This window comes from Salinimicrobium profundisediminis (assembly GCF_026241755.1).
In the GTDB taxonomy this organism is placed as follows: domain Bacteria; phylum Bacteroidota; class Bacteroidia; order Flavobacteriales; family Flavobacteriaceae; genus Salinimicrobium; species Salinimicrobium profundisediminis.
Window position 1 is genome coordinate 2,233 of the sequence record NZ_JAPJDA010000010.1, and the last position, 57,671, is coordinate 59,903.

The window sequence follows — 57,671 nt, forward strand, 5'->3', positions numbered from 1 at the left end:
CAAGTTGCACGGTGATGTTTTGGATCGCAACTACAGGAGCTACGTTGTCTTCTACAGTTACGATTGCTTCGGAAGAAGTTTTATTTCCGTTATTGTCTTCAACAGTCAGAACAACTGTGTTCTCCCCAACATTTGAGCAGTCAAAAATGTCAATATCAAGAGTCATTTCTGAAATTCCACAGGCATCTGAAGAGCCATTGTCGATCATTTCTGGAGTGATGGTCGCGTTTCCTTCAGCATCAAGTTGAACAGTGATGTTTTGAGTTACAACTACAGGAGCTACATTATCTTCTACAGTCACGATTGCTTCGGAAGAAGTTGTATTTCCATTGTTGTCTTCCACAGTTAGCACCACAGTATTCTCCCCAACATTAGAGCAGTCAAAAATGGCATTATCAAGAGACATTTCTGAAATTCCGCAGGCATCGGAAGAACCGTTGTCGATATCTTCAGGAGTGATGGTTGCGTTTCCTTCAGCATCAAGCTGTACGGTGATGTTTTGGATTACCGCAACCGGAGCTACATTGTCTTCAACAGTTACAGTAGCTTCCGCAGAATTAGCGTTCCCACTTTTATCTACTACTGTTAAGAAGACCGTATTTTCTCCAATATTATCACAGGTATATTCTACATCATTTGCTTCAGTCAAATAACTCACTGCAACATATAATCTCTTTACTGTCCCAGAGCAAGGATCTCCAAATACCCCGTTTGATGCCGGAATGGTAAAACTGTTCTTACCAAGGGCGTAGCCTTCAACAATTGCCTGAGAACTGGCAGCATGGCAGGAACTTAAATTATACTCTCCGCTACTTCCGGTTGGTGTACCATAACTGGCGAATTTTACCGCTGTTACAACTTTTCCGGCAGGCAAAGAGATAGAGAGATTTTCATTTTCATTTACTTCTGCAAACTCAATGATTTCTTTAGAGAATGATATTTCAGAAATCTCACAATTATCTGTAGAACCATCATTTATTTGATCGGGAGAAACAGAGGCCTGTCCGTTCTCGTCCAGCTGAACAGTGATGTTTTGGGTGACCACCTTTGGCAAAGTTTTATCCTCTACAGTAATGGTAAAGCTTGTAGTGCTGGTGTTCCCTGCATAATCCATAACCACATAGGAGTTCACAGTCCCCCCTACCGGGAATTCATCGCTCAACGGAATTCCCGCAGTTTGCTGAACCGGCAGGTTTGGAGTTACACCCGGAGCATTGACCTGAACATTTAGATTTCCAATCTCTGTCCCATAATGACCTGCCCAGAATTCAACATCCTTACCACCATGTTCTATAAAGATATACCGCAGCCCGGTTCCATAATCATTAAAAGAACTGCTAACTGTTTGCCAGGTGTTATTTGCGGTTAAAGTACCCGAGTTGAAGGACTCAATAACTTCCCCTTTTTCATCTCTTAGTTCAACCCTAAAAAAGTAGGTATCATTAAAGTCTGGCCATCCCCCACGGTAGTTTTCAGAGATTGAGATCTCTGGTGCGGTATCGAGCAACTCTTTACTATAACCCTGAGCCAGTAAATCTATAACCTGAGATTTTTTTGCGAGGCTATAAGAGGTGCGAAAAGAATTTCCGTTTACTGCCCAGCCATTACCCCCATTTAAGGTAACATTCCAACCGGCCAACCCTCCGGCTGCATTCCCGTTATAAGCGATATTGCCAGTACTTGCACAATTATCCTGAGTGTTAAATCTTAAATCGATTAATGCACCACAAAGTTCTGAATCGGATTCAAAAACCAATTGGGAAGGCTTAAGTATTTGAGGAGAAATCTTGTCTTCAACAATTACCGTTGCTGTTTCGGAAGATTCGTTTCCGCTTTTATCTTTTACAGTTAAAGTCACTGTATTTTGACCGAGATTTGAACAGCTAAAGTCAGTAATATCGAGACTCATCGTATCAATTTCACAATTATCTGAAGAGCCGTTGTCAATCATCACCGGAGTGATGGTCGCAGCTCCTTCAGCATCAAGCTGCACGGTGATATTTTGGGTCTCCACAACCGGATCTACATTGTCTACCGCGGTAAATTTAAAGACCTTGGTCGATGAGAGGTTTCCGGAATCTGTCGCGGTGATAGTAATATTAGTGCTGGCCTGTGTATCTTCAACAGGAACTATAGTTACCTCATAATTAGTCCCATTATGCACAACACTAATATTGGCATTGGGTATAAATGCCTGGTTGTCTGAAGTAGCTTTTACTTCCAGGTCTTGATAAGAATCTTCGGCATCTGTAATTTCAACAGTAAAACTATATGTCTCTGAAGGACAGTTTTCAATATCTGAAATTTCAGAAATTTGTGGTGGAGTGTTCAATTCCAGGGTTTTTACACCTGAATACTGAAAACAAGATTGATCACCTGAAAGCCCCCCGTATTCTACAATATAGCCTATTAAGCTATTGCCTCCGTTCAAGTCATTCCATAAACCTCCGTTTTGATAATATATTTGAAGAGAATGCTCTGAGGAACCGGAATTATTAGGTTCTGAAGCATTCCAGTTTTCAAATTGACCATTTACACTTTGTGACACTTCTGAAAATTGGGTTCCGGCTTCGGGGCCAGTCACCCAGTACCATTTGCCTTCTGCTTCGGTTTGAGTATTGTAAAGCGGATTGCCTGCTGCTGAATTGATTTCAGAAAAACTATCTGATCCACCAATCCATCCATCACCTGATAGTTTGGTTAGTATAAATTGATTTTCTGACGCAGAAGTAATAGTTGCAAGATATCCCTGAAGACCGTTTAAGGTTTTAGTTGCAGCATCGGCTTTTGCCTGTTGCCAGGTAAAAGCACCGTCTACATATTCATAATAATGATTATTATCGGAGTTGGATACTCCTGCTCCAATATTGAAAACTATTTCTCTTTCGAGAACGTTGCTACTGGTAGTACGAAACTGGATATTCTGAAAGATATCCTGCAGCTCCTGGGAGGTCATAGCTCCCGAAATAGTGAACACCCCCGTAGAAGTATTATAACTGCCTGAGACGCCTGAAGGCAAAGTAAAACCTGTAGCCAACCTCAACTCATCACCCGATTGGAAATTCTCGTTAATTGAAACAGTCGCACCGTTAACATTGTCAGACAAAAGAATCAATAAATTACTATCAATTACTGTATAATTTCCAGGTGAAGAAACTACAGTACTACCTTCGCTGGGCTGCACAAGAGCATCGGGGTTTTCAATTGTAATTTGTGCATTTTTGATAACCTCATTCCCGGCACCATCTTTCGCTGTGATGGTCACTTGTTGAGTGCCAACATTAGTACAGTCAAAGGTGAAATTAGCCGGTGTAATAGTATAGCTACAGTTATCGTTTACTGCAGAAATAAATTCTGTCGCTGGAACCGTTAGCCCATCTATACTGGTAAGTTTGCGGGTTATATCCTGAAGGCTAAGAGTTGGTAGTTCATTGTCTATTACTGTTACAGTAAAGGATTGTGTGGTTTTATTTGTCCCGTCCGAAACTTCATAAGTAACAGTGGTAGCGCCCAGTGGAAAAGCAGAACCACTTGCAAAACCTGTAGTTAGACTTATGGTAGGATCAGAATCACAGTCATCTGAAGCTGTTGGACTGCTATAAGTCACCACTGCATCACATTGCCCTGCATCAACATTTACCTGAATGTCTGCAGGAAAACTTGTGAAGGCTGGAGGCTGGTTGTCGCTCACAATCACATCAAAATTAGCACTTGATGAGTTGTTAGAAGGATAACCCGTATTATCTGTCGCATTCACGGATACTGTAGTAGTCCCCAGGGGAAAAACGAAAGTTTGCGGATCAATTACATTACCTTCAACAGAGTAAACTACTGTAGGATTTGAATCACAGTTTTCTGCTACAGAAACATTAGAAAAAGATCCAGCTACAAATTCACAATTTGTTTGATTTGTACCTACATTTAAATCACTTGCAGTAATTGTGGGGGCAGACCGATCATAAAAAGTTTGGGTAATGGAGTATCCAAAAAGTCCATTAGTACAGGCCTCCTCAGTTTCAGCCGGGGGGCCTTCCACAAATTTAATTGTAACTTCTTCATTACATTTAACTGGTAAGAAATCATAATACACCCAGTCATTATAGGTGTTTGCCTGGCCGCTACATTGAACACGGTTATTTATTGTACCCTGCACAGGTAAATTGCCAAAAGGGATGTTATTATAATAACCCGATCCTGAAATATTTTGGTTCCCACTTCCCTGATTAACGACTATATAAAAATTACCCAAATTCGAGTCAGTTACATCATTGTGCCAATGCTCTAACCAAAAACGTATAGTCCCGTCATCCCTGAGTTCCCAAAAAGTTTGGACTGTATGAGCAGAGCTGATAAAGCTCAATAGTAGGAAAGAAATAAATAGTAAAAGTTTCTTCATATAGATTTGTTTAGTATTAATTAGCTATTTAAAATATCCATCAATTAAGCTGCAGGATATTTAAACATACAGGACTAAAAGAGGCTAATTTAGATTTATTTAACAAATAGATAGCATTAAATCCCATGATGGATAAAATATTTTAGATGAAAAGCAATATATTAAGGTTCAACTACTCAATTTTTTGAATAATGTTATTGATAAACTTCTTTTTATTCATGATAATAAGTTGTTTAACATAGATCTAAAGCAAAAGCTAGCTGCCAGCCCCCATTGATTATGTATTAATGATTTAGTTTAAAGTCAAATCTGTTTCAATTATGTCTTATGAAAGAAAGCACTTCTTAACAAAAAGTTAAAGCGGCGAATATATATAAGTACTTAATTGATAACAACACCCACTTTTGGGTATATATAGAAGATCCTAACATAAATCTTCAATTGCTCCCATTTCATGGCGCAAAAAAAACCTTAAAAAAACGTTAATGCAGTTAAAATCCCACAAATGATGTATTCAAATTAAATTTGGACACGTGCTTATTACTGAAACAGAGAGGCTTCACAAAGCTAATTCATAGTGGCGGCATACTCGCTAGGGCTAACTTCCACAAGGGTTTTGAAGGTTTTACTAAAGGAAGTTCTGCTGGTAAAACCACATTCACTGGCCAAAGCTTCAATAGTGTTGCTTTCTAAATAGCCATTTTCAATAAGTTGTTTTGCATGCTCCATGCGTAGACTATTTTTGTAGGAAGCAAAGCTTAATCCGTACTGCTTTTTGAGGAAGTATGAGATATGATGTGAAGGCATTTCCAGTTCCCTTGCACATTCGGTAAGATTAAAATTTTGGTTTAGGTACAATTTTCTATCCTTTAACCCCATGAGTTTAGATTTCACCTCCTGCTCATCGAGACCAAATTTTAATTCATCATCCTGCTCTTTTGGCTCCTTTACAGCTACTTCGGGACTGGAAGCAGGTATTACTTTTTGAGGGTATCCATACAGAATTGTCGGAAAATAAATTGGAATAACTCCAATAAGGAATAAGGCTATATAAAGAAAGAAAGTAATTATACCTCCATTTTTTCCAATGACCAGCAACGAATGGAATAAATTCTCTTCAAACATTTTTTCTAATGCATAAAGAATAGCCAGTAATGCCATGATCATGAGAATACTCCAAAAAGTAACTAACCACTTATTTAGAATAGATTTTAGCTCATCATTCTTGTCTTTTTTGATAAAGGTTATAAGTTGAGGCAGTAATACCACTAACACCCCTAATTGCCAAACGTGGCGTATTAGAAGGTGTTGATCAAGAGTGAGCAGCCAGTAATCTACTTCCAGCCTCCTTTCCGGAGATGATATCGTATGGGAGATTATATCATTATAAAAACTTACCGGTTGAAGATAAACATAACTTACATCTATAACGCCCAGTAGAAAGGGAATGAATAAAATTAAATCGGTGATCTTGAAATTAAGCCTATCCGTTAAAATAACCTGGAAGTAATAGTAAATGGGAACAAAAATGAGATGATATGGTAACAAAGGCCACAGAAAGAACCAGGTAAAGTGTTCTAAATAGCCCCCATCTATAATATAAGCCTGTAAGGCATATAGCGAAAGAAGAAAGTAGAAACCTCCCAAAATACGGGTGGCAAGTGTATTTGTTGACCTCTTAAGAAATAAGGTAGTTGATAAAACAAAGCCGAATATGGCTGCGATTAATAAAATTAGAATCAAAATACACCTTTATAAATGTTACTCCCCTTTAACATTTTCGGAAATTTAAAGCAGTTTTAAAGACAAAATTTGTCTCCAAAAATGGATCTAAAATAACCGACACGAAGTAACTCAATATTTACGGAAATTCCCAAAATATAATTATAAGCAGCTTTTTCATCAATCAGGTCAACAATAAAGCGATTTGTCGAGTAAATTGTTCATTATAAAATCATAAAGAAGATCGCTTAAAAACACCTACTTCATCAAATTGAGGCATAAACCCCCTGAAAATTCCCACAAATCACTAAGAGAAAGTATCAGGTTTTGAGGAATTCACTAAAGTATGTTTGGCTGGATCTTTTATGAAGCTTCTTCTGAAAAAATATCCATATTCAGATCTCTTTAAAAGAAAGATCCCGTCACAAAAGAAGTGACGGGATCTCAAAAATGGTGTTTTTATTGTCAATTTTTCGTTGCCGAAATTTCTACCAGCGTTGATGAACTTCGTTTTTGATAAATTCCTCGTAAACCCTGTTCATTTTCTGAATTTGATCTTCAGAAAGATCTGGAGTTTCCTCTACTGAAAGATTTGATAGCAAATGATCTACTTTTGAAGCACCGGGAATGACAGTACTCACCTCTTCCCTTCTCAAGATCCACTTCAAGGCCATGGGCGCCAGATTTTCTGTATCGGGGAAAACTGCTTTTAAAGCATTTGCAGCCTCTACCCCCCTCTCAAAATTTACTCCGGCAAAAGTTTCCCCTTTATCAAAAGCTTCCCCGTCACGATTAAAATTACGGTGATCTTCGGGCGAGAAATGAGAATCTTTACTGAATTTTCCGGTTAACAATCCGCTCGCCAGAGGGACTCTTACGATGATCCCAACATTCTTCTCTGCTGCCATTTTAAAGAACTTCTCCTGTGGCCGCTGCCGAAAGAGGTTATAGATGATCTGGACCGTAGAAACGTTATCGTATTCCAAAGCTTTGATCCCTTCTTCAACTTTTTCGACACTCACGCCCAACTTGTCTATTTTGCCCTGCTCCTGCAATCTTTCAAAAGTCTCAAAGATCTCCGGCCTGTAGTAAACATCGGTTGGAGGACAATGCAACTGAATAAGGTCCAGTCTTCCCAATCCGGTGTTTTTTAGGCTATCCTCTACAAATTTAGTTAAAGCTTCGGGTGTGTAGCCCTCATTTACATGAGGTGATATCCTGCGGCCGCACTTGGTAGCCACATAGATCTTTTCAGATCTTGATCTTACCACTCTTCCTACCGCTGCCTCACTCAAGCCATCTTCGTAAACATCGGCTGTATCTATGAAATTTATCCCGTTGTCAATTGCGGTGTTAAGTATTTCTTCGGCTTTTTGGTCATCAAATCCCGAACCCCATTTCCCTCCTACCTGCCAGGTTCCAAGAGATATTTCAGATATTTTAAATCCTGTCTTTCCTAAAATTCTATACTTCATTATTAAATTTTATTTTATTCCACCTTTGCACTTTCGGGAGGTCCAAGATAAGAATCTCTATTTTCTCCCGTCCTTATCACAATCTTTTGTACCACCACGCCAGATTCTATGGCCCACACTTTCAAGCTGTGATTCCCCGGCTCAAGGTTTATTGTTGTTCTTACTTTCGTTACGTTGTTGGCTACCGAAGTATTCCAGTTATCCTCTGTCTGCTCATGCATATTGATCACTTCCGGTTCCCTGTCATCAACAGAAACTGCAAATTTCAAGCCGCCCTGGTTCCTGAAATCCAGCGTGGGAGATAAGTAAAATTCAACTTCAGCATCACCTGAACTAAAGTTATGAAAATTATAAGCGAGATAAGGGTTATTTTCAGAAAGTTCCTGCTGCGTGGGTGCATGCGGATAAGAAGCCATTGAAGATCCTGTTAGGCCAAGGTTTGGGATCAATTGCCACCCTCTGCTGTTTACCTGATTATTTTCTGAAAAGTTAGCCGCTTCCATAGAAATATAGCCGTTGCTCTCTACAAAGCCTTGAATATTCTCATCCTGCGGGTTGTTAACCGGAACTTCAACAGTTACTTTATTTCCAGCACCTTTAATTTGGAAAGAGCCATGAGTCATACCTTTAGGAGCTTTTTCCCAATTCACACTAACCAAAAGTCTTTTTTGATCTTCTATTATCCCTTTTTCTTCGGAAATCTCTATCCAATCTGACTTCTTCGGAATTTTATACTGAAAAGGTTTTTGGCCTCTATTAAAAACTTCCACATAAAACCCCTGGTCGTTGAAGGGATCAAAAGCAGGTAAGCTGCCGGAAGAATTCCTCTCAAAAATGGCATTTTTGGCACCCTGTACAGCCACTCCCATTTCAGCTTTTTCAGGAACTTCGATCTTTGCAACTTCAGGCATATTATTTTGATCGGGTTGTTGCCAATAGGTGTAACCAATGTGCGTTTGAGACATCATATGGTTCCATTTTCCATCAGCAAGTTCGGTGTGAAACTGCTCTGTTAGCTCAGCGTCTTTTTGGAAAAGTTCTTTGGTCCTTTCAGCATATTTATTTGCTGCAGCTCTGCCCTGTGCCGCATAAAGTTTATTCTTTGCCGCCGAAACGTAAAGTTCATTCAGGTTTGCCGATGCTTTTACCGGGAATAATACCAGTTGATAATATGCATCTTTATATTCTTCAGGGATCTGTGCGTAGATTGCTTCCGCCCGCTGTTCCAGATCGCGATACTCTTTAACAATCCTGTCGGCTTCATTAAAATTCGTAAGGCTGTAAGTCTCCGGACTAATTAACTCAGGTTTCCTACGGCTGTTGTATTTGGTATACATGAGCAGGATATCTGCAATCTCTTCAGAATATTCTTTCGGCAGCTGCCTTGCAGCCCAATCTTCAGTATAACTTCTCAGATCTCCGGCATCAATTTTTTCAGGATCCCATGCATAATCCAGGAAGAAACTTGTAGGATATTCCATAGGTTTTATGTCTCCTACATTCACTATCCAAAGTTGGTCTGCCCCAAATTTGTAAGCGAGGTTCATTTGTTCCCATATGCGGGAAATTTGAGAGGTATTGATCCACTTATAATTTCTTGGGCCTCCCACGTAGTCAAAGTGGTAATAAATTCCGTAGCCGCCTTCTCTTGGAGCGTCATCGGGATTTGGGAGCTTCCGGATATTTCCCCAGTTATCATCTGCCAACAATAAGGTTACATCATCTGGCACCCGCATTCCCTGGTCATAATAATCCTGCACTTCTTTATAAAGTGCCCAAACCTGCGGAGTTTCCTCTGCCGGTTTTCCGGTGACATCGGCAATGATCTCCCGCTGGTCTTCCACAATTTTTTCGAGCAGTTCTATCGCAGTACCTTCAGCCATTGGCTCATCGCCATCCCCACGCATTCCTACAGTTACAACGCTTTCAAAATCGCCCATACGTTCTATCCCACCTCTCCAGAACTTCTGAAGATTTTCGGGATTGGTATTATAATTCCATTCCCCTTCGCCAAAGCGTCTCCACTCATCGTGCGCCCGCATTAATGGTTCGTGGTGAGAAGTTCCTATTACAATTCCATATTCGTCTGCTAAAACCGGGTTTTTGGGATCATCATCATAAAATGCCCTTCCCCACATCGCCGGCCACAGGTAGTTCCCCTGCATACGCAGAATTAGTTCAAAAACATGCTCATAAAATCCGCTGGTGAAGCCTCCAAAATTCTCTGTTGCCCAACCTGCAAGTGCAGGGGCTTCATCGTTGATGAAAATTCCGCGGTACTTAACCTTTGGCGTTCCTTTAGAATGAGTTCCCGGCTTTACATAAAGGACATCCGATCTTTTCGCGGGAACATCGGCCCAGTAGTACCAGGGAGAAACCCCAATTTCTCGGGAAACATCATACATCCCGAAGATGGCCCCGCGTTTATCGCTCCCCACGATCACCAGTGCCTGCTCCACCCCGGGAAATGGATCTTCCACCACCTTAAGGGCAAAGGTTTCCCATTTTCCTTCAATCCCCGAAACATCAATCTTGTTATTCTGAACCAGTTGGTCAATAAGTCCACTTTTGCCAAGGGTACCAACAATTACAGGTGTACCTGAATTTACTTCGGAAGTTTTTAATAACTGCGGAAGTTTTCCTGTCACTCTTTCAATATCCTTCTGAAGATCTTCGGCTACGCGATGAACGCCTTTAAAATCATTTTCATCAATATAAATTGCCGCTGTAACTTCCTTTGAGACCAACGGAAAGAATCCATTTTTTTCAGAAGTTGAAATATAAGATTCCTGTGCAAGAACAGAGCTGCAGCTCAATCCCAGGAAAAGCAGGAAGAACAAAAAATTGGTTTTCATGATATTTAGGGAGATATTCATACTACTGATATTTTATTCTTTTTCTTCCTGGAAATCAACAACTTTAAAATATGCCTTTTTTCGCTGCATATCTTCGTCAAACAATAGCGGGTAGTTCTTCCTGCCCTCTACCGGATAATAATCCAGCCAGGAATATTGATCTGAAAGATTCCAGAAAGTCACGCTTGAAAGTACATCTTTGTAATCTCTAAAAACCCGGAAAAACATATCGTAAGCTTCCAGTTGCTTTTGTTCCAGTTCGGGTGTGAACTCGTCGGACTCATCTGGCCTGCGGTCTCTTTGTTCCTTTTCCCACGGATAAATAGACACATCAAGTTCTGTGATCTGCACTTCCAGGCCTAAAGAAGAATACATATCCAAAGCTTTACGCAATTCCTCTTCCGAAGGCCCATAGATAGACCAGTGTCCCTGAATTCCCACTCCGTCGATTGGCACATCCCGGTCAACCAGCATCTTTAAAAGTTTATAGATACGGTCCCTTTTTTCGGGAATAATGGCGTTGTAATCGTTGTAATAAAGTTTAGCATCAGGATCGGCTGCGCGGGCATATTCAAAGGCTTTAATGATGAAATCCTCTCCTGCTATGTCATACCATTCAGATTTTCTTAGGAATTGGGTGCTGTCATCGGCAATGGCTTCATTCACTACATCCCAGGCGTAAATAGTGCCTTTATAGCGTGAAACTACAGAATCTATATGGGTTTTCATCCTGCTTAGCAGCTCTTCCTTACTCACTTTCCCACCATCTTCAGCTTCAAAGATCCAGTCTCCGGTTTGCTGATGCCATACCAGGGCATGCCCCCGCATCATAAGATCATTTTCACGGGCAAAATTTGCAATTGCATCTGCCTGCTCCCAGTTAAACCGGTCTTGCTCGGGATGAATTGGCCCCATCTTCATTACATTTTCCGGAGTAATGCTGTTAAATTCCTTTTTAAGAAGTTCGGCAGATTCTCCCTGAACAGTGCCCGGTCCCACCGCCACTCCTATTGGAAAATAGTCTGAATAATAATCTTTAAGGCCTTTTTCCTGTTGTTCTTCAGCGGTCACAGCTGTCTGTTCTTTTTTATCCGATTCATTTTTACAACCGGTCAAAAGCGAAAGGGACAGCATCAAAAGAGCTGAATTTTTTAAAATATTTAAATGAGCCATAGATTTCTATTTGTGAGTTTCAAGGATTCCGAGTTCGAGTCCGCGCAATTCAGCCAGACCTTTCAACCGTCCTATAAATGAATAGCCGGCGTAATAATTTTTATCTTTTTCCATGGAATGCAGATAACCATGATCTGGCCGCATGGGGATGCTTTTCTGTTTTTCCTGCTGAAGTTTAAGGATCTTCTTCATTACTTCGGTCATAGGAACATCTCCGTCTAAATGATCTGACTCCATAAAAACTCCGGAAGTTTCCCTTTTCACATTCCGAAGGTGCAAAAAGTGGATCCTGTCACTAAATTTTTCAAAGATCTGCAGAAGGTCATTTTTGGGATTTGCACCAATAGATCCGGTGCAGTAACAGAGTCCGTTGGCATTATTATCCACATTGCTGAAAATATATTCCAGATCGCTTTGGTTGCTCACCACTCTTGGTAATCCTAACACCGAAAAAGGCGGATCATCTGGATGAATAGCTAAACTTACACCACTTTCAGCCGCTACAGGAGCTACTTCTTTTAAGAAAGCAACCAGGTTCTCCCGCAGTTTCTGGTCATTGATATGGCTATAAGATTCAAGCAGGTCTTTAATGATCTCAGGGGTGAAATTCTCTTTACTTCCGGGCAACCCAAGAAGGATATTCTTAAAAAGCTGCTCTTTTTCTTCAGAAGAAAGTCTTTCGCCAAGGGCTTTGGCTTCAGCAATCTCAGCGTCGGAATAATCCTGTTCTACATTCTTCCTCTTCAGCAGAAAAAGGTCGAAAAAGGCGAATTTTACCGGGTCGTACCTCAGTACTGTTGCCCCTTCGTTATTTTCGTAAAAATGATCTGTACGCACCCAATCCAGGATAGGCATAAAGTTATAAGCCACTACTTCAATGCCACATTCACCTACGTTGCGGAGGCTTATCTTGTAATTTTCAATGTATTTTTCAAAATTACCCGAGCGTTTCTTGATATCCTCATGCACTGGAAGACTTTCTATCACGCTCCATTGCAAACCAAGGCCTTCAATTTCTTCTTTCCTCTCTAAAATGGCATTTTTGGACCAGATTTCTCCCACGGGAATTTCGTGCAATGCAGTGACAATCCCGGTGATCCCGGCTTGTTTCAATTCTTTAAGCGAGAGCACGTCGTTAGGGCCGTACCAACGCATGGCTTGGGTCATTTTATACATTCTAAAAACCTATTGAGTTTCCACCATCTACCGGAAGAACAGTTCCGGTAGTGAATTTGGATTCTGAAGTTGCGAAATAGTAAACTGCATCTGCAACATCTGAAGGTTCTCCCAGTTTTCCCATTGGGGTCCTGGAAAGCACCTTGTTCTTACGTTCTGGATCATTATCCAAAGCTTTGCTGGACATATTGGTTTTAATGAACCCGGGAGCAACAGCATTCACCCTGATCCCAAATTGCGCAAGATCTACGGCCATTGCACGCGTCATCCCGTCTATGGCAGTTTTACTCGCCGAATATGCAATTACTTTAGGAATTCCATATTGAGCCGCCATAGAGCTAATATTGATGATGCTTCCGTAGTTATTCTTTTTCATCACTTTTGCCACTTCCCTGCTCACTGCAAACAGCGCAAGCACATTGGTGTGGAGAATATTCTGAAATTCGTCGTTAGTAACTTCAAGAAATTCCTTTTTCATATTGATCCCTGCATTGTTCACCAGAATATCAATTTTTCCGGCTTCTTCAGCAAGTTTTGCGACGGCTTCAGGTATTTCATCCAGATTATTGAGGTCAAGGATAAAAGGTTTTGCATTTGGCCCCAGTTCCTCGCAGGATTGCAGGGTTTTCTCTTTATTCCTACCATTTACGTAGGTGGTAATTCCGTTATCACAGAATTTTTTTGCGGTCGCAAATCCCAGTCCGGCATTTGCGCCAGTTACCAGTGCTATAAGATTTTTATTCATAAGTAGTTTAATGCCAGGAAGGACTTATGCCTGGTGCATAAGGGAATTCCAGTGATTGATAATATTCTAAATCATGTTCGGGTGTAGGGACAAATTCGGGTAATTCCATTTCAGAAAACTGCTTAAAATACAGAAGTACGGCGTCGCGCCACCATTTTGCTTCTTTTAGCTGAATTTGAAGCAGCATTTGTGTCGTGGCAAACCTCTCCTCATCTACATATTCTTCCATTTCATTCCAGGTCTTCACCATGTCTTCCACTTCTTCCACACCTTGCTGATATTTAGCAGCCATGTTATGCCAAAGAGTCTTTCCATTCTTCATTTCATAATCCCAGGGCACGTGGTGGAACCAAAGCAAATATTGCTCGGGGGTTGTTTCTATTGAATTATACTTTTCCCTAAGTGGTTCTGCATATTGAGCAAGCGCATTGCTACCTGTAGTAGTTCGGTCAAAACCAACTCCCAAGGAATCGGCACGGTGGTAATATACAGGATTCCACTCGGGCCTATCCAGGTTGCCAACCCACGGGCCGGGACCATAATGGTGACCTGTGTCCATGATATGATGAAGACCTAAAGGAGTCATATAATTCACAACTGCTTCCCGGGAATCCAGCATCATTTCACTCACCTCATCAACAAAATCCTTATCCTTTGAAAATGTCATTTTTAGCCAGTCTTCTGCGATCTCTTCAGAATCTATGTAAGGATCCCAGGCCAGTCTTCCAAAGCCATACCAGTTGGCCTGCCCAAAAGGATGACCTGTCCAGTTCTTTGCAGTTCCAATATTGGCCACCCCGGCGATTCCTGTTAATTTTTTATTTGACAGGGTTCCATCTATAACTTTCGCTACTGTAGATCCTTCCCCCTGTACATAGGTATCTTCATCAAGCACTTCCTCGAACATTTTTGGCAGGTAAACCAGGTGGGAACTAAAACCAAGATATTCCTGCGTGATCTGGAATTCCATCATTAGTGGGGTGTCGGGCATTGCGCCAAACATAGGGTGAAATGGCTCCCGCGGCTGGAAATCTATTGGCCCGTTCTTCACCTGCACCAGCACGTTGTCATGGAACTGCCCGTCAAAAGGTACAAATTCGGAATACGCCTGTTTCGCCCTGTCATCAGGATCGTGTTCTGAGTAGACAAAGGCCCGCCACATCACAATTCCGTTGTGTGGCGCTACGGCCTCAGCAAGCATATTTGCACCATCAACGTGAGATCTACCATAGTTATTAGGGCCGGGTTGTCCTTCAGAATTTGCTTTGACTAAAAATCCACCAAAATCGGGGATTTCAGCATAAATTTCATCGGCTTTATCTTTCCACCATTGTTTTACTTCAGGATCAAAAGGATCGGCCGTTTCCAGGTCACCAGATTCCATTGGGGAAGAAAAACGTGCCGTTAGATAGACTTTTATTCCGTAGGACCTGAAAACATCAGCCAGGGCTTTTACTTTTTCAATATATGCTGAAGTAAGTACCACCGAACTGGCGTTCACATTGGTCAACACGGTTCCGTTAATCCCAATAGAGGCATTGGCGCGGGCATAGTCAATATATTCAGGCTTGATAAGCTCGGGCAGGTGGTGCCAGTCCCAAATGGAAAATCCTGCATAGCCACGTTCCACGGTCCTATCCAGGTTGTCCCAGTGATTTAGCACCCTAATCTGGATTTTTGGAGAATCGGTTATAGAAATTTTATCTATTGCGTTTCTCAACTGCATTTCTTTGATAAACCTAAAAGTACCGTATAAAAGTCCGGCTTCAGTTTCTGCAGTAATAACTGTTGCAGGTGTATTCCCAATGCGGATCTTTTTGATAATATAACCTTCAGAATTAATTTTTGTAAATTCTCCTTCCAAAGAAGGAAGCACATACGCAGGAAGGTTATCACGGGTGCCCAGAACCAGGCTGTTTTCTTTAATGGAGATAGCGGTTGGAATTGATGCGTCAAAGAACCCCGCATAAGCTTTTTCAAGCTCAGAGACCGCAGCATCCAGTGTAGCGCCAGACCCATAGGTTATTAATCCCTGAATTTGGGTGGAATAGTTTTCTCTTAGGGTCGCTTCTTCAATAGGATAATATTGCAGCCATAGATCATAACCGTCCTGAGAACGAAGGTTTAACGGGAGAATTGCCAGTAAAAATATGAAGTAAAGACATTTAGACATTGGAGAGGATTATTTAAAATATGCACGTGATTTGGAACGGAAAAATAGAAAAAAATAACCTATCAGCAAAACATTTTACGCAATCGGTTGCGTTTAAATTAAAAATATATTTAATTTGTTAAGATGCAATGTTTATTACCTCTACACTAGAAGAATAACCAACCCATAAAATAGCCACATGAAAAGTCTAATAATCAGAAAGTTTTTAATTTTACTTATAACCTTTATTACGGGATTTGCCGTTGCCCAGGAAAATCCTAAAAATCAAAATTATCCTTTCAATGATCCTACCTTAAGTATAGAGGAAAGGACCCAGGATCTAATCAATCGATTGACTATTGAAGAGAAGGCCTGGCAGATGATGCATAACAGTCCCGCAGTAGAACGACTGGGCATCCCCGAATACAACTGGTGGAACGAAGCTTTACATGGTATTGGACGATCTGGTGTGGCAACTGTATTCCCTCAGGCCATTGGCATGGGAGCTACTTTTGATGAAGATCTAATTCTTGAAGTTGCCAATGCGATCTCAGATGAGGCGCGGGCAACCCATAATACTGCAGTAGAAAATGGCTATCGCCGTCAATATAGCGGGCTCACTTTTTGGACTCCGAACATTAATATCTTCCGGGACCCTCGTTGGGGCCGTGGGCAGGAAACTTATGGAGAAGACCCTTTTCTTACTGCATTGCTGGGAACAGCTTTTGTAAAAGGTTTACAGGGTGATCATCCTAAATACCTGAAAACTGCTGCGGCCGCAAAACATTATGCCGTGCACAGCGGACCCGAAAAACTTCGTCATGAGTTCAATGCCGAAGCTTCCATGAAAGATATGTGGGAAACTTATTTACCGGCTTTTAAAGCCCTTGTAGATGCAGATGTGGAAACCATCATGTGCGCCTATAACGCGACAAACGGGGAACCCTGTTGCGCAAACAAATATTTATTGCAGGACGTTTTACGTGACAAATGGAATTTCCAGGGGCATATCGTAAGTGACTGCTGGGCGTTGGTAGATTTTTACGAAGGCCACAACGTGGTGGAAACTCCCGAGGAAGCTGCAGCTCTGGGAATTAAAAGCGGTGTGAACCTTAACTGCGGAAGCGTATATCCTTCCTTGGTCGAAGCCGTTGAACAAGGTTTGGTAACTGAAGTCGAAATTGACGAGCAACTTGCTGTCCTTCTAAAAACGAAGTTCAAATTAGGCCTTTTTGACCCCGCAGAAGACAATCCATATTCACAGCTTTCAGCAGAAGATCTCGACACCGAAGAACACAGGGCTCTGGCAAGAAAAGTTGCGCAGAAATCTATTGTAATGCTTAAGAACAACGGAGCATTACCTCTCAAAAATGACCTTTCCAAGTACTTTATTACCGGCCCGAATGCTACGAGTATTGAGGTGCTACTTGGAAATTACCACGGAATCAACCCCAACCTTGTCACCATTCTTGAAGGCCTTGCCGGGGCGATTGAGCCACAGAGCCAAATGCAATACCGCCAGGGAACATTGCTTGACAGACCAAATGCGAATCCGCAGGACTGGGCTTCCCCAAATGCGGGCAATAGCGATGCAACCATTGCCGTATTAGGAATTTCGGGAGTTCTTGAAGGAGAAGAAGGAGAATCTATAGCTTCAGAAACTTTTGGAGACCGGCTGGATTACAATCTTCCACAAAATCAGATCGATTATTTGAGAAAACTGAATGAAGCGGCAGGTGATGCTCCTGTTATCGCCGTGATCACAGGAGGTAGCCCTATGAACCTTCAGGAAGTACATGAACTGGCAGATGCTGTTCTCCTGGTTTGGTATCCCGGGGAAGAGGGAGGAAATGCCGTTGCAGATGTCATTTTTGGAAAGGTATCACCATCGGGAAGGCTCCCAATAACCTTTCCTAAGTCTTTAGATGACCTTCCGGCATACGAAGATTATAGTATGGAAGGCAGAACCTATAAATACATGGATGCAGAGCCCATGTATCCCTTTGGCTATGGCCTTAGCTACAGCGACTTTAATTATTCAGAGATCAAACTTTCAGACAAAAAACTGAAAAAAGGAAAATCATTAACAGCAAAAGTTGTGGTGACAAATTCCGGAGAAACGAAAGCAGAAGAAGTAGTTCAGCTTTATGTATCTGATCTTAAAGCTTCAGTAAGAACCCCCAAATCTCAACTATACGGAATAAAAAGGGTTGAACTGGAGCCGGGCGCTTCCGAAGAAATTTCATTTGAGATCACTCCGCAGATGATGCAACTAGTGAATAATGAAGGAGAGAGCGTTTTGGAATCGGGTGAATTTAGTGTCTACATTGGCGGCTCAAGCCCCGGAAAAAGAAGCATTGAACTGGGAAAAGAACTAAAAGAAGCCAATTTCACACTCAGGTAATATTCTAAGAAAATTAAAATGAAAAATTTCATAGACGCTGATTTTCTCCTGGAGACTAATCACGCGAGAAAGTTATATCACGATTTTGCCAAATCAATGCCCCTTATTGATTATCACTGCCATCTTTCAGCAAAAGATATTGCAAAAAACCGCATTTTTGAGAACCTCACCCAGCTGTGGATAGAGGGCGATCATTACAAATGGCGGGCAATGAGAGCACTGGGTATAGAAGAAAAATACATTACGGGAAAGGCCAGCGACAGGGAAAAATTCAGAAAATGGGCCGCGACTATTCCTTATACCCTAATGAACCCGCTATATCACTGGACCCACCTGGAATTAAAAAGATATTTTGGAGTTGATGAAATTCTCAACACCTCAAATGCTGAAGAAGTATATGATCATTGCAACTCGCTCATCTCTACTCCCGAATTTTCTGTACGGAATTTGCTTCGGAAAATGAATGTAGAGGTGGTTTGTACTACCGATGATCCTGCAGATGATCTACGCTACCACCGGGAAATAGCCAAAGACGGATTTCAAATTAAAATCCTACCAACATTTAGACCTGATAGATTTCTGGGAATTGAGGAAGCAGGTTTCCAGACCTATCTTGAAAAAATATCAGCCCAAACAGAGATTGAAATTGATGACTTTGAAAGCTTCCTTGATGCCGTAAAAAGCAGGATAGACTATTTTCATGAACATGGCTGCCGCCTTTCTGACCATGGCTTGGATTGTGCATTCTCCGAAGATTTTACTGATGAAGCGCTCAATAGAATTCTGAATAAAAGAATGTCAGGAGAGCTGCTGGAAACAACTGAAGTTCTGGTCTTTAAATCGGGAGTAATGTACCATCTGGGAAAAATGTATTCAGAAAAGAACTGGACAATGCAATTGCATTTGGGACCTATTCGTAATACTAACACCAGAATGTTGAATAACCTGGGAGCAGACGCAGGCGTTGACAGTATAGGCGATTTTCAACAAGCTAAACCGCTGGCAAAATACCTGGATTCTTTAGACATAATCAATTCCCTGCCCAGAACGATCTTATACAATGTAAATCCTTCCGAAAATGAGGTTATGGCCACCATGGCCGGAAATTTTATGGGCAACTCCCAAAAAGGCAAAATACAGCATGGTTCTGCATGGTGGTTTCTCGATCAAAAAGATGGAATTGAGAAACAATTAACCACCATCTCAAATATGGGGCTCGTTAGTTGTTTTGTGGGTATGTTGACAGATAGCAGGAGCTTTCTTTCTTTTCCAAGACATGAATATTTTCGACGGATCTTATGTAACTACTTCGGAAATGCGATCGAAAAGAAGGAACTGCCTGAAGATTTGGAATGGATTGGAAAAATTGTACAGGACATATGCTATTACAATGCGAAGGAATATTTTGCCTTTTAACCCAGGTAAATAGATTTCGCTTATAAACCCTATTTTAACTTTGATCCAATATTTTAAGCACCAAAATAGTTTGGAATCTAAGGATTTCTTTTACTGGAATTACGAACAACCACCTTGGTATCAAGCATTGTGATCTCTGATACGCTGGTACCGAGGTTTTCCTTTGAATGTTCCAGAATTCTTAAAGCCGATATCTCCCCCATTCGTCTTGCAGGGTGTGAAATAGTGGAAAGTGAAGGCTCCACAATAGAAGCCACAGGATCATCATTAAAACCAATGATAGCTAGTTCTTCCGGTATCTTCACTCCTCTTTCTTTTGCACAGCGGATGGCACTAACAGCGGCACTGTCGTTTGAAGAAAAAATACCATCGGGCGGATTGGACATACCAAGCAGTTTTTCTGTCGCTTCCCAACCTTCGGTAGAACTCATAGTTTTAAGGCTAATGATCAGCTTTTCGTCAAGCTCAATTCCATTTTCAGTCAGGGCATCAATATATCCCTTCTTTCGCATGTTATATACATTTACATGTTGAGATCCTGCAAAATGTGCTATTCTGGTACAACCCTGATCAATAAGATGTTTCGTGGCACGATAACCTGCAGCATAATTATCAATTACTACCCGGTAAGAATTAAATTCTTTTGGAACACGATCTACGAAAACCACAGGAATATTCTTGTCTAAAAACTGCTTGAAGTGAGAAGTATCTACTGTTTCCATTGCAAGAGATACGATCACCCCCCCTACCCGACTATCATATAGCGCCTTGGCATTATTCACCTCATTTTCATAACTCTCATTAGACTGACTTATAAGCACGTTATAATTGGCTTTACGCGCCGTATCTTCAATTCCGCTTATAAGGGTAGACATAAAAGGGCTATTGATCCTGGCAATTAGGATACCTATAGTTTTACTTTTATTACTTCGCAGAGAGGCTGCAATAGAGTTGGGCCTGTATCCAAGCCTTTGTGCCGCTTTATGGATTTCCTTTGTTGTTTTTTTCCCGATACTTTTGTGGTTATTTAACGCCCGGGAAACTGTAGAAGGGGAAAAGTTCAGCTCTTTAGCCAAATCATAAATAGTCACTTCTTTCTTTTTCATGGAATCAACTTGGAAATAACAACAAATGGTTGTTTTGCAGATGTATACAAATATAGATAATCTTAAGTAACTATACCTTTATTTTAAAAGCTATATGCCCTATTAAAACTCGAAATTAAAACCTTTTTCCGTTAGTTTTTGATAGGTATTATTATCGAATTTGTACAGTTTGGCAGCCCTGTGCGAAACATCTTTTTGTTTCTCATTAATGTCTACCAAAAGTTTCATCCTTAAGAACTTCCTCCTAAAGTTCGGCTTATCCATCTCTACCTTTAAAATTTCCTGATATAATTGCATAAGCTGCAAGAGTGTAAATTTTTCTGGCAGAAGATTAAAACCTATGGGAGCCTGCCGCACCCTTTTTCTCAGGTTTTGGATGCTGTATTCCAGGATTTGTGTGTGATCATATATCAGCTCGGGCACCTCTGCAATTTTGAACCATTTTGCTTCCGAAGCAGTAAACCCCGCTTTAACGCTGTAATCTTCCCGTTTCACCAAAGCATAATAACCCACAGTTATGACCCTGCCTAAGGGAAAACGATCGGGCTCTCCAAAAGCTTTGAGCTGCTCAAGGTATATATTCTCCAGTCCTGTTAATTCTCTTAGTAGCCTGTGAGCCGCAGCATCTATACTTTCCACTTCCTGAATCCATCCCCCCGGAAGCCCCCATTTTCCTTCACTGATACCCTTCGCATGTTTCACCAGAAGAACCTCAAGACTGCCATTCTCAAAACCAAAAATGGTACAGTCAATAGTAATAGAACTCATCACTGATGTGGAAATAAGTTCTCCGGATTCAATATCTAACAATTCTTTCTTCATTTATTGACCAGGTACATCTGCACTACCTGTGCAATACACAGATAATCATCACAGACAAAAATTTTAAGAATACTTTAATATTAGCATTTAATAATTGCTAAATTAAAAATTAATATTTAAACTTGTAGTCAATTAAACCATAAGATACAAAAATAAGATGGCCACAACCCACACAAGTAAAACAAGCGTTTATCTTATCACCATAGTAGCAAGTTTAGGAGGCCTTTTATTTGGCTATGATACTGCAGTGATATCAGGAGCGGTAGGTGCTCTGGAAAATTTCTTTATCACCTCCCTCGAGAACAGCCCTTCATTTGCTGAAGACACTATTTTTCAGTTTAAAATCACAATAAGCTTATGCGTTCTGGCCATAGGTCTTTTGTTTGCAGATTTTATTCTTAAGTTCTTTCAGAAAAATAAAGCTTATACCATTATTGCCGCAATCCTCATCTTTGGAGGTGCGGTCTTTTATTTTCAATTCCTAACCCTTCCTAACATTCTCACCGAGAATCTCAGGAATTCTATTTTAGGGTTTATGGTGAGTAGCGCCCTGGTAGGTTGTATTATTGGAGCCTCACTTGGTGACAACGTAGCTAATTCTATAGGTAGGCGAAATGGATTGATCATTGCAGCCCTACTCTTTTTAATTTCAGCACTTGGTTCTTCTTACCCCGAGGTCATGAATATCTTCCCCGGGAATGACTTAACTGCTTTTATCATCTATAGAATTATAGGAGGTATAGGAGTAGGACTGGCAAGTATGCTGGCCCCAATGTACATAGCCGAAATGGCACCTGCTAATATAAGAGGCCAACTCGTTTCTTTTAACCAGTTCGCAATCGTTACAGGAATGTTAGTGGTGTATTTTGTAAACTACTTTATTGTAAGTGGACAAACAGAATTGTGGATCAATGAAACCGGATGGAGATATATGTTCCTTTCTGAAGCAATTCCTGCCTTACTCTTCCTGCTCTTCCTGTTCTTTGTTCCTAAAACTCCAAGGTACCAGACCATGAAGGGGAATGAAGAAGATGCGATGAAAGTACTTACCAAATTAAATGGGCCTGAAACAGCCACCCGAATCCTGTCCGATATTAAAGCCTCTTTTAGTCGCACAAAATCGCATTGGCTTTCTTTTGGGTGGGGTGTTGTTATCATAGGTATTCTTCTTTCCATATTCCAACAGTTTGTAGGTATCAACGTGGTTCTATACTACGCCCCTGAAATCTTTAGGGGAATGGGTATGGAAACAGATGCTTCGATGCTCCAAACCATTATCGTGGGAGCAATTAATATGCTCTTCACAGTACTGGCAATCATGACTGTGGATAATTTTGGAAGAAAAAAATTGATGATGATTGGTAGTGCGGTTATGGCTGTAGCTATGATAGGCCTTGGCTTTGCACTGTATACAGAAACTGAAGGTTTACCTGCACTACTTCTTATGCTTCTTTACATTGCTGCATTCGCTATGTCGTGGGGACCTGTAACCTGGGTACTACTTTCAGAAATTTTCCCTAATAAAATTCGGGGGGTAATGGCAGTTGCAGTAGCAATTCAATGGCTAGCCAACCTTATTGTTTCCTGGACATTCCCTATGATGAATAACAATTCGGCACTTGTAGAACATTTCAATCACGGCTTCTCTTACTGGATATATGGAGTGATGGCTCTTCTTTCTTTACTCTTTATCTGGAAGTTTGTCCCAGAGACTAAAGGAAGAACCCTGGAAGATATGGAAGAACTATGGATGAAGAAAAAATAAAGAATATTTATGCACTTTTTAGGAATAGATTTAGGTAGTTCTTCAATAAAACTATCTGTACTAAATGCAGAAAAAGGTGAGACCGTATGTTCTGTTACGGCACCCGATTTTGAAATGGAAATGAAGGCTCCCAGGTTTGGTTGGGCCGAACAGGATCCTAACAGCTGGTGGCAATATCTAAAGCAGGGTCTAAATGAAATAAGCAACAAGCATAACTATGACCTAAAGCAGATTAAAGGGATTGGTATTGCTTACCAAATGCATGGCCTTGTAATTACCGATGAAAACCTTGAGCCCGTAAGGCCCTCAATTATATGGTGTGACAGCCGGGCTGCAGAAATAGGTCATGAAGCATATAAGATTATAGGTGAGAAGAACTGCAATGAGCAGATCCTTGGAAGTCCCGGAAATTTTACTGCATCTAAACTTAGTTGGGTCAAGCAGAATGAGCCGGGAGTATATGCCAGGGCAAAATACATGATGTTACCGGGAGATTTTTTAGCTGCAAAGCTTACAGGTATTCCTCAAACAACTTCTTCTGGCTTATCTGAAGCTGCACTCTGGAATTTTCCCGAAGGCAGGCTGGCTACCGAAATCCTTGAGAAAATGGGATTAGAAAGGGAATTGGTGCCCGAAATTGTTCCCACTTTTGGGGAGCAGGCTACCATTCATCCTGATGTAGCAAACCAACTGGGGCTTGACAGCAGTGTCAAAATCACATACCGCGCAGGCGATCAGCCAAACAATGCCCTCTCACTTAATGTACTTAATCCGGGAGAGATAGCCACCACGGCAGGAACATCAGCAGTAATATACGCTGTTACAGATAAAGACATTTACGACGAGCAAAATCGTATCAATACATTTCTTCATGTGAGTAATACTCAAGATCAAAAGAGAAATGGCCTGCTGGGAATTATAAATGGCTCAGGAATTTTATATCAATGGCTTCGGAAAATAATGTCGGTGGGAGACAGAGAGCTCATTTCATATGATGTACTTAATTCCGAAGCTGCAAAAGCAAAACCCGGAAGTGAAGATCTACGTTTTTACCCTTTTGGAAATGGAGTAGAACGAATTTTCAATAACCGACAGGCAAAGTCGGGTATTGAAAACCTCAATTTTAATATTCATCAACCTGCCCACCTGATAAGATCTGCCTGTGAAGGAATTGTATTCGCAATGAATTATGGGTTCGATGTTATGAAGTCGCTTGGAACATCTGGTGAAATTGTACGTGCCGGAAAAGGAAACCTTTTCTTAAGTCCTGTTTTTAGGGAGATCTTTTGCAACACCACCCAGGCACAACTCGAACTCTATAACACTTCAGGAGCCGAGGGTGCAGCACGTGGCGCAGCCTATGGCTTCGGATATTATAAAAATCTAAAAGAAGCGTTTCAAAATCTTCAACGCCTGGAGTGCCTGGAACCACAAAAAGAACTCTCCAGCCAGTATGAAGAGATCTACGGAAAATGGAAAAGCAACATTAAAACTGAAAAAGAGTAATTATGGAATCAAAATTTTTCAAAAACATTGACAAAATCAAATTTGAAGGCAGGGAGAGTGACAATCCGCTTGCTTTTAAATGGTATGACGAAAATAAAGTTGTAGCAGGTAAAACACTTAAGGAACACCTGAAATTTGCTACTGCCTACTGGCACACTTTTAACAACACCGGAAGTGATCCATTTGGGCCGGGGACAGAAACATTTGAATGGGATAAAAGTAACGATCCCATTACCCGAGCAAAAGACAAAATGGATGCGGCATTCGAATTCATGACCAAGCTGGGAACATCTTATTACTGTTTCCACGATGTAGACGTTGTAGATGAAGCACCAACTCTTGCAGAGTTCGAAAAACGCCTACAAACCATGGTAGAGTATGCTAAGCAAAAGCAGCAAGAAAGCGGGATCAAATTGTTATGGGGTACTTCAAACCTCTTCAGCAATCCACGCTATATGAATGGTGCCGCTACGAATCCAAACTTTGATGTGTTGGCATACGCCGGTGCACAGGCAAAGATCGCTCTAGATGCTACTATGGCCCTTGGAGGTGAGAATTATGTATTCTGGGGTGGCCGTGAAGGTTATATGAGCCTTCTTAACACCGATATGAAAAGAGAATTAGATCATTTGGGAAGATTCCTTAACACCTGTAAAGATTACGCCAGAAAACAAGGTTTTAAAGGAAATTTCTTTATAGAACCAAAGCCGATGGAGCCTACCAAGCACCAGTATGATTATGATGCTGCAACTTCGCTGAGTTTCATAAGACAGTACGGCCTTGAAAATGACTTCAAATTAAACCTGGAGGTAAATCACGGAACCCTTGCAGGACATACTTTTGAACATGAGTTGCAGGTAGCTGTTGATGCCGGAATGTTAGGAAGCATCGATGCAAATAGGGGTGATTATCAAAACGGCTGGGATACAGACCAATTCCCAATTGATCTATACGAAATCACGCAGGCAATGCTTATTATCCTGGAAGGCGGCGGAATACAGGGCGGAGGAATCAATTTTGACGCTAAAGTAAGACGTAATTCTACCGACCTGGAAGATAAATTCATTGCTCACGTTTCAGGAATGGATGTTTTTGCGAGAGGCCTTATTTGCGCCAATAATATACTGGAGAACTCTAAGTATAAACAACTTAGAAAAGAACGCTACTCCTCTTTTGACAGTGGAAACGGAGCTAAATTCGAAAACGGCGAACTTTCTCTGGAAGATTTGAGCAAGATAGCCCGTGAAGCAGGAGAACCTCAGCAAATAAGTGGTAAACAAGAGCTGTTTGAACAAATTATCGCTAATTCCTACTAGAATAATTTCAACCAAACAAAGTTTTACTATTAAGCCGCCTGAAGCATTCTTCAGGTGGCTTTTTTTTATACAAACTGTGCGGTTACAAAATCTCCTTACCTGTCAAAAAGGGCATTTATAAACAATCTTTTGTAATGAAAAATTGGTAAGAAATGATACAGCTTATATATCATTTTTCAGCATTCTTAAACAAGAAATTTTGCGGTGTAACCCGAACAAAAAAAGGCTGTCTTTTCAGACAGCCTCTTTAGCTTTTGATATTCAATATTTATTCTTAATAACCCGGGTTCTGGTATACTCCTGTATCCCCTTCCATTGCGTCAATTTGACCTTGAGGGATGGGACGTAAGTAGTGGAATGGCTGAATATCCCGATTTATGGTTTGAGCATTATGATCTCCATAATCACTACCCGCAATACGGTAGGTTGAAGCCAATTCTTCCCATGTTTGGGTACGAATAAGATCATACCAGCGATATCCCTCCCCAAAATATTCTCTGGACCTTTCTGCCAGGATGTAGTAAATATCTATTTCTGCCGGAGTTTCAGAAATAAGTTCGTTGCTGAAATCTGCTATTTTAGGCTCTCCTGCATTATTATCCCATCTCCAAACTCCTGCTCTTGCTCTAATCACATTGATCAATTCTCTTGCAGACATTCCTGTAGCATTAGCGCCTTTTACAGCAGCTTCAGCAGCAATAAAATATAGTTCAGAGAATTTAGCGATGTTAAAAGGCCTGGTACTGGCAGCATTTGGTTGACCAAGACCATCTCCTGTATTAGTGCGGTATGGACCTAATTTCCATAGTCCAGGATAGGTTCTTCTACTAATATCCTGCGGGCCTATAACAAAATCTGATCTTCCCGGCAACACACCTGCACCAATGTTACTTTTTCCCTGTCCATCAGGATAATCAATTGCAGCATCAGGCTGCTCGTCCAGGAAAGTCAGGATTGCGTCTCCCGGTTCCACCGGAAGTCCATTGGCATTATATAACACATCCTGCTCTACCCCACCTTTTGGCCAGTTTCCACGATAGGTTGTGGTAAAAGTTCCATCATAGCGGGAGTCCTGGGTTTTATCTGCAAAAGTTTGAGTAATAGCGCCAATAGTTGGTGCCATCCTGGTCCATGGACGACCAAGATCCTGAGAATCTTCTCTTTGTACCGAACTCACGGTTTCACTCCAGTTAGGGTCTTTTGCGCTGCGAATAACGGTATAGTTCCAGGTCATCATCCAACCAGCAAAATTTTCGGGAGCTCCACCACCACTATAGGTTAGACTGGCTCCGTTATAATACTCACTGGTTTCAGTATGATCTGCATAAAGTAAGATCTCACTATTCCTGTCGTTCTCAGCATTATTTACGTCATAGTAGGTAGGCTGAAGCCCAAAAGGTCCGGGATTATTGATCGCTGTTGTTGCAACGTCATAAGCTTGCTGGAAATACCACTGCGCATCATGACCGTCGGGATCTGTGCGGCTGGTTTCGGGGTAGGTAGGAATATTATTTGGATTCTCTAACCACCATCCATAAGTTAAATAAGCTTTAGCTAAATACAACCTGGCAACAGTTTTAGTTGCTCCGCCGGTAACTCTGGGAAATTCAGGAAGGTTTTCAACTGCGCCAAGAAGATCGGGAAATATAGCCCTGGTATAAACTTCGGGAACTGTATTTCTTGTAGATGTTCTCGTAGGGTTGGTATTGAAAGTAAGTTCTCCAGCTCCAAGGTCTAACGGCACACCTCCAAAGGTCTGGACCAGCAAAAAGTAATCAAACCCTCTAAAGAATCTTGCTTCGGCCGTAAGTTCATCAGATATTCCTACTGCCTCGGCATTTTCGATGACCCCGTTAGCAGTGTTGATATTTGAAAAGGATATATTCCAAATTGCATCGGCCCGGCTATCTTCAGGAGTAATATTCCCCTGTCCCGAAAGATCCATTACCAGGAAGTTTTGATCTGCACTCTGGGCATAAGTTACTTCATCTGTACCCGTTAAAGTAGTATTATAGTAATATGCCTGTCCATAAATATATCTCAAATGAGCATACATAGAGGTCAACCCTCCCAACACTCCGGTTTCAGTTTTAAAGAAACCTGGTTCATAAGTGCTTCTTGGCGTCTCTTCAAGAATATCTTCTGAACAGGAAACCAGAAGCATAGCCAACACAAGAGTGGTTATAACAGAAGTTTTTAAACGAATATTTTTCATAATAATTTTTTTAAAAAGTTAAGTTCACACCTAATAGGTAATTCCTCGTAGCGGGAGTGTTTGTCCCAATGGTAAGAAGCCTGCTTGGGTAACCTGCTACCGCTGAATTCTGATCTCCATAAGAGTTGGTCACCGGATCCATTCCCGATTCATCATAATAAGGTGAAAATAGTACAAAAGCATTCTGAACAGTACCATAAAGTCTAAGATCCTTAAATCCAAGATCACCTATTGTTTCTTTATCAAAATTATATCCCAGCGTAAGAGTACGTATCTTCAAATATGAAGCATCAAAATATCCCAGTGTAGAACCATATTTTGGGTTATCACCACTGGTTACTCCTCCCGGTTTTGGATACCTGGCTCCTGTATTTTCTGGTGTCCAGTAATCAACATCCACATTACCGCGACGACCATTAAGCATATTCAAATAACCTGAAGATCCATACAGGGTACTAATAAGTACACCTCCAGACTGGAATGCACCTACTGCAGTAAAATCGAAATTTTTGTAGGCGAGACGAGTATTGAAACCTCCCTGAAAATCGGGGTTTACATCAATTACCTTTCTATCATCTGGACCAATTTGCCTCACCGGTACACCATTGGCATCATATTCCCCGGTATACCTTACCTTGATCATCCCAACATTTCCTCCTGGTTCCAATATATCCAGATAAGGATCATCTTCCTGCCAAAGCCCAATACGCTCATAGTCATAGATCACATTAATAGGATGACCTTCAAACCAGTTATTACTTACATCCTGAGAAGTTCCTGAAGCAAGGGCCACAAGCTCATTCTCATTAGAATACAGGTTAAGGCCTGCCTCCCAGCTAAAGCCATCGGGGTTATCGAAAATTACCCCATTAAGAGAAAGTTCAAATCCCTTGTTTTGGGTCTCACCAATGTTGGCAGTATAACTTCCTACCCCAGAAGTACCCGGAAGTACTACATTGTAAAGGATGTCATTGGTGTTTGTAATATAGTATTCTGCAGTACCCGTAAGTCTATAATTAAGTAATGAAAAGTCTACTCCAAAGTTATACGTTGTAGAGTATTCCCATCCCAGTTCAGGGTTGGGAAGCTGAGAAACATAATATCCCACTGCATAATTATCGGGTCCAAAATTATATGGTCTTGTGGCCAATAGCCCTAAAGTGGAATAAGGATCTACCGCCTGGTTTGAAGTTTCTCCATAACCCGCACGAATCTTAAGAGAGTTCATCCATTCCACATTTTCCATAAATGCTTCGTTGCCAAGATTCCAACCAACAGAAACTGCCGGGTAGGTATGCCATTTATGACCTTCAGCAAGCCTGGAAGAACCGTCTGAACGCAATGTAGCAGACAACATGTACTTGTTCTCATACTCGTACATTATCCTACCCATATAGGACATTAAACCGCTTCGGTAGTAGCCCTGATTAGCAGGATCTATAATGATCTCATCTGTTGCCTGACCTAAATTATAGAACTGAAACTGATCTGTAGGAATTCCAAGGGCAGCAATACTAGAACTATTAAATTTAGTTTCTTCTGTAGAATATAGACCTACTACGTTTATTCTGTGACTATCGTTAAAAGTACGGTCATAGGTCACTAAATTTTCCACTAAGTAACGGGTAGTAATGGAATTATTAATAGAAGCGTTTGAAAGTGTACTTTCTGAAACACTAAAAACTCCTTCTCCGGTATAGCTTCCACCATGCGTACTCCTGTAATTAAGACCCAGGTTAATTCTGTATTTCAACCCTTCAACACCAGGAATTTCAAGCTCTCCAAAAAAGTTATTGAAGGTTCCAAATTCTCTGGATTGATCTATCCAGGAATCGCCAAGGTTTTCAATGCTTTTTCTGGTACGTACCCACATATCATCTGCAGCCAGGCTTATTACTCTTTTTAAAGAGCCATCTTCATTATATGGACTGGCAATTGGGGAAGCAGCCAAAACATCATAGATCCCCAGGTTCATTCCGTTTCTTACCGAATAATTATTGTTGGTACTAAACCCAACCTTTATGTAATCTCCAATCTCCTGGCTAAGAGTTCCATTAAAAGATATTCGCTCAAAGTACTGTTCGGGTAGAACAGCTGCATCTTTAGTGTAACCAAGACTGGCATTATAGCTTCCGCTTTCTGTACCTCCAGAAACACCAAGGTTATGATTGGTAATAAGACTGTTTTCATACATAAGGTCCTGCCAGTCGGTATTTACATCATCCATCTCATCTGCACCATTTTCATATTGGTTAGCAGCTTCACGCAGGGCTACCAACTCAGGCCCACTCATCATAGGATATTCCCCAAACACCGTCTTCACACCATAAAAAGCATCATAGCTAAATTGCGCAGCCTGCCCCTGTCTCCCGGTATTAGTTGTAATGATCACAACCCCGTTAGCACCCCTGGATCCATAAATCGCTGTTGCCGAAGCATCTTTAAGAATATCCATACTTTGAATATCATTAGGGTTTATGTCATTTAGAGATCCTGCAAAAGGCACACCGTTAAGCACGATCAATGGATCATTGCTGGCAGTTAATGAACGTGTTCCCCGAATACGAATTTGCTGTGGAGCACCAGGCTGGGAAGAAGTTTGTGCAAGCTCTACCCCGGGAAGTCTCCCCTGTAAAGCTTCAGAAATATTAGCAGAAGGAATATCTCGTAATTCTTCCCCGCCAATTGAGGAAACAGAACCGGTTACTGCCTCTCTACGCTGAGTTCCATATCCAATTACAACTACCTCTTCCAGGGCTTCTGTATCTTCCTGCAGAACTATATCGATTTCGTTGCGGCCATTAATATTGACCATTTGGGTGGCGAACCCCACATATGAATACACCAGCACTCCGTTAGATGGCACATCCTCTATCACATATTCTCCATCAAAGTCGGTTGTTACACCCCGGGAGGTTCCCTGAAGCAGAACAGTAACCCCGGGTAAAGGCCCTACTTCATCTGTTACTGTTCCCGAAACCGTTATGTTTTGAGCGGTTGCGGCACAAGTCATCATTACTGTTAATATTAGTAATAGACTTTTCCAGGAACGTTTTCCTTTTAATAGTAATACTTCCTTCATGTTGTCATAGTTTAAAAAAAATTAAGAACGATTATATTGGTTAATTAGCTGTTAAGCTTTCATAAGGATAAATATACGTATTTTATCAATTTACGCAATCGGTTGCGTAAAAAATAAGTTAAATTTCTTTCCCGCTGTCATAATGCCCGCCTGTAAATATTCAATTACCTGTTTACCAGATAATTGATAAACTTCAAAATTTACGAATACGATTGATTTTATTTTGTTATTTTAGCATAAAGCTTCTTTAACAAAAATTTTAATTAAACAGTAAATTTTTCCTAATGCAAAGACATTTATCCACAATCAAGAAACTGGCTTATCCGCTATTCACAGTTTTATTACTTACGGGATGTAAGAATGAAAATAACAATCAGCAGGTTGAAGAAATTAATGAGGAAACCAATGACACCATTCCTGAATTTGCTTCAGAACCACTGGTAAAAGATAATTATACTGCCGATCCCTCTGCACACGTATTCGAAGGCAAAATATATGTTTATCCTTCCCATGACTGGGATTCAGGAATACCTGAAGATGATACGGGTGCTCATTTCAACATGAAAGACTACCACGTTTATTCTATGGATAGTGTAGGTGGCGAAGTTACAGATCACGGTAAAGTGTTAGATGTGGAAGATGTAAAATGGGCTTCCCGACAAATGTGGGCACCAGACGCTGCTGAAAAAGATGGTAAATACTACCTCTATTTCCCTGCAAAAGACGAAAATGACATCTTTAGAATTGGTGTTGCTGTTGGGGATTCCCCTGCCGGCCCGTTTGAACCACAAGATGAACCTATTGCAAACAGCTATAGTATAGATCCTGCAGTTTATAAAGATACTGACGGAGCCTATTATATGTATGTTGGTGGAATTTGGGGAGGACAGCTACAACGCTACCGCAATAATGAATACCAGGGAGAAGAAGATGTGTATCCTGCAGATGACGAACCTGCTCTTATGCCAAAAATTGCCCGTATGAGTGATGATATGCTTGGATTTGCTGAAGAACTACGTGATGTACAGATCCTTGATAAAGAAGGTAACCCACTTACCACAGGTGATAATGAAAGGAGATTCTTTGAAGCAGCATGGGTTCATAAATATAATGACACCTACTATTTCTCCTATTCAACCGGAGACACTCATAACATTGCTTATGCAACAGGAGATAGCCCTTATGGCCCCTTCACTTATCAGGGTGTGGTCCTTGAGCCTGTATTGGGATGGACAAACCACCACTCCATTGTAGAATATAATGGTAAATGGTATTTGTTCTATCACGACAGTTCTCTTTCTGGCGGAAAGACTTACTTAAGAAGTATGAAGGTAGCAGAATTAAAACATAATGAAGATGGAAGCATTGAAACCATCAGCGCTTATGCCAATGAAAATGCAGAGTAACCTTCCAAAAATGACATTTTTCAGAACTTTTCTTGCGCTGTTAATTTTCAGCAGTTGTTCCATTGCAGTTTTTGGGCAGGTAAAATTACCCAGGCTCATTAATGACGGAATGGTTCTTCAGCGAAATAGTGAAGTAAAAATATGGGGATGGGCTTCTAAACAGGAGCCCATTTCAATTTTATTCCTGGGCAAAGAATACGAAACAGTTGCAGATTCCGAAGGGAAATGGTCAATTTCACTAGACGATCTAAAAGCCGGAGGCCCTTTTGAAATGAAAATCAAAGGCAACAATACAATCCAGCTAAAAGATATTTATATTGGGGATGTATGGCTTGCCTCGGGACAATCAAATATGGAGCTCCCAATGTCTCGCGTTGCACCTTTATACCCAGAGGAAATTGCAACAGCATCCAATGAAGCCATCCGCTATTTTGAAGTCCCTAAAACCTATAATTTCAATGAAGCCAAAGAAGATATTGAAGGTGGGGAATGGATCCCGGTTGCTTCAAACACTATTGAAAAATTATCTGCAGTAGGTTATTTCTTCGCCAAAGACCTTTACGAAGAATATAATATACCCATTGGCATAATTAACTCGGCACTTGGAGGCTCTCCTGCGGAAGCCTGGATAAGTGAAGATGCACTAAAAGAATTCCCTGAGCATTACAGGGAAGCGATCAGGTTCCAAAGTGAAGATCTACGAGATAGCATTGCAACTGCCGATCAAACCCGTATAAGAAATTGGTACAGCGAAACCCAAAAGAAGGATGTAGGCCTTAAAGAGAACTGGAAAGCAGCAAATCTCGACGACTCTTCCTGGAAAACTATGGATATTCCCGGTTATTGGGCCGAAACAGATCTTGGTCCTAAAAATGGGGTTGTATGGTTTAGAAAGACAGTTGATCTTAAGGAAGACCAGGCTCAAGGAGCGGCTAAACTCATATTAGGACGTATCGTAGATGCGGATTCAGTATTCGTAAATGGAAAATTTGTGGGCAATACCACCTATCAATATCCACCACGACGTTATGAAATTCCAGAAGGTGTATTAAAAGCCGGGGAGAACACCATTAGCATTCGTATTATAAATGAAGGGGGACGTGGAGGTTTTGTAGAAGAGAAAGAATACAAACTCATTACAGGAGAAGAAGAGATAGACCTTACCGGCACCTGGAAGTTTAAACTTGGAGCCGAAATGCCACGTTTACGGGGGCAAACCTACATCCGGTGGAAACCTCTTGGGCTGTACAATGCCATGATCAATCCTTTAATTGATTATTCCATAAAAGGGGTGATTTGGTACCAGGGAGAATCCAATGCAGATACCCCGGGAGAATATCAGGCTCTTATGACTACGCTCATTAAAGACTGGAGAAACAAATGGAATAAGGAAAATCTACCTTTTCTTTATGTTCAACTCGCCAACTTCATGGGAACCAAAGATCAACCGGCAGATAGTCACTGGGCGAGATTAAGAGATGCCCAGTTAAAAACCCTGACTGTACCTCACACCGGAATGGCTGTTGCCATAGATGTGGGAGAGTCGAATGACATCCACCCTTTAAACAAAAAAGATGTGGGAGAGAGACTGGCAAGAGCGGCAAAAAAGGTGGCTTATGGGGAAGATATAGTTCCTGCAGGTCCTTTATATAAGTCCTTTTCAAAAGAAGGAGATTCTATAGTGATCTCTTTTGAAAATGTAGGAGATGGCCTGGTATCCAAAAATGGCAAATCCCTGTCCTATTTTTCCATTGCCGGAAAAGATCGAGAATTCAAATGGGCGCAGGCTGAAATCAGGGGAGATAAGATCGTGGTATATCACCCCGAAATTAAAGATCCCGTAGCAGTCCGTTACGCCTGGGCAGATAACCCGGAAGGTGCAAACCTCTACAATAAAGATGGTTTACCTGCATCTCCTTTTAGAACCGATGACTGGGAGTTTGCTCAATAAGATATAGCAATCCTCAAAATTACAAGACCATCATTAGAGAATCCTGTTTCTCAATGATGGTCTTGTGCTTTAGAAATGAATTAGCCCTGTATTTAAAAGGCAATAAAGTTGATTTGTTACCTAATGAAATACACCTTTAGAAAAATCCTTTAACTATTTCTGAAGTGGTCCATGAAGTCATCGGGGTGTGCGCCTGTTCGTTCTTCCCTGTCTAAGGCATCTATTCGTCGCATATTTTCTTCAGAAATCTCGAAATCAAAAACATCTGCGTTCTCAAAAATGCGGTTTCTGTGAACACTTTTTGGAATGGTTACCACTCCTTTCTGAAGGTCCCAACGTATAACCAGTTGAGCAACAGTCTTTCCATATTTTTTAGCAAGCTCCTTCAGGAGAGGATTTTTAAAGACTTCTCCTCTCATTAAAGGCGACCAGGCTTCATATTGGATTTGGCTCCGTTTGCAAAAATCGATCAATGACTGCTGTACCAGCCTGGGGTGGAATTCATTTTGCAGAACCATAGGCTTTATGCTGCAATCATTCAAAATGTCCTTCAGTTGATGTTCCAGAAAGTTTGAAACACCTATAGCTTTCACTTTTCCTTCAGAATACAACTTTTCCAGGGCTTTCCAGGTTTCAACATATTTTCCCGGCACCGGCCAGTGTATCAGATAAAGATCAATGTAATCGAGTCCCAGCTTCTCCAGAGATTTGTCAAAAGCTTTAAGCGTTTCTTCAAAACCCTGATCATCATTCCACACCTTGGTGGTGACAAAGATCTCTTCACGGGGGATTTTCGAACTTTTAATAGCTTCCCCTACCCCACTTTCGTTCTCGTAAAAAGATGCAGTATCTATATGCCTGTACCCGGCGTCTAGCGCATGATGTACAGACTCAATGACCTCACTGCCTTCTTTGGCCTTATAAACTCCAAGTCCAAGGACCGGCATAGTAACGCCATTATGTAAGGTGGTAGTTCCATTTATATTTCCAATATCCATTGTATCTCTTTTACATCTTCAAATTAATAGCACTCAAAAATGGCATTTTTCAACCTCTTTTCTGAAACTTCTTTACCAGAATAATCAAATACTTCAGAAAAACAAAGCTGAAGATCTATACCCCAGCCTATGCTTTTACTGAAAATCTAAAACTAGTTTTACTGAAATAGATCTCTCCTGGTTCCAGTACTACTGAAGGGAAATTCTCCTGGTTTGGGGAATCGGGATAATGTTGTGTTTCAAAACAGAGACCACTCCTCTTTTCATAAAATCCTTTACCATACTGAAGTGGCAAAGTGCCGTCAAGGAAGTTTCCGGTATAGAGCTGCATTCCGGGTTCGGTAGTGTATACCTTTAACAGCCTTCCCGACTCGGGGTGAAGTGCCGAAGCTGCGAAACGCAGTCCGTTCTCCGGGTTGTTGATCACCCAGGTATGGTCATAGCCGTTGCCCCTTTTTAGTTGCTCATGCGCCGCATTAATTTCTTTCCCGATTGCTTTAGGTTCTCTAAAATCAAAAGGACTTCCTGTTACAGTTGATAATTCCCCGACAGGAATGAGATTTTCATCTACCGGCACAAAATCATCTGCATTGACTTGAACTTGATGATCCAATATGCTGTTGGTAAAGTCACCAGACAAATTGAAATAGGCGTGCTGGGTAAGGTTCACTATAGTTCTCCTGTCGGTAGTAGCTTTATATTCCACATCTAAAGAATTATCTTCAGTAAGGGTATAGGTCACTTGAGTTTCCAGTCGCCCGGGATATCCCTCTTCCATGTGATCACTAATGTAGGATAGCACCAGGCTGTTTGGGTCTAAAAACTCTTTCACCTTCCACACCACCTTATCAAATCCTTTGTCCCCGCCGTGCAAATGATTTACCCCATTATTTTGAGCGAGCGTGTATTCCTGCCCGTCAAGGGAGAATTTTCCTTTGGCAATACGATTACCATAACGCCCAATAAGAGCTCCTAAAAAAGGATTTTCTTCCATGTATTGCTCCAGAGAATCAAACCCCAAAACCACATCTTCAAAAATGTCATTTTTATCGGGAACTTTTAAAGAAGTAATACGACCACCATAAGTAATGATCTTCACTTCCATTCCCGGTTCATTTCGAAGGGTAAACTGGTCTACCTGTTCCCCTTGAGGGGTGACTCCATATTTTTCTTTATGCATTCTTACTCTTACTTCTTTTGATAAACCTCATCATTTCCTGAATATTTAAACCAGTCGAAAGAAGCTTTGTTTTTAGATGCTTCCCCGTTTGAAGTAGTGTACATCCCAAGATTAGCACCTACAAATCCGCCTGCCACTCTGGTACTCAAGTATTTTCCGTCCAGTTCGCCGCCAAGGTTTTCCCATTCCGATCCGGTTTTGTAAAAGAACTTGTATTCATCTTCATCAAATTCCACTTTAAAATCGATCTCTTTGGCTGAAGAATAAAGTTTCTTGCTCGCAAGTAATTCTTCTCCGCCCTCATTTCCCTTATAAAGCTGCACTACAGGGGAATTTCCCTCATAAGATTTAGCTATAAAATAAAAGTGGGATTCATTCTGAAATGCTATCAACCCGGCTTTCTCGTTGGTTTTTTTAGTTTCAAATTCCAATGATACTGCCGCCTCACCGGTTAAATGTTGCTGGCGATGTGATATAAAACTCGGGTTAGAAGTACCCGAAGCCGTTTCGGGTCTCGTCTTCATGACCAGGTAACCATCCCGCTCGTTTAAGTCGTACCATTTTTCTTTTGGATTCCGAAGAAATAACCAGTGAAATGCCAGTTCCTTCTCATTAAAATCTTTTTTAAACACAAAATTACCATTCAGCGGAAAAAGATCTTTATTTAAAGTCACACCTTCAGGAAGCGGATATTCATATTTAATCTCCTCACCTCCCAGATCAAAAATTGGCCAGTCATTTTCCCATTTTACAGGGGTCATAAAAGTCTCTCTTCCGGTGTTGTAAAAATCCCCTTCATAAGGACGTACGGCTAGGAAAACCCCATACCAGTCACCATTTGGGTGCTGCACAATATCGGCATGTCCCGCTGAAGTAATGGGATTTGGCCGGTCGGGATCAAGGTGTCGCTGCGTAAGGATAGGATTCTCTTCATAAGGAATAAATTCATCGTCAATATTCCTGTTCCTGTAGATCATTTCGGAATGGTTTACCGCAGTACCTCCTTCGGCAGTCATCAGGTAATAATAGCCATTCAATTTGTAAATCCTGGGACCTTCAGCCCAAACCGGTTTGGTAGAAATATCGACTCCGCCGTTCACCAGAATACGGTTTTCTCCTACAGTTTTCAGGTTTTCTTTATCAAATTCCATCATGCGTATGGTGCGGTGACCATCGTATAAAGGCTCATTATTTGGAGGGTCACTGTTATACACGATATAGGATTTCTCCTCGTCAAAGAACAAACCGGGATCAATTCCCAGCACTTCAGGTAGCCACACGGGATCACTCCATGAACCTGCGGGATCTTCGGCAGTCATTACAAAATTTCCTTTACCGTCCACAACTGTACAGGTGAGGTAAAAGATTCCATTATCATAACTAATATCGGGCGCGAAAATAGCACGGGAGGTTCCAAAGCCTTCCAGGTCAATTTGATCTGGCCGGTCAATTACATTGCCTATCTGCTTCCAGTTTACAAGATCTGTACTGTGGAAGACCGGGATTCCCGGGTAAAAGGCAAAGGTGGAATGTACCATATAGAAATTTCCGTTACCATCATCGGTAATTGCAGGATCGGGATACCAACCTGCCAGAATTGGATTCTGAAATGTCTCCTGGGCGCCCACCATAAAGAATGAACCTAAAATAAAGAGGCCTGTAAAAAGCCATTTTTGAAACCTTAGTCGAAGAATATTTTTCATGAAGTACAGCGTTATTTCTTTATTTTCTACTAATTACCTTCACAGAAGCTTTTACAATGGCTTCAGCATTTAACCCGTATTTCTCCAAAAGCTGTTCAGGAGTTCCACTTTCTCCAAAAGCGTCATTAGTGGCCACAAATTCCTGAGGTGCAGGATGATTTTTCACCAAAGTACGGGCAATGCTCTCACCCAGGCCGCCCAGGTAGTTGTGTTCTTCGGCAGTCACTACACATCCTGTTTTTTTCACCGAGGCAAGCACGGCTTCTTCATCAAGAGGTTTTATGGTGTGAATATTTATCACCTCAGCACTTATGCCTTTTTCTGCAAGTTGTTCCGCAGCCTGAATTGCTTCCCAAACCAAATGGCCTGTGGCAATAATGGTTACATCATTCCCTTCCAGTAAATGGACTGCTTTTCCTATCTGAAACTCTTCATCGGCCGGTGTGAAATTAGCCACTTTTGGCCTTCCGAAGCGTAAATACACAGGGCCCTGGTGCTCTGCAATGGCAAGGGTTGCTGCTTTAGTTTGATTGTAGTCGCAGGTATTGATCACCGTCATTCCCGGCAGCATCTTCATAAGCCCGATATCTTCAAGGATCTGGTGAGTAGCCCCATCTTCCCCAAGGGTAACCCCTGAATGTGATGCACAGATTTTCACATTCTTATCTGAATAGGCAACACTTTGTCTTATCTGGTCATACACCCGTCCTGTGGCAAAGTTGGCAAAGGTTCCGGCAAACGGGATCTTTCCTCCAATGGTAAGTCCGGCAGCGATACCAATCATATTGGCCTCGGCAATTCCCACCTGAAAAAAGCGTTCAGGATTCTCGTCTATGAAATCCTGCATTTTTAAAGATCCTACCAAATCTGCACAAAGAGCAACTACATTTGGATTTTTACGTCCCAGTTCAGTGAGCCCATCTCCAAATCCGGAGCGGGTATCTTTTTTTCCTGTATCTGTATATTTTTTCATAAGCCTTCCCCGACCCCTCCAAAGGAGGGGAGATGGGCGTGTATTTAATTAATAATAATTTTCATTTTTTGTTCAAGTAAGCTCCTCCCATTGTGGAGGTTGGGTGGGGCTAATAATCTCCTAAAGTTTCCGGATTTTGAGCAAGAGCTTTCTCCAATTGCTCATCATTTGGCGCTTTGCCGTGCCATGCATGTGTATGCATCATGAAGTCTACACCGTGCCCCATTTCAGTATGCATCAGGATACAAACAGGTTTACCCTTTCCTGTACGGGCTTTAGCCTCATTTAGACCGTTGATCACCTGCTTTAGATCATTCCCGTTTTCAATTTCAAGTACATCCCATCCAAAGGCCTCAAACTTCGCCCTTAGATTTCCCATAGGCAGAACATTATCTGTACTTCCGTCTATCTGTTGCCCGTTAAGGTCTATTGTAGAAATTAAATTATCCACTTTATTGCCGGCAGCATACATAATGGCTTCCCAGTTCTGCCCTTCCTGCAGTTCTCCATCTCCGTGAAGCGTAAACACTAAATGAGAATCTTTATTTAGCTTTTTTGCCTGCGCAGCACCAATGGCTACAGACATTCCCTGCCCCAAAGAGCCAGAGGCAACCCGTATTCCCGGTAAACCTTCATGAGTAGTAGGATGGCCTTGCAGCCTGGAATTGATAAGCCTGAAGGTATTCAATTCTTCTACAGGAAAGTATCCGCTTCTGGCAAGTACGCTATAGAAAACCGGGGAAATATGCCCGTTAGACAGAAAGAAAAGATCCTCTCCAATTCCATCCATATTAAATTCAGGATTGTGTTGCATCACTTCCTGATAAAGTGCAGTAAAAAATTCTGTGCATCCCAATGATCCTCCGGGATGACCAGAATCTACTTTATGAACCTGACGTAAAATATCGCGACGTACCTGTGTCGCAAAGTTTTCCAGTTGTTTTATATCCATAACCGTTTAATTAAAAGATTTTGCATCCTCCAGGAACTTGGCCAGTCCGCTATCGGTAAGAGGGTGTTTTAAAAGTCCGTCTATTGAAGAAAGAGGCCCTGTCATTACATCTGCCCCAATTTTAGCGCAATTAACCACATGCATGGTATGTCTTATGGAAGCCGCAAGGATTTGTGTCTCAAATCCATAATTGTCATAGATCTGACGAATTTCTGCAATTAACTGCAGCCCATCGGTAGAGATATCATCGAGCCTTCCCAAAAATGGCGATACATAGGTTGCTCCTGCTTTTGCAGCCAGTAAAGCCTGCCCTGCTGAAAAAACTAAGGTGCAGTTAGTGCGTATTCCTTTATCTGAAAAATATTTGATTGCCTTAATGCCCTCTTTGATCATAGGGACTTTCACCACGATTTGGGGATGCAATTCTGCCAGTTCTTCCCCTTCCTTTACAATTTCGTCAAAGGTGGTGGCGATAACTTCCGCAGAAACATCACCATCTACGATCTCGCAAATATCTACATAGTGTTTCAGAATATTATCTCTTCCTCTTATGCCCTCTTTAGCCATTAAAGAAGGATTTGTGGTTACTCCATCCAGAACTCCCAGTTCCTGTGCCTCCCTTATCTGATCGAGGTTGGCAGTGTCAATAAAAAATTTCATATCTAAGCTTTCTTAAAAATTCAAAATCTGTGATCAACCTACTTGTTGTCATTTTTACTATAAGGCAATATAAAAAATTTTAATGACATTTATGATCTCTTTAGGAAAAGATTCATGAGAGAATATGTAAGTCTGAACTTCTATTTTTGGAAAGAAAGCTCCTCCAAAACGAATTAATATAGTTCTGCACGCACTTTTGTAAACATTCCGTGCTTCAGAAACAACAGGGACAAAAAAAGGCTGCCCTTTCCGGGCAGCCTTGGTAATTTTTCTAAACTCTGCTTATTAGTCTAACTTTCTAAAGTTTCCTTCGGCATCAAATTCTACTTCTGTACCGTCAGAAAGTTCGATTTCCTGCTCATTGTCATCTTTTTCCCAACCTACTACCTGGGCATTTGCATGATTAGCACTTAAATAAGTTGCAATCTTAGCAGGCAGTACAGAAGCTGGAATGGCCTCTCCATTTGCACTGTCGATTTCAACAATATTTCCGTTTTCATCAAAATCCAGTTTTAGGCCATTAGAAAGCACTACTTCATACTTGTCATCTTCCCATATTTGCCAGTTACTGTTCTCATCTACTTTTACCACAGAAACTGAGGAAAAATGCTGATTGACATAGTCTTGTGCAGTACTGGGCAGGTTTCCTGTATTTGACTGGGCATACATTCCAATTGAGAATAGCGCGCAAAACGCTGATACAACTACTTTTTTCATAACTTGTTTTTTTAATTTGACACAAAACAAGTACCTAAAACTGGAAGAAATTAGGAAAGACTAATTTTCGTAATCCTAAATCTTTCCCAATTTCAAGGCTACTTTTGAAACTATGAAGATCCTGATTATAGAAGACGAAAAAGATATGAGGCAGAATATGCAGGCCACTCTTGAGAAAGAAAATTTTCTCGTTGAGCCTGTAGCTACTTATAAGGAAGCTATGTCTAAAATAGGAGTTTACGATTACGATTGTATTCTCCTTGACATTGGTCTGCCCGATGGTAACGGCCTTGAAATCCTCAAAACCCTCAAAGAAAAAGGTTATAGTGATTCGGTCATTATTGTTTCGGCTAAAGATTCTATAGATGATAAAGTGCATGGTCTCGAACTGGGGGCCGATGATTACCTGCCCAAACCTTTTCACATGGCCGAGCTCAATGCCAGGGTCAAAGCTGTGCTGCGACGGCGAAAAATGGAAGGTAACAACCTGCTTGAAATTGCCAACGTTACCATAAACATCAATAACCACCAGGTGAGCGTTGATGGAGAAAGCCTGGAATTAAACAGAAAAGAGTTTGATGTGCTGTTCTATCTTTGCACCAACCAAAACCGACTGGTAAGCAAATCGGCTCTGGCCGAGCACGTTTGGGGCGATTATATTGACCAGACCGATAATTTTGACTTTATCTATTCCCAAATCAAAAATCTGCGGAAGAAGCTATGTGACAAAAATGCCGAAATTGAGATCAAAGCAGTCTACGGAATAGGTTATAAGCTCCTGGTTCCATGAAACTGCTCAACTACACCACCACCTACTTTGCCGTTATCCTCATTTTTTTGCTGGGGCTGTGGGCCCTAATTTTTTATTTTGAAATACTTGACGAGATCTACGACAGCATGGATGACGGGCTCGACAATCAAAAAATGCTGATAATAAGGCAGGCTAAAGAAGACCCTTCCATACTTTCAAAAAATGCTTTTGAAGATGGAAATTATATCATCACCTCCACCACACCTCAACACAGCCGCAGTTTTACTGATGCATACCGCGACACGCTCATGTTCATGGAAAATGAAGACGAATATGAACCTGTACGGCTTTTAGAAAGTGTTTTTCAGCAGAACGGGCAATACTACAAAATCAAGGTAGTCACTTCGATGGTCGAAGAAGATGACCTTCGGAAAGAGCTGTTCTTTTCTTTGATCTGGCTCTACCTGGGCTTGATCCTCACCATTCTTGTGCTGAATAATGTACTTCAGAAGAAAGCCTGGAAGCCATTTTACAAGCTGCTCCACCAACTTGAAAAATTCAGCATAGAAAAAGACAGAAAGATCAAATTTGAAACCACTAAAATTGAAGAATTCAAGTTACTCAATGAAAGAGTAGATCGACTTCTGAAAAAATCTGTAGAAAGTTACAAGAGTCAGAAAGAATTTATTGAAAATGCCTCGCATGAGTTGCAAACGCCATTGGCTATAAGCATCAATAAGCTCGAATTAATGGCCGAAAATGCCAATCTGCCTCCTGCACAAATGGAAGAACTGGGAACTGTGCTACACAGCCTGGAAAGGCTTACCCGCCTCAACAGGTCGTTGTTATTACTTTCGCGGATTGAAAACAGACAGTTTGAAGCCAAAGAAAACATCGCCTGGAATGACCTGGTAAAACAAATTATAACAGAATTTGAAGATTTTGCAGAACACCAGCAAGTAAAAATATCCTTGACTGAAGAAGCTCATATTGAACACACCGGAAATAAAGACCTGGCCGGAATCCTGGTTTCAAACCTCCTCAAAAATGCCATTTTTCACACCCCTTCCGGAACTGCAGTTGAAATAAAGATCTCTGCAAAAGGAATAGAATTTATAAATCCAGGGAGCGCTCCTCTCGAAAAGAGCAAGATCTTCAGCAGGTTTAAAGGAGGGGAAAAAGAAGATTCCACTGGACTCGGCCTGGCAATTTCGAAAGCTATAGTCGAAAAAATGAACATGGATCTTACCTATAACTACACCTCTCAAAACCACATTTTTACCATATTCTTTTAAAGTTCCCAATTCTTTCCAGTTTCCTTCCTCAATTTAGTTGAAAAGAATAAAAGTGAATCTAAGAAGTCTCTTCTTACTGCTATTGAGCATTTTTTTGCTGTCATGCGACAACGACGACTATCCGTACGCGAAAGTGCCGTCGGTAGTTCGCAATGCATTCTGGATCCAGTACCCTGATGCTGCAGATGCAAAATTTATCCAGCTGGATGAAAATTATGAGGTAGAGTTTGAAATAGATGAAGAGGATGGTTCAGCGGTGGTTAATCCCTCGGGCAATATTGTTAAAGAGAAAAGAGAAATTGAATGGAATGACCTTCCCGCTGGGGTGCAACAAACCCTGAGAAAGACCTATGGACAAAAGAAAATAGAAGATCCCGAACTGGTAAAAATTGGCGAAGAAATTCACTACCAGGTAGAAGTGAGCAGGTTTTTCATAGATGAAGAGATTGTGCTCACCGCTGCGGGTAAAATAGATACTAACCTGAATTACTGGAAATAAAAAAAATCATGAAAAAGATCATTTTTGGAATACTGGTACTGGCCGTTGCGGGCGTTGGTTATTTCTCTTTTAAAGAAAAACCTTCGGGAGAATACAGTGAAGAAAATTACAAAATACTTCAGAAGTGGGATCTGCCCGAAGTTCTCAATGAAATTTCAGGCATAGCATGGATTGGAAATAACCGTGTAGCCTGTGTACAGGATGAAGATGGTATTATCTTCATTTATAACCTTAAAACTTCAGAAATAGAAGGGCAAACCTCATTTGGCAATGGTGGGGATTATGAGGGTATAGCCGTGATCAAAGACGACGCTTATGTACTGCGAAGTGACGGGGTGCTTTTTGAAGTTAAAGGTTTTACAGGAAAAAATCCGCAGGTGCAGAAGCATGTGACCGAAGCCAATAATTTCAGCAAAATTAACCTGGAAGGTTTGTGTGCCGATCCCGAAAATAATCGCCTTCTACTGGCCGTAAAAGAAGGTAAAGACTTTGATGAACAAAAAGGGGTTTACGTATTCAACCTGCACAAAAAAGATTCAAATAAAGATCCGTTATTTATGCTTCGTCTTTCAGATCCTGTTTTTAAGACGGTAAAGACAAAGCTGAAGGAAAAATTCTCTCCCGGAGAGATTGGGGTTCACCCCAATACTGGCGAATATTATATTCTTGACGGCACCAGGCCCAAGCTTCTCATCACCGAAAAAGACGGTACTCCAAAAGAACTATTTATGTTCAAGCCACAGGATTTCGGGAATCCCGAAGGGCTGACCTTTAGTTCCGACGGAGATCTTTATATCTCAAATGAAGCGGAAGATGCTCCTGCCAATATTCTTCAAGTTTCCCTTAACCACAAAAACAAATAATAGACTAATGGTAACCTTCCTGTAAAACAGGACGACCAGAGTCTTTAATGAAATAAGCCTCCCCAACACTATGGAAAATCAATCAATTGAAACTTCATCGGTAAAGCAGAGTAAATTACCGCTTTACATTTCGGCTGCTATCGTAATATCTGTCGTTCTTGCTTATTTTTTCATTCCTGGCGTGCAGTCCTGGCTTTCTGAAGCCTGGAATGTACTTACCAGCGACGATAACGAGAGGATAAAGGCCTGGGTGGGGAATTTTGGCTGGTTTGGCCCGGTGGTTTTGGTCTTAACGATGATCGCGCAAATGTTTCTCCTGGTGATTCCCACTATTGCTTTAATGGTAGTTTCCGTTTTAGCATACGGCCCCATTTGGGGAAGCGCAATTATACTTGTTTCGGTATTTTCGGCCTCGTCTGTAGGTTATTTTATTGGAAGGTACTTTGGTCCTGTGATCGTGGAAAAACTCATTGGGCAAAAAAATGAAAAAAAGATAAGCGACTTTATTGATGATTACGGGTTTTGGGCAGTGATCGTAACGCGTCTCAACCCATTTCTTTCCAATGATGCCATTAGCTTTGTAGCAGGTATTCTCAAAATGGGATATTGGAAATTCATTGGGGCCACTATGGTAGGGATTGCACCACTCACCCTTTTTATTGCCATTATTGGTAAAAGTACCGATGCTCTAAAATCGGGATTATTATATGGTTCAATTATCAGTTTAATCCTGTTTGGTTTATATGTTTACTGGGACAAAAGAAAAAGAAATTCTACAAGTAAATCTCACGCCTAAGCCATGAAAACACTAAGTGGAAGCAGATTAATAGCTCTTGTTCTTTTCTTTTTTTCAGGTTTAAACCTGATGTATGCGCAAGATCCTCAATCCTGGTTGTATGAAAATGAATTTGAAGTGTCTATTCCTGTACAGGAGAGATGGTCTATGGAAGTGGGCTTCGGAAACCGCGGGTTGCTTCAGGAGCGGGCCGATGGGGAAAAGACATCTGGCTATGAACACCAGCATGTTGAACTGAATTATTTCAATAACTACAAGCTTCAGGAAGCTACTGTTCTAAGCCTTGGCCTGAGGTACCGCTTTAACGAACTCTTTGATGCTGATGAAACGAATGAATTCCGAATTATTGAACAGCTGGAGCTAAAGCCTCTTAATTCGGCCTTATCTCACCGGTTTCGGCTGGAGCAGCGGTTCAGGGAAGAAGTGACCCACAGGGCACGTTATAAATTGGAATTTTCACGCCCCCTAAATAATATTTTCTCTTTTGAAGCCGCTACAGAAGCCATTTATGCGGTTACTGTTCATGAAAAACCTGAAGCAGAACAGCGGTTCTCCATCGGGATTGAAAACAGCTCCTTCAACAACCTGGATCTTGGCCTGAGTCTGGAATACAGAATGGAAGATTATGCAAGAAACCTGGCCCACGAATTCTTTATTGCCACAGGACTATCGCTGTCACTTTAATTTCCGGCGATTAAGTTTGCCTGAGTTATTCTGCTTCGATCTTTTATAAAAACCAAATCCTATAGAAATACTAAACTTTCACGATCATTTCTTCAATTTAAAAGCTATGCTTACATTAGAATAGCGGTCATATTTTTTCAGGGGACATTTTGATCTATCTGTACCTTTTTGATTCCGCAGTAAAAAGATCCGGAAATGAAGGTAGACAAAGAAACCGAAGAAAAAGAAATAGAAGAGATTCTTGAAGATGAGAAGGTGCAAAAAGCCCTTTCTGAAACCGATAAGCCAACAAAAAAAACTCCCGGCCAGCGGAAGGAAATCTTCCTCTTAATTGGGTACACTATCTTGATAGTCGTTGTAGCAGGCCTCCTTAACTTCCTGCTTGAAGCAGGTTACCTGCCAATTTCTGAGAAGTATTTTCCTTTGGTGAAAAAATTGATCTTAGGTACCATTCTGGTCACTGCTGTATTATTTCTGAATAGTCTTCTCCGAAAAATTGTAAACAGAAAAGTAGATGACAGGGCGAGCGCCTACAATTTTAAAAGCCTTATCAATTTTATAAGCTTTGCACTTATCACCCTGGTGATCATCTCGCTGGTCTTTTCCAATTGGTACGCTACCTTAGTCTCTTTTGGAGTTGTATCATTGATTCTGGGTTTGGCTTTACAAAATCCGTTAACAAGCCTGTTTGGCTGGGTTTACCTTCTTCTTCGGAAGCCTTACGAAGTTGGTGACAGGATAAAAATCGGCAATGTGTATGGTGATGTGATGAATGTGGGTTATTTTGACACAACGCTGTGGGAATTTAGAGGTGATTATCTCTCTGGCGATCACCCCAGCGGAAGGATAATTAAATATGCTAATTCCAAAATTTTTAGCGAATACGTGGTCAATTACTCCTGGCCACTATTCCCGTTTATATGGAATGAGGTTAAATTTTATGTTTCCTACGACAGTGATTTCGATTTTCTATCGCGCGTAGTGACCAATATCGCCGAAGATGAAATAGGAGAAGCAATGATGAGACGGGTTAAGAGACTGAAAAAAATCCTTGCAGATTCTATGATCCAGGAACTGGAAATCAAAGAGAGACCTTCAGTAATCTTCAATGCCCATACCAATACGTGGATTGAAGTGACCGTGAGGTTCCTGGTGCAGCCAAAGCATTCGGGCCCCACTAAATCCCTGCTGTTCACACATATCATGAAGGAATTAAAACAGCATCCGGAGAAAGTGATTTTTCCGAATACGAAAAGATAACCGGGAAAATACCTTTCAAAAATGGCATTTTTGAAACCTTAGTCAGGAGAACTTTTAATGCACATTCAGACCCCAAAGAAAACCGCTTTCCCTACTAAATTATCTTCCGTTTTCCTCCTTCCCTCCTCCTGCACAAAATTTTCTTTATCTTTTCTCTTCTAAACCTGTCTTTATGACCTTTGTTCAAATCGTCAGCATTCTGGGAATGATCCCGTTGTTCTCCATGAGGACTTTCCTTCCGGCATTTCTTGCTGCGCTTTTTCTAAGATATCCCGAATACTTTCCCGGCATGGGTGATATCGTAGCGCCTGCACAAGATGCTTATATCACCAAAGATTGGGTTCTATTTACTTTGGGAGGATTAAGCCTGCTTGAGATCGTAGGAGATAAAAGCACCGAGATAAGAAATTTTATAAAAGATGCTGAAACTTATCTTAAACCTCTCATCTTTTTTATCATTAACCTCAATTTACTGGATGAATCTTCTGTAAAAGTGCTTGAAGAAGTGCAGTGGGCAGCAATTGATCCCCTGTGGATCCTTTTACTTTTCGGAAGTCTTTCAGTTTACTGGCTGTCCGGATTAAGACGCGATTTTATCACATTTTTGGAAGATATTGATGAAGATGACAATTTCTATCTAAGCCGCATAAGCAGCTGGCTGGAAGACAGCCTGGTGCTCTTCGGATTTTTACTGCTTATCTGGCTCGGCCTGGTCATGGTCGCAATTTATGTGGCAGCCATAGCGCTGTTCATTTTTGTGAAGAAAAGAACCGAACGCAAACTTGAAAAACAAAAACAAACCTGTCCTAATTGCGGGGAAATTAACCTGCCTTTTGCCGTAAAGTGCTACAACTGCAAAACGCCGCAGCCTAAGGTGCACAAAATTGGTATTTTTGGTCAGCGAAAAGAAGACCTGGTCACCAACCTTGAAAAACATCGGCTCCACCTTGCCTCCCATCGCAAATGCCCGAATTGTGGCAACAAATTGAACAGCATCAAACTTTTTCAGGAATGCGGGAGTTGCGGCTCCACCCTGTTTGATTCTCCAACTCCGGCAGAATACATCAAATATCAGGATAAAAGGTTCTATAAGCTCACGGGGCTTTCCTTTCTCCTGGGATTTATTCCCATTATTGGTTTTGTGGTAAGCGCAGTGCTTGCAAATGTTTATTTATTCTCCCCATACAGGAGGTATATTCCAAAAGGCAAATCTTTTTTCACCAAAATCTGGATCAAATTTCTCACTTTCCTGTTTTTTATCTTCGGAATTGCTTTAGGGTTCATTGCCGCACCGGTTTACATCATCTTGAGATACTTCCTCTGGAAAAGGCGTTTTGTTGGGAGAACTTCGGAAAGTGTGAGGAGCTAAGAGATGAAATGCCTACTTCAGAAATACCCTGGTCTGGTTCAGGAAAATCCAGATCCAAAATGCCATTTTTGACACCCTTATAAACCCTGTCTGTTTCCGAAGGAAACATTTGCTTCAATCTCTATTTTGAAGTATATTATGAACTTAAGAAATTGACTTAAATTTTAATCATTTATTCTCATGAAAAGAACTCTTACGATACTCTTATTTCTCATCACCCATGGCATGATTGCCCAGCAAAATGTGCTTACCCCAGAGGATGTAGCCAAACTGGAATACGTCACAAATGCGGTGATGGCTCCAAATGGCGATAGAATAATCTACCAAAAAGTTGTCCCCGAAGATCCTCTTCTAAAGAACGCGGCAGCCAGTTCACATCTATACGTTTATAACGTAAAATCGGAAAATTCTACGCCTTTGGTGACAGAATACAGCACCTCAAATTTGAGGTACAGGCCGGGACAGAACAGCATTACTTTTTTGACCCGTCAAAAAGGGGATTCTGCCACTTCCCTTTACGAGATCCCGGTTGGAGGTGGAACACCACAAAAGATCTTTGAATTTGAATCTTCTATTTCATCATACGACTGGCATCCACAGGGACAAAAACTGGTTTTTACATCCCGGGTTTCGGAAGATGATACAGAATCAAAACTACCTTATCAACCCGAGATATACGAAACCAATCTCACTAATTCTTCTGCTTTTGTAGCCGATGTAACCGGGGGCAGCCCAAATAAATTGGAAGTAGAAGGAAATGTAACCGGAGCACAATGGAGCCCCGACGGAAAGCAGCTGGCCGTTAGTGCAGCTCCGTCTTCGCTGGTAGACGATTTTTACACAAGCCAAAAGATCTATATAGTAAATCCGCAAACGCTAAAAGTCTCTTCAGAAGTTACCCATAAGGCAAAATTGGGCGGACTCAAATGGAGCCCGAATTCAGAAAAAATCGCATTTATTGCCGGAAAGGACGAGAACGATCCAATTGATGGGCGAATTTTTGTTGTTGACGCTACAGGCGGCACTCCGCAGATCCTGCAACAGGATTTTGAAGGCATGTTTCACGACCTGCACTGGATCGACAATAAAACCCTTGGTTTTCTTGCCAGTGAAGACGTTTACAGCAGCATTGGTACGCTAAAACTAGACGGTATAATGAAGAAGGTTTACAGTGACAACAACGTAAATATCACCACCTTTTCACAAAATGAGAAAAATGAGATAGCTTTTGTTGGAAATACTGCTCAACACCCCGGAGAACTCTTTCTTTTGAAAAAAGGGGATTCTGATGCCAAAAAACTTACTGATTCAAATCCGTGGTTAAAAGATGAAACATTTGGAGCGCAGGAGGTTATTACTTACCGCGCCTCTGATGGTTTGAAAATACAGGGCATTCTTATTCATCCTGTAAATAATTCTGAAAAAAATCCTTTGATCACTGTGGTTCACGGTGGGCCCGAAGCTCATTATGACAATGGCTGGCTTACCAATTACAGCATGCCGGGGCAGGTAGGTGCCGGTGAGGGCTATGCAGTATTTTATCCTAACTACAGAGGAAGTACCGGCCGCGGAGTAGATTTTGCCATTTCCAGCCAGGGAGACCCAGGCGGAAAAGAATTTGATGATATTATTGATGGAATAGATTACCTCATTGAAAATAAAAATGTAGATGGAGACAGAGTTGGCGTCACCGGCGGATCGTACGGTGGATACGCTACGGCCTGGATGTCTACCCGTCATACCGACAGGTTTGCTGCAGGCGTAATGTCGGTAGGAATAAGTAACAATATTTCAAAGTGGGGCACCAGTGACATTCCGGAAGAGATGTTTTTAGTGCATAGCCGAAAAAGGATTTGGGATGACTACCAGTTCTTTTTAGAACGCAGTCCTATCTTTTATGCAGACCAGGCGGACACCCCTCTTTTGATCCTGCACGGGAAAGAAGATACACGTGTAGACCCGGGGCAGTCTTATGAGCTGTACCGCCACATCAAGACCAGGACCGACACTCCCGTAAGGCTTGTACTTTACCCCGGAGAAGGTCATGGAAACCGAAAAGCTACCGCGAGGTATGACTTCAACCTAAGAATGATGCGTTGGTTTGAGACATTTCTGAAAGAGAAAGGCAACGAGATGCCTGACACACAACTGGATCTGTCTGAGAAATAGAGATCAAAAACGCTGGAAGGTGGTGTAAAAGAAGAACCTGCTAAAATCCAGAAGCTTTATGCTGAAAAATATGTCAAAAATGGCATTTTCAGCAAATGTTTTTGACTGGGATCTTCGCTTCACTTCCGGTTTTTTCAACCATAATAGAGGCTGTCTAAAATGTACATTTTAGACAGCCTCTTTTTATATAGCTGCTTCAGTAATATCAACCTGTTAAATACCCGGCTTTGATTATTTCAAAAGCCGCCTCCCACATCACATAAATTTGAAATTATCAACTTAACTCAAAAGTCATCTTTATCTTTGGATAAAATTGTGCCCGTGGAGCTTGTGAAGAAAATAGAAAGTAATAGAACCCTGCAGTACATTATTGGCCTGGGGTGCATTTTTCTTGTTTCCCTGGTCTGCTTTTTATTTATCAACATCATTGGTTATCATGTTGTAGCTCTTATTTTACTTTTGGCAGTTTCGGTTCTCGCAATGTTCCTGGAGACCTTTCCCATTGTGATCGTAGCTGTTGTGAGTGCATTAATTTGGAATTTTCTCTTTATTCAGCCCCGATCTACCTTCAGCATTACCACTCCCGAAGACGCCCTGCTCTTTCTTATGTATTTTGTTATTGCGGTGATGAATGGCGTATTTACATCCAGAATAAGAAAGGTTGAAGCTGTGGCAAGACAGCGAAAAGAAAAAGAAAAGACGCTACAGCTTTACAGCACCATGCTAAATTCTTTATCGCATGAATTGAAGACTCCCATCGCAACAATTATTGGCGCTGTAGATACTCTGAAAATGAATTCCGGCGAAATTTCGGAAGACAGTAAAACCGAATTGTACAGCGAAATAGACGTAGCCGGCAACAGGCTTCACAGGCAGGTGAACAACCTTCTAAGCATGAGCCGCCTGGAATCGGACATTTTCAGGCTTCAGCTGGACTGGTACGACATTCAGGACATAATTCACACCGTAATGCTCAATAACCTGAAAGACACTCATGAAATTAACCTGTTAGCTTCCGAAGAAATTTCTTTATTCAGGATTGACGGCCCACTAATTGAACAGGTGGTACACAATATTGTTCACAATGCACTGGAGTACACCCCTGCCGGCTCTGTAATAAATATTTCAGTTACTTTTGAAGGTGGACATTTAATCATTAAAATTTGTGATAATGGCCCCGGATTTCCCGAAGATAAACTGGAGCAGGTGTTCGAGAAGTTTTACAGGCTTCCAAAGACCGCAACGGGAGGAACAGGATTAGGGCTCTCTATTGCAAAAGGTTTTACAAAGGCGCATAACGGAACAATAAAACTGGAAAATTTACCTTCGGGCGGTGCAAAATTCACCATTACAATACCTGCTGAAACTTCGAGATTAACAACGAGGCATGATGAATAAAAGCGAAATCCTGATTATTGATGATGAGCCGCAAATACGAAAGCTGCTTAAAATTATTCTTGAAAGTAACGATTACAAAGTCATACAGGCAGCAGATGGAATGGAAGGTTTGCATCTGGCTGCCAATCATTCTCCAGGACTTATCATTTTGGACCTTGGCCTTCCCGACAGGAGCGGTCATGAAATTTTACAGGATCTAAGGAATTGGTACGAAAAACCTGTGATCATTCTTTCTGTGCTAGATTCAGAAGAAGATATTGTTAAAGCCCTGGATAATGGTGCGACAGACTATCTTACCAAGCCTTTTAGAACGGGTGAACTCTTAGCGAGAATAAGGTCTTCTTTGCGACTTAACCAAAATGTTGAACTGCAACAGAAAATTTGTGCCGACGATTTGGAAATTGATTTGACTACACGAAATGTTTATAAAGAACGGGAGATGGTAAAACTTACTTCTACCGAATACAATCTTTTAACGCTACTGGCAAAAAACCAGGGCCGGGTACTTACTCACCAGTACCTGCTAAAAAGTATTTGGGGACCTGGAGCACAAACCGAAACGCAGTATTTGCGGGTATTTATAGCACAATTGCGAAAAAAACTTGAAAAGAACCCCAATCTCCCAAAACACTTTATCACCGAAAGTGGCGTAGGCTACAGGTTTTTATAATCTTTATAAAATCTTTATACCTATCCCCCAATCTTTACACTCTCCTTATAATATCCAATTTACCTTTGTTGTCTTTTATGGACAACAGAACCCCGGCATATTCGAATAGTAAGAGCAACATTCTTCATATACCACTGGTGACCCTGGTTAATGTCGATTTTCAAGGCGGTACAACTGGTTACATTAACGGGTTAATCCGTCAAAGCCGAAAAAACCTAACACGTTAGATTTGAATTTTTCAAACCTTCAAAAACGGGATAAAATTGAAAGAAGACTCGGAATTTTAAAGAAGTCCTCTTTCGCGCTAAGTCTCTTCACTGTCTGCTTAATTGTGTTTGACCTGGGTTTCACCCATAGATCTGAAACAGAGCTTTATCTTACCGATTTTTATCTGGTAGCCCTGCTCATTGGAAGTACAACAATTCTGGTGAGGTATGGAATTTCACGAAAGAAATTTCCTCTAAAGGTTCGCTTTTTTGATGGCGCAATCTTCTTGCTAAACATTTTCCTGATCTTTGTGAAGTTCGATCTTTCCCTAAGGCTTCTTCCCTTCCTGGAGTTCTTCAATAACATGGGCTGGTTATATCTTGCCCTGTTCATTTATTTTATTAGAGAGTTTTCGGCTATAAGTATAAACTTCAACCGAAAGTTACTCAACCCGGCGCAGCTGTTCATGGCAAGTTTCCTGGGTATGATATTCCTGGGGACTTTACTCTTAATGCTCCCCAAAGCTACCTATGAAGGAATTTCGGCCGTAGACGCTCTTTTTACAGCTACAAGTGCAGTATGTGTAACAGGTTTGATTGTAGTTGACACCGGCACCTATTTCACCAGTCTGGGGCAAACCATTATTCTTATCCTAATCCAGTTCGGGGGACTTGGCATTATGACCTTTGCAAGTTATTTCTCCTATTTTTTCCGCGGAAAAAGCTCCTATGAGCACCAGATCATGCTGAAGGATATGACTAATTCTGAAAAGATCGGGGAGGTTTTTAGTGTCCTGAAAAAAATTGTTCTGCTCACCCTGGCTATTGAAGCTATTGGGGCGCTACTGGTTTTTATAAATTTAGACCCAAACACTGTAAAGGGATTTGTAGATCAGGTTTTCTTTTCCATCTTTCACAGTATTTCAGCTTTTTGTAATGCCGGATTTTCAACACTGGAGAACAGCTTGTATGAACCTGAATTTAAATTCAATTACTCGCTCCAGCTAGTAATTGTTACGCTGTTCATTTTAGGAGGAATAGGATTTCCTATTCTTTTTAATTTGTATAAATATTTTATCTATTATTTCAAGAACCAGTACGTCAAAATTCAACACCCGGCTAACTCAGTTTATGTTCCCTGGGTAATTAATATTAATACCCGCATCGTGCTTGTCACTACTTCAGTATTGCTGGTGGCAGGAACTGTTTTATTTTACTTTTTTGAATACGATAACACCCTCGAGGAACATTCGGGATTTGGCAAGCTGGTAGTTTCCTTTTTTGGAGCCGCTACTCCCAGAACAGCCGGATTTAATTCGGTGGACATGACTGCTCTGAACTTCTCTACACTCATGATCATTCTTATTCTCATGTGGATAGGTGCATCTCCAAGTTCTACAGGGGGCGGAATTAAAACCAGCACTTTTGCGCTTGCTACGCTCAACTTTATGAGCCTGGCACGAGGCAAGGACAGGGTAGAAGTTTTTAAAAGGCAGATATCGGACATATCTATAAGACGGGCTTTTGCTATTATTTCCCTTTCCCTTTTGGTCATAGGAACAGCCATTTTTCTAATTGCATCTTTTGATCAGGAAAAAACGCTGTTAAGCATTGCCTTTGAGTGTTTCTCGGCGTACAGTACTGTGGGTTTAAGCATTGGAATAACCTCGCAGTTGAGCGAGGCCTCAAAAATGGTAATAATTGCTACCATGTTTATTGGGCGGGTGAGTATGTTAACCATCTTAATTGCCCTTTTAAGAAGGGTGAAATATCTAAATTATAAATATCCGCAGGAGGATATACTAATGAACTAAACTTATGAAGTATATAATAGTTGGATTGGGAAATTTTGGAGCCTCCCTTGCCGAAAAGCTTACCAAAATGGGCAATGAGGTAATTGGTGTAGACATGAACATGAGCAAGGTTGAAGCTATTAAAGACAAGATCACTCATGCTGTTAATCTGGACTCTACAGATATTACTGCAGTCTCGAGTCTACCCCTTAGTGATACTGATATTGTAATTGTAGGAATTGGTGAAGATAAAGGTTCAAATATCATGGCTACTGCCTTGATGAAGCAATTACGTGTGAAAAGATTAATAAGCAGGGCAGTCTCCCCGCTTCAGGAAATGGTGCTCGAAGCTATGGGCGTAGATGAAATCATACACCCCGAAGAAGAAACCGCTGAAAGGTGGGCAAAAAAACTCAATCTACATGGGGTGGTAGATTCATTTGAAGTCAACCGCGACTACAGTATTATAGAAACTGAGATCCCTGCCGAATTTGATGGAAGAACTCTCGAGGAAATAGGCCTTAAGAGAAAATATGATATTATTGTTCTAACTACAATCAAAATCACCCGAGAGAAGAACGAGATAGGAACAAACCGGGATGTCTCGAATGTACAGGGAGTAGCTTCGGCAAAAACTGTTTTGCACAAACACGATATCATGGTGCTCTACGGACACAATAAGAATTTGAAAAAATTACTTAAAGACCAGGAAAAGTACTAATAAAAACAGTAAGGCCGGAAACTCTGTGTTCCCGGCATTCCTGTTTAAAGCATTTTATTTACTCTATTATTCCCAATCTGGCATAGCCGCGTTTTCTATAAGCACCTCCCTATCGTCATCATCCCCTGTACTACTACCAGTATTTACAGGCATGGTGTATATATCTTTGGGTGATAAATCATCGTTTGAGGTATTTACAAAAATCACTTCAGCTTCATTAGGAGAAAATCTTGGATCAAGGTCATTAGTTCCATCGGGTTTTTCTACTGAAAGATTTTGAAATTGCCTGGTGGAAAAATCATATATAAACAAGTCTGAATCAAGTCTCCGGTAGGAATCGTTTCTATAACCTGAACTGTCATAGGTATATAGTAACTTATTCCCCTGCAAAGAAAGATCCAAACCTCCCAGAGCCCCTTCAACATTATTCAAGATCATCTCCTGAATTTCCCCTTCGAAATTAATAGTAAATAGATCTGCATCATAGCCATTACTGTTGTTGGTAATCAAGGCTATCGTTCCATTATCTTCACTTACATCTACTTCTGTTATAAAATCGCCATTTTGTGTTTCATATATTAAAGTGGTACCTCCCCCCACAGAGTTTATCTTGTAGAGCTTTCCAAAATTTGGATAGACCAGTGCTGCTCCATCATCGGACCAGGAGAAATCAATAAGGTTTAAATTAAAACCATTCACCGGAATATTTGAAGTGATACGTTTTTGTTGAGAACCATCGGGATTCATGGTAAATAGATGGGTCTGCCCGTTAACAACCCTTAAAAAGGCAATTTTATTCACGGAATTATTCTTACGAGGTCTAAAGCTGTTTTGATCTGATGAAGTTAAACGAAACTCCTCTCCTTCAGAATTCCGGGAAAAGATCACATTATTACCATTGATAAGGCGTGTAAACAGGACCCTGCTTTCAGGTACATTTCTGGTTTTAAAGGAATACAATGAACTTAGAACTGGGTCGTTTATACTATCAGAAACTTTTACCTGCCAAAAATACCTGTAGCCAGAATTAAGGCCTTCCACGGTATAGGTAGTATCTTTAATATTTGAATATGTCAACACTTCATCATTCACGTTGTTCCACAACTCCAGCTCGTAAGTCAATTCATCATCTTCAGGGTCTGAGGAGTTCCACACAAATTCTGCGGTCATGTCAACTTCTTCAGCATTATCTTCGGGAGAAAGCAGTTGTGGCGTGGATGGTTGTTTATTATTTGCACCCGATTTCAATAATTCGAAAGCTACATTTGAAGTAGCACCTTCGGTTACCGTAACTGCCTCAAAAGCAGTAGTGTAATCTTCAACTTCAGCCT

The 57,671-nt window shown here is 41.1% G+C and carries 40 protein-coding genes (1 of these 40 running past the window's edge); 20 read left to right on the top strand and 20 right to left on the bottom strand.

Annotation, left to right across the window (positions count from 1 at the left end):
• The 8 genes from OQ279_RS07225 to OQ279_RS07260 all read right to left on the bottom strand — a co-directional run.
• Nucleotides 1–4,396, bottom strand: a 4,396-nt coding sequence (locus OQ279_RS07225; RefSeq protein ID WP_266069194.1) for an HYR domain-containing protein, incomplete at its 3' end; no start/stop codon positions are given.
• Between the two features lie 567 nt (nucleotides 4,397–4,963).
• Nucleotides 4,964–6,139, bottom strand: a complete 1,176-nt coding sequence (locus OQ279_RS07230) for a helix-turn-helix domain-containing protein (protein ID WP_266069195.1) — start codon at nucleotides 6,137–6,139, stop codon at nucleotides 4,964–4,966.
• Between the two features lie 467 nt (nucleotides 6,140–6,606).
• Nucleotides 6,607–7,593: an aldo/keto reductase gene (locus tag OQ279_RS07235; RefSeq protein WP_266069196.1), complete on the bottom strand. Its 987-nt coding sequence runs from the start codon at nucleotides 7,591–7,593 to the stop codon at nucleotides 6,607–6,609.
• 14 nt (nucleotides 7,594–7,607) lie between these two features.
• Nucleotides 7,608–10,469: a glycosyl hydrolase 115 family protein gene (locus OQ279_RS07240; protein ID WP_266069197.1), complete on the bottom strand. Its 2,862-nt coding sequence runs from the start codon at nucleotides 10,467–10,469 to the stop codon at nucleotides 7,608–7,610.
• A 12-nt stretch (nucleotides 10,470–10,481) separates the two neighbouring features.
• Nucleotides 10,482–11,621: an endo-1,4-beta-xylanase gene (locus OQ279_RS07245; protein WP_266069198.1), complete on the bottom strand. Its 1,140-nt coding sequence runs from the start codon at nucleotides 11,619–11,621 to the stop codon at nucleotides 10,482–10,484.
• Between the two features lie 6 nt (nucleotides 11,622–11,627).
• Nucleotides 11,628–12,788 carry a mannonate dehydratase gene (uxuA, locus tag OQ279_RS07250; protein ID WP_266069199.1) on the bottom strand — a complete coding sequence of 387 codons (1,161 nt, stop codon included), beginning with the start codon at nucleotides 12,786–12,788 and terminating at the stop codon, nucleotides 11,628–11,630.
• A gap of 10 nt (nucleotides 12,789–12,798) precedes the next feature.
• Complete coding sequence (locus OQ279_RS07255; RefSeq protein ID WP_266069200.1) at nucleotides 12,799–13,542, bottom strand: SDR family NAD(P)-dependent oxidoreductase; 744 nt, start codon at nucleotides 13,540–13,542, stop codon at nucleotides 12,799–12,801.
• A gap of 7 nt (nucleotides 13,543–13,549) precedes the next feature.
• Entirely contained in the window at nucleotides 13,550–15,715 is a 2,166-nt protein-coding gene (locus OQ279_RS07260) for an alpha-glucuronidase family glycosyl hydrolase (RefSeq protein ID WP_266069201.1), read from the bottom strand.
• A gap of 178 nt (nucleotides 15,716–15,893) precedes the next feature.
• Here OQ279_RS07260 and OQ279_RS07265 point away from each other — a divergent pair, with 178 nt between their 5' ends.
• Together OQ279_RS07265 and uxaC are read left to right on the top strand one after the other, a co-directional pair.
• Nucleotides 15,894–18,098 carry a glycoside hydrolase family 3 C-terminal domain-containing protein gene (locus OQ279_RS07265; protein WP_266069202.1) on the top strand — a complete coding sequence of 735 codons (2,205 nt, stop codon included), beginning with the start codon at nucleotides 15,894–15,896 and terminating at the stop codon, nucleotides 18,096–18,098.
• 18 nt (nucleotides 18,099–18,116) lie between these two features.
• On the top strand, nucleotides 18,117–19,514 hold the full coding sequence (uxaC, locus tag OQ279_RS07270; RefSeq protein ID WP_266069203.1) for a glucuronate isomerase: 1,398 nt from the start codon (nucleotides 18,117–18,119) through the stop codon (nucleotides 19,512–19,514).
• 77 nt (nucleotides 19,515–19,591) lie between these two features.
• On the opposite strand, the gene OQ279_RS07275 is transcribed toward uxaC, so the two are convergent.
• Nucleotides 19,592–20,620, bottom strand: coding sequence for a LacI family DNA-binding transcriptional regulator (locus OQ279_RS07275; protein WP_266069204.1), 1,029 nt, complete (start codon nucleotides 20,618–20,620; stop codon nucleotides 19,592–19,594).
• A gap of 102 nt (nucleotides 20,621–20,722) precedes the next feature.
• Nucleotides 20,723–21,442, bottom strand: coding sequence for an NUDIX hydrolase (locus OQ279_RS07280; protein ID WP_266069205.1), 720 nt, complete (start codon nucleotides 21,440–21,442; stop codon nucleotides 20,723–20,725).
• A gap of 157 nt (nucleotides 21,443–21,599) precedes the next feature.
• On the opposite strand from OQ279_RS07280, the gene xylE reads away from it, so the two are divergent.
• Genes xylE through xylA form a run of 3 tightly spaced genes read left to right on the top strand, consistent with a single transcriptional unit; the run spans nucleotide 21,600 to nucleotide 26,029 of the window.
• Nucleotides 21,600–23,207, top strand: coding sequence for a D-xylose transporter XylE (xylE, locus tag OQ279_RS07285; protein WP_266069206.1), 1,608 nt, complete (start codon nucleotides 21,600–21,602; stop codon nucleotides 23,205–23,207).
• A 9-nt stretch (nucleotides 23,208–23,216) separates the two neighbouring features.
• The gene (locus OQ279_RS07290) at nucleotides 23,217–24,713 is read left to right on the top strand and encodes a xylulokinase (RefSeq protein ID WP_266069207.1); all 1,497 of its coding nucleotides are present in this window, start codon (nucleotides 23,217–23,219) and stop codon (nucleotides 24,711–24,713) included.
• 2 nt (nucleotides 24,714–24,715) lie between these two features.
• Nucleotides 24,716–26,029, top strand: coding sequence for a xylose isomerase (gene xylA / locus OQ279_RS07295; RefSeq protein ID WP_266069208.1), 1,314 nt, complete (start codon nucleotides 24,716–24,718; stop codon nucleotides 26,027–26,029).
• Between the two features lie 274 nt (nucleotides 26,030–26,303).
• Here the strand turns inward: xylA and OQ279_RS07300 are convergent, their stop codons facing one another.
• Both OQ279_RS07300 and OQ279_RS07305 read right to left on the bottom strand, forming a co-directional pair.
• Nucleotides 26,304–28,244, bottom strand: a complete 1,941-nt coding sequence (locus OQ279_RS07300) for a RagB/SusD family nutrient uptake outer membrane protein (protein WP_266069209.1) — start codon at nucleotides 28,242–28,244, stop codon at nucleotides 26,304–26,306.
• Between the two features lie 10 nt (nucleotides 28,245–28,254).
• Nucleotides 28,255–31,326 carry a SusC/RagA family TonB-linked outer membrane protein gene (locus tag OQ279_RS07305; protein ID WP_266069210.1) on the bottom strand — a complete coding sequence of 1,024 codons (3,072 nt, stop codon included), beginning with the start codon at nucleotides 31,324–31,326 and terminating at the stop codon, nucleotides 28,255–28,257.
• A gap of 284 nt (nucleotides 31,327–31,610) precedes the next feature.
• Between OQ279_RS07305 and OQ279_RS07310 the strand changes: the two genes are divergently transcribed.
• Entirely contained in the window at nucleotides 31,611–32,732 is a 1,122-nt protein-coding gene (locus OQ279_RS07310) for a glycoside hydrolase family 43 protein (RefSeq protein WP_266069211.1), read from the top strand.
• Nucleotides 32,683–34,683, top strand: a complete 2,001-nt coding sequence (locus OQ279_RS07315; RefSeq protein WP_266069212.1) for a sialate O-acetylesterase — start codon at nucleotides 32,683–32,685, stop codon at nucleotides 34,681–34,683. The genes OQ279_RS07310 and OQ279_RS07315 overlap by 50 nt, the downstream gene beginning before the upstream one ends.
• A gap of 149 nt (nucleotides 34,684–34,832) precedes the next feature.
• Here the strand turns inward: OQ279_RS07315 and OQ279_RS07320 are convergent, their stop codons facing one another.
• The 7 genes from OQ279_RS07320 to OQ279_RS07350 all read right to left on the bottom strand — a co-directional run bounded on the left by OQ279_RS07320 (nucleotide 34,833) and on the right by OQ279_RS07350 (nucleotide 41,866).
• On the bottom strand, nucleotides 34,833–35,681 hold the full coding sequence (locus OQ279_RS07320) for an aldo/keto reductase (RefSeq protein ID WP_266069213.1): 849 nt from the start codon (nucleotides 35,679–35,681) through the stop codon (nucleotides 34,833–34,835).
• A 127-nt stretch (nucleotides 35,682–35,808) separates the two neighbouring features.
• Nucleotides 35,809–36,861 (bottom strand): aldose epimerase family protein, encoded by a 1,053-nt coding sequence (locus OQ279_RS07325; RefSeq protein WP_266069214.1) that lies wholly within the window; start codon nucleotides 36,859–36,861, stop codon nucleotides 35,809–35,811.
• An 8-nt stretch (nucleotides 36,862–36,869) separates the two neighbouring features.
• Nucleotides 36,870–38,564: a glycoside hydrolase family 43 protein gene (locus OQ279_RS07330; RefSeq protein ID WP_266069215.1), complete on the bottom strand. Its 1,695-nt coding sequence runs from the start codon at nucleotides 38,562–38,564 to the stop codon at nucleotides 36,870–36,872.
• Nucleotides 38,565–38,583: 19 nt separating this feature from the next.
• The gene (locus OQ279_RS07335; protein ID WP_266069216.1) at nucleotides 38,584–39,537 is read right to left on the bottom strand and encodes a transketolase family protein; all 954 of its coding nucleotides are present in this window, start codon (nucleotides 39,535–39,537) and stop codon (nucleotides 38,584–38,586) included.
• A gap of 109 nt (nucleotides 39,538–39,646) precedes the next feature.
• Nucleotides 39,647–40,489, bottom strand: coding sequence for a transketolase (locus OQ279_RS07340; protein WP_266069217.1), 843 nt, complete (start codon nucleotides 40,487–40,489; stop codon nucleotides 39,647–39,649).
• Between the two features lie 6 nt (nucleotides 40,490–40,495).
• Nucleotides 40,496–41,149 carry a fructose-6-phosphate aldolase gene (fsa, locus tag OQ279_RS07345; protein WP_266069218.1) on the bottom strand — a complete coding sequence of 218 codons (654 nt, stop codon included), beginning with the start codon at nucleotides 41,147–41,149 and terminating at the stop codon, nucleotides 40,496–40,498.
• A gap of 285 nt (nucleotides 41,150–41,434) precedes the next feature.
• Nucleotides 41,435–41,866 (bottom strand): PepSY-like domain-containing protein, encoded by a 432-nt coding sequence (locus OQ279_RS07350; protein WP_266069219.1) that lies wholly within the window; start codon nucleotides 41,864–41,866, stop codon nucleotides 41,435–41,437.
• 112 nt (nucleotides 41,867–41,978) lie between these two features.
• On the opposite strand from OQ279_RS07350, the gene OQ279_RS07355 reads away from it, so the two are divergent.
• From OQ279_RS07355 to OQ279_RS07415, 13 genes are all read left to right on the top strand, one after another.
• Entirely contained in the window at nucleotides 41,979–42,656 is a 678-nt protein-coding gene (locus OQ279_RS07355; protein WP_266069220.1) for a response regulator transcription factor, read from the top strand.
• On the top strand, nucleotides 42,653–43,912 hold the full coding sequence (locus OQ279_RS07360) for a sensor histidine kinase (protein ID WP_266069221.1): 1,260 nt from the start codon (nucleotides 42,653–42,655) through the stop codon (nucleotides 43,910–43,912). The genes OQ279_RS07355 and OQ279_RS07360 overlap by 4 nt, the downstream gene beginning before the upstream one ends.
• Nucleotides 43,913–43,964: 52 nt before the next feature.
• Nucleotides 43,965–44,411 carry a hypothetical protein gene (locus tag OQ279_RS07365; protein ID WP_266069222.1) on the top strand — a complete coding sequence of 149 codons (447 nt, stop codon included), beginning with the start codon at nucleotides 43,965–43,967 and terminating at the stop codon, nucleotides 44,409–44,411.
• An 8-nt stretch (nucleotides 44,412–44,419) separates the two neighbouring features.
• On the top strand, nucleotides 44,420–45,274 hold the full coding sequence (locus OQ279_RS07370; protein WP_266069223.1) for a hypothetical protein: 855 nt from the start codon (nucleotides 44,420–44,422) through the stop codon (nucleotides 45,272–45,274).
• 70 nt (nucleotides 45,275–45,344) lie between these two features.
• On the top strand, nucleotides 45,345–46,070 hold the full coding sequence (locus tag OQ279_RS07375) for a TVP38/TMEM64 family protein (RefSeq protein ID WP_266069224.1): 726 nt from the start codon (nucleotides 45,345–45,347) through the stop codon (nucleotides 46,068–46,070).
• Nucleotides 46,071–46,073: 3 nt separating this feature from the next.
• Nucleotides 46,074–46,754 (top strand): DUF2490 domain-containing protein, encoded by a 681-nt coding sequence (locus tag OQ279_RS07380; protein WP_266069225.1) that lies wholly within the window; start codon nucleotides 46,074–46,076, stop codon nucleotides 46,752–46,754.
• A gap of 195 nt (nucleotides 46,755–46,949) precedes the next feature.
• The gene (locus OQ279_RS07385) at nucleotides 46,950–48,014 is read left to right on the top strand and encodes a mechanosensitive ion channel family protein (protein ID WP_266069226.1); all 1,065 of its coding nucleotides are present in this window, start codon (nucleotides 46,950–46,952) and stop codon (nucleotides 48,012–48,014) included.
• A 172-nt stretch (nucleotides 48,015–48,186) separates the two neighbouring features.
• Nucleotides 48,187–49,383, top strand: a complete 1,197-nt coding sequence (locus OQ279_RS07390) for a zinc ribbon domain-containing protein (RefSeq protein WP_266069227.1) — start codon at nucleotides 48,187–48,189, stop codon at nucleotides 49,381–49,383.
• Nucleotides 49,384–49,563: 180 nt separating this feature from the next.
• Nucleotides 49,564–51,552, top strand: coding sequence for a S9 family peptidase (locus tag OQ279_RS07395; protein WP_266069228.1), 1,989 nt, complete (start codon nucleotides 49,564–49,566; stop codon nucleotides 51,550–51,552).
• A gap of 321 nt (nucleotides 51,553–51,873) precedes the next feature.
• Nucleotides 51,874–52,950, top strand: a complete 1,077-nt coding sequence (locus tag OQ279_RS07400; protein ID WP_266069229.1) for a sensor histidine kinase — start codon at nucleotides 51,874–51,876, stop codon at nucleotides 52,948–52,950.
• Nucleotides 52,940–53,620, top strand: a complete 681-nt coding sequence (locus OQ279_RS07405; protein WP_306419755.1) for a response regulator — start codon at nucleotides 52,940–52,942, stop codon at nucleotides 53,618–53,620. Before OQ279_RS07400 ends, OQ279_RS07405 begins: the two co-directional genes overlap by 11 nt.
• 229 nt (nucleotides 53,621–53,849) lie before the next feature.
• Complete coding sequence (locus tag OQ279_RS07410; RefSeq protein ID WP_266069230.1) at nucleotides 53,850–55,640, top strand: TrkH family potassium uptake protein; 1,791 nt, start codon at nucleotides 53,850–53,852, stop codon at nucleotides 55,638–55,640.
• Between the two features lie 4 nt (nucleotides 55,641–55,644).
• The gene (locus OQ279_RS07415) at nucleotides 55,645–56,340 is read left to right on the top strand and encodes a potassium channel family protein (RefSeq protein ID WP_266069231.1); all 696 of its coding nucleotides are present in this window, start codon (nucleotides 55,645–55,647) and stop codon (nucleotides 56,338–56,340) included.
• A 66-nt stretch (nucleotides 56,341–56,406) separates the two neighbouring features.
• Here the strand turns inward: OQ279_RS07415 and OQ279_RS07420 are convergent, their stop codons facing one another.
• Nucleotides 56,407–57,671, bottom strand: the 3' portion of a protein-coding gene (locus OQ279_RS07420; RefSeq protein WP_266069232.1) for a carboxypeptidase regulatory-like domain-containing protein. 238 nt of this gene lie beyond the right edge of the window; only the last 1,265 of its 1,503 coding nucleotides appear in the window; its start codon lies beyond the right edge, outside the window; the stop codon is at nucleotides 56,407–56,409.

Coding starts and splice junctions, on each gene's coding strand:
- xylA (WP_266069208.1), top strand. CDS start 24,716: ATGGAATCAAAATTTTTCAAAAACATTGACAAAATCAAATTTGAAGGC.
- OQ279_RS07300 (WP_266069209.1), bottom strand. CDS start 28,244: ATGAAAAATATTCGTTTAAAAACTTCTGTTATAACCACTCTTGTGTTG.
- OQ279_RS07320 (WP_266069213.1), bottom strand. CDS start 35,681: ATGGATATTGGAAATATAAATGGAACTACCACCTTACATAATGGCGTT.
- OQ279_RS07255 (WP_266069200.1), bottom strand. CDS start 13,542: ATGAATAAAAATCTTATAGCACTGGTAACTGGCGCAAATGCCGGACTG.
- uxaC (WP_266069203.1), top strand. CDS start 18,117: ATGAAAAATTTCATAGACGCTGATTTTCTCCTGGAGACTAATCACGCG.
- OQ279_RS07245 (WP_266069198.1), bottom strand. CDS start 11,621: ATGGCTCATTTAAATATTTTAAAAAATTCAGCTCTTTTGATGCTGTCC.
- OQ279_RS07415 (WP_266069231.1), top strand. CDS start 55,645: ATGAAGTATATAATAGTTGGATTGGGAAATTTTGGAGCCTCCCTTGCC.
- OQ279_RS07375 (WP_266069224.1), top strand. CDS start 45,345: ATGGAAAATCAATCAATTGAAACTTCATCGGTAAAGCAGAGTAAATTA.
- OQ279_RS07370 (WP_266069223.1), top strand. CDS start 44,420: ATGAAAAAGATCATTTTTGGAATACTGGTACTGGCCGTTGCGGGCGTT.
- OQ279_RS07350 (WP_266069219.1), bottom strand. CDS start 41,866: ATGAAAAAAGTAGTTGTATCAGCGTTTTGCGCGCTATTCTCAATTGGA.
- OQ279_RS07235 (WP_266069196.1), bottom strand. CDS start 7,593: ATGAAGTATAGAATTTTAGGAAAGACAGGATTTAAAATATCTGAAATA.
- OQ279_RS07355 (WP_266069220.1), top strand. CDS start 41,979: ATGAAGATCCTGATTATAGAAGACGAAAAAGATATGAGGCAGAATATG.
- OQ279_RS07280 (WP_266069205.1), bottom strand. CDS start 21,442: ATGAAGAAAGAATTGTTAGATATTGAATCCGGAGAACTTATTTCCACA.
- OQ279_RS07305 (WP_266069210.1), bottom strand. CDS start 31,326: ATGAAGGAAGTATTACTATTAAAAGGAAAACGTTCCTGGAAAAGTCTA.
- OQ279_RS07390 (WP_266069227.1), top strand. CDS start 48,187: ATGACCTTTGTTCAAATCGTCAGCATTCTGGGAATGATCCCGTTGTTC.
- xylE (WP_266069206.1), top strand. CDS start 21,600: ATGGCCACAACCCACACAAGTAAAACAAGCGTTTATCTTATCACCATA.
- OQ279_RS07385 (WP_266069226.1), top strand. CDS start 46,950: ATGAAGGTAGACAAAGAAACCGAAGAAAAAGAAATAGAAGAGATTCTT.
- OQ279_RS07380 (WP_266069225.1), top strand. CDS start 46,074: ATGAAAACACTAAGTGGAAGCAGATTAATAGCTCTTGTTCTTTTCTTT.
- OQ279_RS07395 (WP_266069228.1), top strand. CDS start 49,564: ATGAAAAGAACTCTTACGATACTCTTATTTCTCATCACCCATGGCATG.
- OQ279_RS07360 (WP_266069221.1), top strand. CDS start 42,653: ATGAAACTGCTCAACTACACCACCACCTACTTTGCCGTTATCCTCATT.
- OQ279_RS07260 (WP_266069201.1), bottom strand. CDS start 15,715: ATGTCTAAATGTCTTTACTTCATATTTTTACTGGCAATTCTCCCGTTA.
- OQ279_RS07330 (WP_266069215.1), bottom strand. CDS start 38,564: ATGAAAAATATTCTTCGACTAAGGTTTCAAAAATGGCTTTTTACAGGC.
- OQ279_RS07275 (WP_266069204.1), bottom strand. CDS start 20,620: ATGAAAAAGAAAGAAGTGACTATTTATGATTTGGCTAAAGAGCTGAAC.
- OQ279_RS07335 (WP_266069216.1), bottom strand. CDS start 39,537: ATGAAAAAATATACAGATACAGGAAAAAAAGATACCCGCTCCGGATTT.
- fsa (WP_266069218.1), bottom strand. CDS start 41,149: ATGAAATTTTTTATTGACACTGCCAACCTCGATCAGATAAGGGAGGCA.
- OQ279_RS07315 (WP_266069212.1), top strand. CDS start 32,683: ATGGAAGCATTGAAACCATCAGCGCTTATGCCAATGAAAATGCAGAGT.
- uxuA (WP_266069199.1), bottom strand. CDS start 12,788: ATGACCCAAGCCATGCGTTGGTACGGCCCTAACGACGTGCTCTCGCTT.
- OQ279_RS07290 (WP_266069207.1), top strand. CDS start 23,217: ATGCACTTTTTAGGAATAGATTTAGGTAGTTCTTCAATAAAACTATCT.
- OQ279_RS07405 (WP_306419755.1), top strand. CDS start 52,940: ATGATGAATAAAAGCGAAATCCTGATTATTGATGATGAGCCGCAAATA.
- OQ279_RS07325 (WP_266069214.1), bottom strand. CDS start 36,861: ATGCATAAAGAAAAATATGGAGTCACCCCTCAAGGGGAACAGGTAGAC.
- OQ279_RS07340 (WP_266069217.1), bottom strand. CDS start 40,489: ATGGATATAAAACAACTGGAAAACTTTGCGACACAGGTACGTCGCGAT.
- OQ279_RS07240 (WP_266069197.1), bottom strand. CDS start 10,469: ATGAATATCTCCCTAAATATCATGAAAACCAATTTTTTGTTCTTCCTG.
- OQ279_RS07310 (WP_266069211.1), top strand. CDS start 31,611: ATGCAAAGACATTTATCCACAATCAAGAAACTGGCTTATCCGCTATTC.
- OQ279_RS07265 (WP_266069202.1), top strand. CDS start 15,894: ATGAAAAGTCTAATAATCAGAAAGTTTTTAATTTTACTTATAACCTTT.